The organism is Mycobacterium sp. DBP42 (genome assembly GCF_005924235.1).
GTDB classification, from domain to species: domain Bacteria; phylum Actinomycetota; class Actinomycetes; order Mycobacteriales; family Mycobacteriaceae; genus Mycobacterium; species Mycobacterium syngnathidarum.
Genome location: NZ_VCMY01000033.1, coordinates 1 through 57,671 on the forward strand (window position 1 = coordinate 1; position 57,671 = coordinate 57,671).

51 protein-coding genes and 1 pseudogene (1 of these 52 running past the window's edge) are annotated in these 57,671 nt (G+C 67.2%); 11 read left to right on the forward strand and 41 right to left on the reverse strand.

Translation table 11 applies throughout. The annotated features are described in order from the left end of the window. Both E0T84_RS23540 and E0T84_RS23545 read right to left on the reverse strand, forming a co-directional pair. A partial coding sequence (locus tag E0T84_RS23540; protein WP_138745703.1) for a DUF2207 domain-containing protein occupies positions 1-1,802 on the reverse strand: 1,802 nt, incomplete at its 3' end. A gap of 92 nt (positions 1,803-1,894) precedes the next feature. Next, positions 1,895-2,614, reverse strand: a complete 720-nt coding sequence (locus tag E0T84_RS23545) for an SDR family NAD(P)-dependent oxidoreductase (RefSeq protein ID WP_138745704.1) — start codon at positions 2,612-2,614, stop codon at positions 1,895-1,897. 55 nt (positions 2,615-2,669) lie between these two features. Here E0T84_RS23545 and E0T84_RS23550 point away from each other — a divergent pair, with 55 nt between their 5' ends. Next, positions 2,670-3,227: a MarR family winged helix-turn-helix transcriptional regulator gene (locus E0T84_RS23550; protein WP_070185583.1), complete on the forward strand. Its 558-nt coding sequence runs from the start codon at positions 2,670-2,672 to the stop codon at positions 3,225-3,227. 45 nt (positions 3,228-3,272) lie between these two features. Here E0T84_RS23550 and E0T84_RS23555 read toward each other — a convergent pair whose 3' ends face one another. Together E0T84_RS23555 and E0T84_RS23560 are read right to left on the reverse strand one after the other, a co-directional pair. Next, positions 3,273-5,273 carry a primosomal protein N' gene (locus E0T84_RS23555; protein WP_138745705.1) on the reverse strand — a complete coding sequence of 667 codons (2,001 nt, stop codon included), beginning with the start codon at positions 5,271-5,273 and terminating at the stop codon, positions 3,273-3,275. Continuing rightward, positions 5,270-6,028, reverse strand: coding sequence for a lysoplasmalogenase (locus E0T84_RS23560; protein ID WP_171055149.1), 759 nt, complete (start codon positions 6,026-6,028; stop codon positions 5,270-5,272). The genes E0T84_RS23555 and E0T84_RS23560 overlap by 4 nt, the downstream gene beginning before the upstream one ends. On the opposite strand from E0T84_RS23560, the gene E0T84_RS23565 reads away from it, so the two are divergent. Continuing rightward, positions 5,991-6,938 (forward strand): alpha/beta hydrolase, encoded by a 948-nt coding sequence (locus tag E0T84_RS23565; protein WP_070185585.1) that lies wholly within the window; start codon positions 5,991-5,993, stop codon positions 6,936-6,938. The genes E0T84_RS23560 and E0T84_RS23565 overlap by 38 nt on opposite strands. 6 nt (positions 6,939-6,944) lie before the next feature. Here E0T84_RS23565 and E0T84_RS23570 read toward each other — a convergent pair whose 3' ends face one another. The 3 genes from E0T84_RS23570 to E0T84_RS23580 all read right to left on the reverse strand — a co-directional run bounded on the left by E0T84_RS23570 (position 6,945) and on the right by E0T84_RS23580 (position 9,730). Then, positions 6,945-7,505: a cytochrome b gene (locus tag E0T84_RS23570; RefSeq protein WP_138745706.1), complete on the reverse strand. Its 561-nt coding sequence runs from the start codon at positions 7,503-7,505 to the stop codon at positions 6,945-6,947. Beyond that, positions 7,502-8,581, reverse strand: a complete 1,080-nt coding sequence (locus E0T84_RS23575; protein ID WP_249383729.1) for a catalase family peroxidase — start codon at positions 8,579-8,581, stop codon at positions 7,502-7,504. The genes E0T84_RS23570 and E0T84_RS23575 overlap by 4 nt, the downstream gene beginning before the upstream one ends. Positions 8,582-8,647: 66 nt before the next feature. Then, positions 8,648-9,730, reverse strand: a complete 1,083-nt coding sequence (locus E0T84_RS23580) for an AraC family transcriptional regulator (protein WP_138745707.1) — start codon at positions 9,728-9,730, stop codon at positions 8,648-8,650. A gap of 83 nt (positions 9,731-9,813) precedes the next feature. On the opposite strand from E0T84_RS23580, the gene E0T84_RS23585 reads away from it, so the two are divergent. Next, positions 9,814-11,193, forward strand: coding sequence for a cytochrome P450 (locus tag E0T84_RS23585; protein WP_138745708.1), 1,380 nt, complete (start codon positions 9,814-9,816; stop codon positions 11,191-11,193). Further along, positions 11,193-12,665: an NAD(P)/FAD-dependent oxidoreductase gene (locus E0T84_RS23590; protein ID WP_138745709.1), complete on the forward strand. Its 1,473-nt coding sequence runs from the start codon at positions 11,193-11,195 to the stop codon at positions 12,663-12,665. The genes E0T84_RS23585 and E0T84_RS23590 overlap by 1 nt, the downstream gene beginning before the upstream one ends. Positions 12,666-12,799: 134 nt before the next feature. Here E0T84_RS23590 and metK read toward each other — a convergent pair whose 3' ends face one another. From metK to mihF, 5 genes are all read right to left on the reverse strand, one after another. Next, positions 12,800-13,999, reverse strand: a complete 1,200-nt coding sequence (gene metK, locus E0T84_RS23595; RefSeq protein WP_070185590.1) for a methionine adenosyltransferase — start codon at positions 13,997-13,999, stop codon at positions 12,800-12,802. Between the two features lie 146 nt (positions 14,000-14,145). Continuing rightward, on the reverse strand, positions 14,146-15,393 hold the full coding sequence (gene coaBC, locus E0T84_RS23600; protein WP_070943653.1) for a bifunctional phosphopantothenoylcysteine decarboxylase/phosphopantothenate--cysteine ligase CoaBC: 1,248 nt from the start codon (positions 15,391-15,393) through the stop codon (positions 14,146-14,148). 18 nt (positions 15,394-15,411) lie between these two features. Beyond that, entirely contained in the window at positions 15,412-15,732 is a 321-nt protein-coding gene (gene rpoZ, locus E0T84_RS23605) for a DNA-directed RNA polymerase subunit omega (RefSeq protein ID WP_019348031.1), read from the reverse strand. 91 nt (positions 15,733-15,823) lie between these two features. Further along, complete coding sequence (gene gmk / locus E0T84_RS23610) at positions 15,824-16,417, reverse strand: guanylate kinase (RefSeq protein ID WP_070185592.1); 594 nt, start codon at positions 16,415-16,417, stop codon at positions 15,824-15,826. A gap of 11 nt (positions 16,418-16,428) precedes the next feature. Beyond that, a complete protein-coding gene (mihF, locus tag E0T84_RS23615; protein ID WP_003880790.1) occupies positions 16,429-16,743 on the reverse strand; it encodes an integration host factor, actinobacterial type in 315 nt (104 codons plus the stop codon). A 499-nt stretch (positions 16,744-17,242) separates the two neighbouring features. On the opposite strand from mihF, the gene E0T84_RS31920 reads away from it, so the two are divergent. Beyond that, complete coding sequence (locus tag E0T84_RS31920) at positions 17,243-17,737, forward strand: hypothetical protein (RefSeq protein WP_075909640.1); 495 nt, start codon at positions 17,243-17,245, stop codon at positions 17,735-17,737. A gap of 175 nt (positions 17,738-17,912) precedes the next feature. On the opposite strand, the gene pyrF is transcribed toward E0T84_RS31920, so the two are convergent. The 12 genes from pyrF to E0T84_RS23680 all read right to left on the reverse strand — a co-directional run bounded on the left by pyrF (position 17,913) and on the right by E0T84_RS23680 (position 33,206). Beyond that, positions 17,913-18,725, reverse strand: coding sequence for an orotidine-5'-phosphate decarboxylase (pyrF, locus tag E0T84_RS23625; RefSeq protein ID WP_070185594.1), 813 nt, complete (start codon positions 18,723-18,725; stop codon positions 17,913-17,915). A 2-nt stretch (positions 18,726-18,727) separates the two neighbouring features. Further along, a complete protein-coding gene (gene carB, locus E0T84_RS23630; RefSeq protein WP_070943651.1) occupies positions 18,728-22,081 on the reverse strand; it encodes a carbamoyl-phosphate synthase large subunit in 3,354 nt (1,117 codons plus the stop codon). Continuing rightward, positions 22,082-23,215, reverse strand: a complete 1,134-nt coding sequence (carA, locus tag E0T84_RS23635) for a glutamine-hydrolyzing carbamoyl-phosphate synthase small subunit (protein WP_070943650.1) — start codon at positions 23,213-23,215, stop codon at positions 22,082-22,084. Beyond that, positions 23,212-23,712 (reverse strand): transporter, encoded by a 501-nt coding sequence (locus E0T84_RS23640; RefSeq protein WP_070943649.1) that lies wholly within the window; start codon positions 23,710-23,712, stop codon positions 23,212-23,214. Before E0T84_RS23640 ends, carA begins: the two co-directional genes overlap by 4 nt. Further along, the gene (locus E0T84_RS23645; protein WP_138745710.1) at positions 23,709-25,052 is read right to left on the reverse strand and encodes a dihydroorotase; all 1,344 of its coding nucleotides are present in this window, start codon (positions 25,050-25,052) and stop codon (positions 23,709-23,711) included. The genes E0T84_RS23640 and E0T84_RS23645 overlap by 4 nt, the downstream gene beginning before the upstream one ends. Further along, a complete protein-coding gene (locus E0T84_RS23650) occupies positions 25,049-26,005 on the reverse strand; it encodes an aspartate carbamoyltransferase catalytic subunit (protein ID WP_070187431.1) in 957 nt (318 codons plus the stop codon). Before E0T84_RS23650 ends, E0T84_RS23645 begins: the two co-directional genes overlap by 4 nt. Continuing rightward, a complete protein-coding gene (gene pyrR, locus E0T84_RS23655) occupies positions 26,002-26,559 on the reverse strand; it encodes a bifunctional pyr operon transcriptional regulator/uracil phosphoribosyltransferase PyrR (RefSeq protein ID WP_070187432.1) in 558 nt (185 codons plus the stop codon). Before pyrR ends, E0T84_RS23650 begins: the two co-directional genes overlap by 4 nt. A 101-nt stretch (positions 26,560-26,660) precedes the next feature. Further along, positions 26,661-27,995: an MFS transporter gene (locus E0T84_RS23660; protein ID WP_138745711.1), complete on the reverse strand. Its 1,335-nt coding sequence runs from the start codon at positions 27,993-27,995 to the stop codon at positions 26,661-26,663. 54 nt (positions 27,996-28,049) lie between these two features. Then, positions 28,050-29,657: an NAD(P)/FAD-dependent oxidoreductase gene (locus tag E0T84_RS23665; protein WP_138745712.1), complete on the reverse strand. Its 1,608-nt coding sequence runs from the start codon at positions 29,655-29,657 to the stop codon at positions 28,050-28,052. Positions 29,658-29,660: 3 nt separating this feature from the next. Beyond that, positions 29,661-30,620 carry an alpha/beta hydrolase gene (locus E0T84_RS23670; protein WP_138745713.1) on the reverse strand — a complete coding sequence of 320 codons (960 nt, stop codon included), beginning with the start codon at positions 30,618-30,620 and terminating at the stop codon, positions 29,661-29,663. Between the two features lie 25 nt (positions 30,621-30,645). Continuing rightward, on the reverse strand, positions 30,646-32,058 hold the full coding sequence (locus tag E0T84_RS23675; protein WP_070943644.1) for an aldehyde dehydrogenase family protein: 1,413 nt from the start codon (positions 32,056-32,058) through the stop codon (positions 30,646-30,648). Positions 32,059-32,078: 20 nt separating this feature from the next. Beyond that, on the reverse strand, positions 32,079-33,206 hold the full coding sequence (locus E0T84_RS23680; RefSeq protein WP_138745714.1) for an NDMA-dependent alcohol dehydrogenase: 1,128 nt from the start codon (positions 33,204-33,206) through the stop codon (positions 32,079-32,081). Between the two features lie 189 nt (positions 33,207-33,395). On the opposite strand from E0T84_RS23680, the gene E0T84_RS23685 reads away from it, so the two are divergent. Next, positions 33,396-34,484, forward strand: a complete 1,089-nt coding sequence (locus tag E0T84_RS23685) for an AraC family transcriptional regulator (RefSeq protein WP_070187438.1) — start codon at positions 33,396-33,398, stop codon at positions 34,482-34,484. Between the two features lie 51 nt (positions 34,485-34,535). Then, complete coding sequence (locus E0T84_RS23690) at positions 34,536-35,738, forward strand: serine hydrolase (protein ID WP_138745715.1); 1,203 nt, start codon at positions 34,536-34,538, stop codon at positions 35,736-35,738. Here E0T84_RS23690 and E0T84_RS23695 read toward each other — a convergent pair. The 3 genes from E0T84_RS23695 to E0T84_RS23705 form a co-directional block, all read right to left on the reverse strand. Continuing rightward, the gene (locus E0T84_RS23695) at positions 35,735-35,932 is read right to left on the reverse strand and encodes a hypothetical protein (RefSeq protein ID WP_070187440.1); all 198 of its coding nucleotides are present in this window, start codon (positions 35,930-35,932) and stop codon (positions 35,735-35,737) included. The genes E0T84_RS23690 and E0T84_RS23695 overlap by 4 nt on opposite strands. A 55-nt stretch (positions 35,933-35,987) precedes the next feature. After that, positions 35,988-38,594, reverse strand: coding sequence for a LuxR family transcriptional regulator (locus E0T84_RS23700; protein WP_138745716.1), 2,607 nt, complete (start codon positions 38,592-38,594; stop codon positions 35,988-35,990). 87 nt (positions 38,595-38,681) lie between these two features. Further along, a complete protein-coding gene (locus tag E0T84_RS23705; RefSeq protein ID WP_138745717.1) occupies positions 38,682-39,212 on the reverse strand; it encodes a DinB family protein in 531 nt (176 codons plus the stop codon). A 252-nt stretch (positions 39,213-39,464) separates the two neighbouring features. Here E0T84_RS23705 and E0T84_RS23710 point away from each other — a divergent pair, with 252 nt between their 5' ends. After that, the gene (locus tag E0T84_RS23710) at positions 39,465-40,940 is read left to right on the forward strand and encodes an HNH endonuclease signature motif containing protein (protein WP_171055150.1); all 1,476 of its coding nucleotides are present in this window, start codon (positions 39,465-39,467) and stop codon (positions 40,938-40,940) included. A gap of 89 nt (positions 40,941-41,029) precedes the next feature. On the opposite strand, the gene E0T84_RS23715 is transcribed toward E0T84_RS23710, so the two are convergent. From E0T84_RS23715 to E0T84_RS23730, 4 genes are all read right to left on the reverse strand, one after another. Then, the gene (locus E0T84_RS23715; RefSeq protein WP_138745719.1) at positions 41,030-43,279 is read right to left on the reverse strand and encodes a molybdopterin-dependent oxidoreductase; all 2,250 of its coding nucleotides are present in this window, start codon (positions 43,277-43,279) and stop codon (positions 41,030-41,032) included. Positions 43,280-43,378: 99 nt separating this feature from the next. Next, positions 43,379-43,867 (reverse strand): transcription antitermination factor NusB, encoded by a 489-nt coding sequence (nusB, locus tag E0T84_RS23720; protein ID WP_070186875.1) that lies wholly within the window; start codon positions 43,865-43,867, stop codon positions 43,379-43,381. 2 nt (positions 43,868-43,869) lie between these two features. Then, entirely contained in the window at positions 43,870-44,433 is a 564-nt protein-coding gene (efp, locus tag E0T84_RS23725) for an elongation factor P (protein WP_070186876.1), read from the reverse strand. 24 nt (positions 44,434-44,457) lie between these two features. Continuing rightward, a complete protein-coding gene (locus tag E0T84_RS23730; RefSeq protein WP_070186877.1) occupies positions 44,458-45,543 on the reverse strand; it encodes an aminopeptidase P family protein in 1,086 nt (361 codons plus the stop codon). Positions 45,544-45,576: 33 nt separating this feature from the next. Between E0T84_RS23730 and E0T84_RS23735 the strand changes: the two genes are divergently transcribed. Then, the gene (locus E0T84_RS23735) at positions 45,577-46,152 is read left to right on the forward strand and encodes a B-4DMT family transporter (RefSeq protein WP_070186878.1); all 576 of its coding nucleotides are present in this window, start codon (positions 45,577-45,579) and stop codon (positions 46,150-46,152) included. Between the two features lie 54 nt (positions 46,153-46,206). On the opposite strand, the gene aroB is transcribed toward E0T84_RS23735, so the two are convergent. From aroB to E0T84_RS23780, 9 genes and pseudogenes are all read right to left on the reverse strand, one after another. Next, positions 46,207-47,286, reverse strand: a complete 1,080-nt coding sequence (gene aroB, locus E0T84_RS23740; protein ID WP_138745720.1) for a 3-dehydroquinate synthase — start codon at positions 47,284-47,286, stop codon at positions 46,207-46,209. A gap of 205 nt (positions 47,287-47,491) precedes the next feature. Then, positions 47,492-47,998 (reverse strand): annotated as a pseudogene (locus tag E0T84_RS23745) (shikimate kinase); the annotation flags it as partial. Beyond that, positions 47,998-49,206 (reverse strand): chorismate synthase, encoded by a 1,209-nt coding sequence (gene aroC / locus E0T84_RS23750; protein WP_070943739.1) that lies wholly within the window; start codon positions 49,204-49,206, stop codon positions 47,998-48,000. The gene aroC and the pseudogene E0T84_RS23745, both read right to left, overlap by 1 nt. Positions 49,207-49,325: 119 nt before the next feature. Then, positions 49,326-49,751 (reverse strand): A24 family peptidase, encoded by a 426-nt coding sequence (locus E0T84_RS23755; protein WP_070943631.1) that lies wholly within the window; start codon positions 49,749-49,751, stop codon positions 49,326-49,328. 9 nt (positions 49,752-49,760) lie between these two features. Further along, entirely contained in the window at positions 49,761-50,594 is an 834-nt protein-coding gene (locus E0T84_RS23760; RefSeq protein ID WP_171055151.1) for a shikimate dehydrogenase, read from the reverse strand. Beyond that, the gene (mltG, locus tag E0T84_RS23765; RefSeq protein WP_070186883.1) at positions 50,572-51,816 is read right to left on the reverse strand and encodes an endolytic transglycosylase MltG; all 1,245 of its coding nucleotides are present in this window, start codon (positions 51,814-51,816) and stop codon (positions 50,572-50,574) included. Before mltG ends, E0T84_RS23760 begins: the two co-directional genes overlap by 23 nt. Then, entirely contained in the window at positions 51,809-52,327 is a 519-nt protein-coding gene (gene ruvX / locus E0T84_RS23770; RefSeq protein ID WP_138745722.1) for a Holliday junction resolvase RuvX, read from the reverse strand. Before ruvX ends, mltG begins: the two co-directional genes overlap by 8 nt. 4 nt (positions 52,328-52,331) lie before the next feature. Next, entirely contained in the window at positions 52,332-55,022 is a 2,691-nt protein-coding gene (alaS, locus tag E0T84_RS23775) for an alanine--tRNA ligase (RefSeq protein ID WP_138745723.1), read from the reverse strand. Between the two features lie 107 nt (positions 55,023-55,129). Next, the gene (locus E0T84_RS23780) at positions 55,130-55,519 is read right to left on the reverse strand and encodes a secondary thiamine-phosphate synthase enzyme YjbQ (protein ID WP_171055152.1); all 390 of its coding nucleotides are present in this window, start codon (positions 55,517-55,519) and stop codon (positions 55,130-55,132) included. A 128-nt stretch (positions 55,520-55,647) separates the two neighbouring features. Here E0T84_RS23780 and E0T84_RS23785 point away from each other — a divergent pair, with 128 nt between their 5' ends. Both E0T84_RS23785 and E0T84_RS23790 read left to right on the forward strand, forming a co-directional pair. Continuing rightward, on the forward strand, positions 55,648-56,268 hold the full coding sequence (locus tag E0T84_RS23785) for an antibiotic biosynthesis monooxygenase (protein ID WP_070943625.1): 621 nt from the start codon (positions 55,648-55,650) through the stop codon (positions 56,266-56,268). Between the two features lie 89 nt (positions 56,269-56,357). Continuing rightward, entirely contained in the window at positions 56,358-56,666 is a 309-nt protein-coding gene (locus E0T84_RS23790) for a GlsB/YeaQ/YmgE family stress response membrane protein (RefSeq protein WP_070186888.1), read from the forward strand. Between the two features lie 60 nt (positions 56,667-56,726). Here E0T84_RS23790 and E0T84_RS23795 read toward each other — a convergent pair whose 3' ends face one another. Beyond that, positions 56,727-57,671: the 3' portion of a replication-associated recombination protein A gene (locus tag E0T84_RS23795; RefSeq protein ID WP_138745724.1), read on the reverse strand. The gene runs 405 nt beyond the window's last position; only the last 945 of its 1,350 coding nucleotides appear in the window; its start codon lies off the right edge, out of view; it ends in the stop codon at positions 56,727-56,729.

Here is a 57,671-nt window from a genome sequence, read left to right on the forward strand (position 1 = left end):
CCTCCTCCACCACCGCCGCCTCCGCCGGACGACGACGACCCGCCGCTCGACGAAGACGAGGACGAGGACGACTGCGAGGCCGTGTATGCCCCGATCGATGACGATAGTGCCGATTCGAAGCTGTCGAAGTCCGCGCCGCCGGGTCCGCCGGCGAAGCCGTGGCTGGCGTCCGACGACGATGACGACGAGTTGTACCAATCCGGTTGGGGCGCTGGCGCCCCCATGGAGTCCTGGTACTTCTTGGCCCACAACGCGGCGGTGCCGCCGGCCACGGCGAACGGGATGTAGGCCAGGTAGAGGTCTTTACGGGCGGCGAAGTCGAACCTGGTCTCCGCGGAATCGGTGGACAGCAGACGGTGGAAGCCCTCGGCTCGCGACCACAATTCCCGGCCCGCAGCCGTTCGACGGGTACCTACACCGCCGCGCCAGCCACGCAGTGAGCACAGGAAGAACACCGCGAACGGCAGGCCCCACAACGTGATACCGAACCACAGGAAGCAACCGGCCAGTGCTGCCAAGAACGCGACCGCATTGGCGACGCGGACCCATAGTTCCTTGCGCCGCTTGACCATGAAGCCGCTGTCGAACGCCCACTTGCGTACTGCCACAGCCATGTCGGCCTTGGCCTTGCTCAGCTTCTTGCCCGATGTCGCGGTGTCCTTGGCGGAAAACTCCGCACCCGGGGACATCACTTTGAGCGCCGCGGCCACGTCGATGCCGACCGGATCGATATCGGCCCACTCGGCGGGCTTCGCGAGACCCTTGATCTTCCAGTGCTTGTCACTGACCTGCCGCAGCTCAACGAGTCCCCGCTCGGCGAGGTGGAACAGTGTCGCACTCAGCCCGTTCTTGGGGACAGTCTCGGTGCGGATGTACTCGGTCTGCACCGGCCCGAGCCCGTCCGGCGGCGCGTATTGCACCGGAAATCCCGGTGACGGTTCGACAGTGGTACGCGTCCAGACGTAGGCCAGCAGACCCATCCCGACGGTGAACAGGGCGATCCAGCCGAGTGTGGGCACCGACCGGCCGAGGATCCGGTCCCACGTGTAGGGCCACGGCAGGATGGTCTGTGCCGGTGTGGCCATGTCCACACCGGCGCGCAGGGTAACCGGGGTGTGGGGCTCCAGGCCCGTCGCCACGAGCCGCACAGTGTTGCCGTCGAGTTGCAGATCCGTGCAGGCGGCGCCGACGCCGAATCCGACACTGCACTCGGCCCCGGTCACCGCGGCCGGCAGGGTAACCGAGATGTCGGCCCGTTCGATCGTGTTGTTCCAGGCCGGCGCGACGACGTTCCAGTAGAAGGCCGAGCGGGCGTCGGGATTGCCGGCGCTGCGGGCGAACTGACGTTGCGCGCCAACAGTGCCCGGGTCGAGGACCCCGTCGATCGTGTACCGCAGTTCGAAAACGTGGCTGCCCCAGTCCAGGGTGGTGGTGGGGTCACCGATCTTGGCCACCCGGAACCGCTTGCCGGTCTCCCATAGCAGTTGGTAGGGAATCGACGATCCGTCCATGGTGATCGAGGTGATCTCGGGTACCTGCCGAACGTGCGAATTGTTCTGATTCTGCACGTCCCAGTAGCGGAAGATCCCATGCCGCCCGCCGGGAAAATCTCCGGTGACGGTCTCGACCGCGTCCATCCGGCCGTCCGCGCGGACGGCGAAATCGGCCCGGTAGTCGGTGATCACCACCGGATCGGCCGGGCCCGCCCCGGAGCCGGACCCAGAGCCGGTGAAGACCAGTGGCCACAGTAGTCCAAAGGCGATGAGCACCAACGCAAACAACCACGAGCACACCCGGCGCATGGCAGCCTCCTGATTCGGTACTCACCGACAACGGGTGAAGTATCCGCCCTACCCGATGTGCAGCGGGTCGATTTGCTTCGAAACTGGGAGTTCTACCGAGTGGTCCACTCGCCGCCGTTCACGGCGATGGTCTGCCCGGTGATTTGACGCGCCCCGGGCGATGCAAGAAACCGTACGGTGGCCGCAACATCACTGGGCGCTCCCGCCCGACGTGTCATCGCGGCGTCGATCAGGACGTTCTTACGGTCGTCAGTGAGCTTGTCCCGGAAGAATTCCGTATCGGCGATGTAACCCGGCGAGACGATGTTGGCGGTGATACCTCGACCGCCGATCTGTCGGGCGAGGTCCACGTTCCAGGACGCGACGGCAGCCTTGGCGGCCCCGTACGAACCCGCGCCCTTGTCGGCGGCGATCGAACCAATCGTGATGACGGCTGACCCGCTGGGCATCGCGGGAAGCACCGCCGTCGTCATCAGCACCGCCGTCAACAAGTTGCTGTCCACGTTCCGGCGCCACGCCTCGGCGACGTCGGCCAACGTGCACGGTCCATCCCGATCGAAGTCGGTGTTGCCGCCGGCATTGTTGACCAATACGTCAACGGTTCCGACCTCTCGTGCGGCGCAGGCAGCCTGCTCAGGGTCGGTGCCGTCCATGGTGATGGCACGGACCGAGCCATCGATCTCGTCCACCGTCCTCTGGAGTACGTCCCCACGACGGCCGGTGATGACAACATCGCACCCCTCCGCAGCGAACTGAGCGGCAATCTCGCGACCAATTCCCGTGCCGCCACCGGTGGCTATGACAGTGCGCATACGCGTCTCCCCTGCTAACATTGTTTAGGTCTAAACAAGACTAGCAGGAGGGCTCATGCCGGCAACGCCAGAAGATCCCGTGGACGCGATCGCCGCCTCTTGGAAACGTGAATTACCCGATGTTCCAGTACATTCGATCGGGATCGTGACGCGGGTATGGCACATCGCGAAGCTTCTCGGCGACGACCGAGCGCGCCTGTTGCGCAATCATCACGCGGACATGGCCACACTAGATCTGCTATCCACGTTGCGCCGCCGCGGCAAGCCGTATCGCATGACCACCCGCGAGCTGGCGGCTGCCTCACTCATCACCGCAGGCGCGATCACTCAACGCGTGGATCGGGCAGAGACACAAGGTCTGGTCAAGCGAACCGGTCGCCGCGAATCACGCACGGTTGACGTCGAACTCACCGCACGTGGCCGGGCTACGGTCGATGACCTGGTGGGCGCTGTACTGGCACGTGAGTGTGAGTTGCTCGACGGCCTACCGAGGCATCAGCAAGAAGAGCTCGAGCACACCCTCAGACTGCTGCTCGACCACCTGTCGACAGCTCTGGGCGCCGATCGACACCCCGGGCATGTCGGGCACTCCGGTTCCGAGCATGGTGAGTAACGGTCTGGCCCGACGGTGGCGCTGTCCATCGTCGGAGTATCCGCCCTACCCGATGTGCAGCGGGTCGATTTGGATACGACACGGTTGCTGATCCTTGCGCGCGCTGAGCACGGCGGTGGCCCGGCGCAGCGCGGCAGCCAACTCCAGGCCACCGTCACGCGGCACCCGCACCAGCATCCGGCACACCTCGGCATCGGGATCCAGGCCTGGTGGGCGGCGGGCCCCGACGGGCAATTCCACGGGCCCGAGAGGTTCGGCGACCTCGGGGAGTTGCGCGGTCTCGAGCAGTGCCTCAACCGCGGTCGTGGTCCCGTCGATGGCCGCCATGTGCACCGCCGGCGGAAGGCCCACCTCACCGCGCGCGTCGAGTTCGGCGTCGGCATGTCCCACCGGATCCCACCGGATCAATGCCTGCACGGTGGCAATCGCCGACTCGGCCACCACCGCCACCACACCGCCGTCGGTACGCGGACGCACTAGGGCCGCTGCGGCCATCCACCGGCGCATCGTGTCCTCGGCCGCGCGCAGATCCTGTCGGCCCAGCAGCGCCCACGCGTCGAGCAGCAGTGCCGCGCCGTAACCGCCGTCGGCGACGGGTTCCGCCCCGGGTGTGGACACCACCAGCGCGGGACCACTGCCCACCGCAGCGACAACGGTGTCGCCGCCCGAGGTGATCACCGAGGTACCGGGAAACGCCCGGCCCAACTCTTCAGCCGTGCGCCGGGCCCCCACCACCACCGCCCGTACCGCATCGGAACCACAACGCGCACAACGCAATGCGGGTTCAGCCCGGCCGCACCACCGGCATTCGGCAGCCACACTGCCCCGCTCCGGCAGCGCCAGCGGGCCAGTGCAATGCCGGCAACGCGTCACGGCGCGGCACCGCGCACAGGCCAGGGCCGGCACGTACCCGCGGCGTGGAACCTGGATGAGCACCGGGTGCTGGGCCTGCAGCGCTGCCCGCGCCGCCTGCAGCGCCATGGAGGGCAACCGAGCGGTATGCGCGGCCGGATCGCGCTCCTGCGCATACCCGCTGTCCTCCAGCGCGACCACCCTCGGGGCAGCTGCCCGAACCACCGGCCGCGCCGCCACCACGTCGTGGGCCCAGCGGGTCCGCACCAGGGCCTGCGCCTCGGCGGTTCGCGCGTACCCGCCTATGATCGCCGCGCACCGCAGCTGGTGGGCACGCAGCATGGCCACTTCACGGGCGTGCGGATACGGGGCGCGCGGCTCGGCCAGGTTGTCATCGCCGTCGTCCCACACCAGCACCAGCCCTAGGTTGGTCACCGGCGCGAACACCGCACTGCGCGTACCGATCACCAACTGGGCCTGCCCGCGAAGCACCGCCAGCCAACGGCGGTACCGAGCGGACGGGCCGAGGCCGGCCGACAACGCGACCACCCGTGATTCGGGAACCCGGTCGACGGCGGCGGCATAGAGCGCATCGACGTCACGCTGATCGGGCACCACGGCCACGACGCCCAGGCCAGCGCCCACCGCGACGGCGGCCGCCTCGGCCAGCCGCTGCGCCCAGTTCTCGCCGGGCAGGGCCTGCCACACCGCGCGGGCCGCGCGGCCCTCAGCGACTGCGGTCAGAAACTGTTCACCGCGGCCGTACCGGGCCCAGGCGCCGGTGTCGACGGGGACGACCGCGACCGGCTCCGGCTCCTCCGGCGACTGTTTCTCCACCCTGGCATGGCGCGGCGGCACCGCCAGGCGCAGCACGTCGGCGCGGGTGCCTGCGTAACGGGCGGCCACCGCGTCGACCAGCCGCCGGATCTCCGGGGTTAGCACCGGCTCGGGTGACACGACCCGGTCCAGCCAGCCGAGCTTGCCGGTGTGATCGGTATCGGAGCGTCGCTCCAGCAGGTAGGCGTCGACCAGCCTGCCGTTGAACCGGACCCGGACCCGCACACCGGGCTGGGCGTCGTCGGACTGTTCCTCCGACACCAGATAGTCGAACTCCCGGTCCAGGTGCGGCACCGTGAGCAGGGGAAGCACCCGCGCAACGGGTTCATGCTCGGCGGCGCGGCGGGTGATGGTCACTGTGCAGGTTTAGCAGCAGGGTGTGTCGAACGCCCGAAGAAGAGGCCGGCGGTGATCAGCACCAGCGACGCCGCATAGCCCCACCAGATCGGGACGGCGAGCAGTTGGTCGCCGCGCACGAACTGACTGATGCCGATCATCGCGTCCGATGCTGCGAAACACACGCCACCGAGCGCGGTCCACGGGGTGGGCAACCGGGCCAGCAACGCCGTGGACACCATGGCACCGAGCACCGCGATGTAGGCGACCACCGGGACGGCCATTCCCTGCTCGACGAGCCGGGGCCAGAACCAGGTCAGCAACGCCACACAGGCCAGGACGGTGACCGCCACGGCGATCAGCCGCGGCGTCGAACGCCGCGCCAGCGGCACCAGGACCCCGAGAAAGCACAGATGCGCGACCAGGAACGCGGCCAGGCCCAGCACGAAGGACGGTTCCCACCACGGAATGGCGAGCAGAAAGTCGCCGAGCGCGGAGAACAGGAGCGCACCGACGAGCCAGCGTCGTTCCCGCACGATCGGATGAGCGCACGCGGCCGCCGCCAACAGGACGGCCGCAAGTGCCTTCACCGCAGGTTGGAGGGTGAATTGACCCGTCAGGTCGGCCCCTTTGGGCAGCTGCATCGCGGTGACGATCAGGAACACCCCGTAACCCGCCGCGACAGCCGCGGCCACCACCCACAGCCGCCGCGTGACGCGGTGTGCGTACGGTTGCGGAATGTCCGTTGCTGACGAGAAACCAGCTGTCGATGCCATCCTGCAAAAGGTACTGGAGGCAGTGCCGTTCCAACTGTCGACCGACATCGGTGTCGACGAGGCCCGTCGCCAGTTCAGTGAGATCCCGCGAATGCCGGTCCATCCCGAGGTTCAGGCCGAGGACCGCGTGATTCCGGGGCCGGCCGGCGAGATCCCGGTGCGGGTGTACCGGCCGCCGACGGCCGACGGCGCGACGCTGCCGGTGGTGGTTTTCATCCACGGCGGCGGCTGGGCGCTGGGCGACCTGGACAGTTACGACGGCACCGCACGCCAGCACGCCGTAGGTGCCGACGCGGTGGTGGTGTCGGTCGATTATCGGCTGGCCCCCGAACATCCCTACCCCGCCGCGGTCGACGACGTATGGGCGGTGACCCGATGGGTGGCCGCCAACGCCGCCGAGCTCGGAGCCGACGCCGACCGGATGGCTGTGGCCGGGGACTCGGCGGGCGGCAACCTCAGCGCCGTGGTGTCGCTGCTGGCGCGTGACGCGGGCCTTTCCGGGCTGCGATTCCAGTTGCTCTGGTACCCGGCCACGACATGGGACACCAGCCTGCCGTCGTTCACCGAGAACGCCAAGGCACCGATCCTCGGGCTCGACGCGGTCCAGGGGTTCTCCCGTTGGTATGCCGGTCATGTCGACCTGTCCGACCCGCCGGTCACCCTGGTGCCGGCCCGTGCGGGCGACCTGTCCGGGCTCGCGCCCGCCTATGTCGCGGTCGCCGGGCACGATCCGTTGCGCGACGACGGCATCCGTTATTCGGAGATGCTGACGGCCGCAGACGTTCCGGTGCAGCTGGACAACGCCGCGACGCTGGTGCACGGCTACCTCGGCTACGTCGGCGTGGTCCCCGTGGCCACCGAGGCATTCGATCGTGCGATGGCCGCGCTGCGGGGCGCGCTGCACGGCTGAGCACCGTCAACCGTTGCTCTTGCTGGGCCACAGCGACATTCGACGGATGATCCCGTCGCGCAGCGCCACGGTGTGGAACATCACCGCGCAGATGTGCGCGGTGAACGTCGCGAACAGCAGGTAGGCGGCCACGGTATGCGCGGTGCGCAACACCGCGTAGAGGGTGAGGTTGTGCGGGGCGATCGCCGGAAGGTGTAGCGCCCCGACCAACACCACCGGCGACTGTGCGGCCGACAGCATGGCCCACCCGATCAACGGCTGTACCAAAAGCAAGGCGTACAGCAGATATTCGGAGTAGCTGGCGATGCGACGTTCCAGCGGCCCCATGGTGGTCAGGAATGGCGGCAGTCGGCGGGTGAGGCGATTGGCCAACCTGACGATCGCGAAGACCAGGATCGCGATTCCCAACGGACGGTGGATCGCCAGCAGCAGCGGGTAGTAGCTCAGTGCGGCGATCATCGTGACTCCGATGAAGAACTGTGCAATCACCATGACCGCCATCGACCAGTGCAGCAGCCGGGCCGCCAGGTTGAACTTGACAATCGGCGGTTTCGTTTCGGTGGTCACTGCGCGCCCCCCGGCACGACGACTGCGCTGGGCGACTTGGGTTCTCGGGCTCTCCGGTTGAACGAGCGCGCGTAGACCGCCGACCGTGCGCTCGGCAACGGATCGTCGGATGGGGCCAGGCCGTCGGGCAGCACCAGCGGATCGAAATTGATGTCGCGGGCGTTGCCGGGGGCCTCGGTGTGCACGGCGTCGATGGTGATGGTGCCCGCCTCGATGGTGGCGCGGTTCGCCGGCCACGGCAGCGTCGCGTCGTGGGTGGGGTCGGTGGGACCGGCCAGGGTGAGGACCAATTTCCAGCTGACCGGGCCGGCGGCGATCGTGTCGATGAGGGCGTCGAAGATGACATCTCTGTCGTTGCCGTGCGGGCGCTCGGCAGGCTGCTGCGATATCACCGGAACGGCCGCCCAACGGATCGCCGTCTTCTCGCCCTGGGCGTTGGTAGCTCGGAACGCGTTGAGGCCACGGTACGTACTGTCGGCGAACCCTGCACTCGGCGTGGCTTGCTTGATGATCCTCATCGCAGCGGCCGTTTCCGGATGGTCGGCCAGAAACGCCGCCATCGCCTGCGGATCGGGCTTGCCGGTCTCTGGAACGGGCCGCGAGGCCAGCATGCGCTCGAAGAAACCTCGCGGGGTGCTGTCGGGGAACACCGGCAGATTCACCATCGCGACGCGCCACTGCTCGCCATCGGGCAGCCCGAACATCAAACCGAGACCCCGGACCGTGTCCGGCTTGTCGGGTTGATCGGGCAACCCGCCGGACAACGAGAACCGGCCAACGACGGGCACGGTGCCGGATTTGAACACCGCAGCCTTGCTCACCTGGGCACCCGCACCGGTGCTGGTGAACGTTCCGGTGGCGGCCAGCCCCTTGGCATGGTTGCGGCGGAAGCCCTCGTGACGGCCCGCGATCTGCTCGAAGCGGTCCGCGAACCGATCCGGTGTCAACGCATCCGGCCGCAGCCAGCCCGCGGCGTCGGCCAGGCCGCCGACGCCGACAGCCACCACACCACCCACCGCAGCCAGCCCCAGTAGCGTTCTCCTTCGGTTGAGCTCCGGAACGTCATCGGATTCCATCGTGGCCGCACTCCTTTTCTCCGCCGAACTCTGTCCAGTGTGAAACGGAATGCGAGGGTGGCTCGTTCAGATGGCACCCTTCGGCGCAGCACTGCGTTCGCTTTCCCGCGAGAACGCACTGGGCGGCACACCGTGCCAACGTTTGAACGCGTGGCAGAACGTCGAGGTCTCGCTGTAGCCGAGGCGTCGCGACACCTCCTCGACGGTCAATCCGACGCTGCACAGCAGATCAACGGCGAGCGCTGACCGGGCCTCGTTGACCAGGGCCCGAAACGCGGTTCCCTCATCGGCCAGGCGACGTCGCAGAGTGCGCGGGTGGACACCGAGTTCGGCCGAGACCTCTGGCAACGTCGGAAACCGGCCGGGATCGCGAAACAGTTTGCTGCGCACCACCGCGGTGATCCCGCGGCGCTGCGCATTGCGCTGCATGAGCGCATCGCACTGCGCGATACACAGATCGAGGGTGTACGGATCCGCTTGAGGCAGTTGCTCATCCAGCATGGCGCGGGGGAAGTGCAGTCGGGAGTGGGCCCGGCCGAACGTCACATTGGGTAACGGCATCAGGGTCAGCAGTGGCCGCAGAACCTCTTCGTCGATCGACACTTCGGCGAGTATCCGATCGGCGTATTGCGCCACCACGGGAGACGCGAAACTCGCTGTGGTGGCGACAATCCCGGCGACATCGCGTTCGATGAAGAAGCGCTGGACATCGTTGGGCAGGTGGCCGACGTTGAGCTCCAGCACGCACTCGTCGGTGCCCTCGAACAACTGCAAGTCGATCTGCAGTGTGGTCAGGGCGAAGTAGCGCATCCCGATGCTGAACAGTTCACGCAGCGTCGCACATGACATGACGGCGAACCCGAACAAGCCCATGTGCGTCAGGGCCGACCGGCCACCGACATCGACACCCAAACCCGGTTCGTCGGGCAACTGGGCCTGCAGGTGTCGGACCGCCAGGATCTCGTCGTGCGCGTTGATCACACCGTCGGGATCGTCGAGGTCTGCCGGTGTCACACCGGTTCCGGCCAGAACCTGCGCGGCCGGGACACCGCGCTCGACGGCGACCTCGCACAACACCCGGGTGGCATGGATCGGATGGCACACGTCGGCCGACCAACTCGTCCTCGCTACTGATCCTGACCTGGCCATGCCCCCAGCACTTGTCCCAAAATCCCAACTCTGTGTCCGATAGTCCCATTCTGCGCGGCCCTTGTCATTCATACGGTGGTTCTATGGCGGCACCGGCAGCGCGACTGAGCACGTGGACCATGACCCGCGAGGCGATCACGGTCGGGTTCAGCACCGAGAACGGGTTCCTCACCCGGGTGCAGGACCAGGACATCATCAGATACCGTTGCGCGGGAAGACGTTTCGTAGCCATCACGCACCCTGACTACGTCGACCACGTGCTCCACGAGGCGCGCCTGCGCTACGTCAAGTCCAACGAGTACGAACCGATCCGAGCGGCGGCCGGCATCAACCTGCTGACCGATGAAGGCGACTCGTGGGCCGCCCACCGGTCGGCGTTGAACCCGACGTTCGCTCGTCGCCGTCTCAACGACATCGTCGACCTCATGATCGCCCCGATCGAGCGGGCCACCGACGAGCTCGCCGAAGGCGGCGATGGGGTGCGCTTCGACATGCACTCGGCCATGGTGGAAGCCACCCTGCGGGTCGTCTCCAACGCACTGTTCAGTCAGGATTTCGGGCCGATCGTGCACAGCATGCGAGACCTCACGACACGCGGGCTGAGGCGCACCGAACTGCTGGGCCGCCTCGGGCTCCTGGGCCTTCTCCCCCGCCCGGTATACGACGCCATCGCCGCCGGCACCTGGTCCGGGATTCCACTGCCGCCGCCTCTGCGTGAAGGCCAACGAATCGCCCTGGCCCTGGATGCCGCGGTGAACACCGTCCTCGACGAACGCCTGGCCCACCCCACCGAATCCGCCGACCTGCTCAACGTGTTGTTCGGTGCCGACAACGGCACCTGGCCGCGCCGGCGGGTGCGGGACGAGGCGTTGACGTTCATGCTGGCCGGGCACGAGACGACGGCCAACGCGATGTCGTGGTTCTGGTACCTGATGGCGCGCCATCCCGAAGCCCGGGACCGGATGCTGGCCGAAGTGGACTCGGTGGTGGGTGCGCGCCGTCCGACGGCAGGCGACCTGACCCGGATGCCGTGGACCACCGCATGTCTGCAGGAGTCGCAGCGCTGTTACTCGGCGGTGTGGATCATCGCGCGGGAGGCGGTCGAGAACGATTGCATCGACGGCCATCACATCCGTCCGGGAACGACGGTGATCATCCCGATCTACCAGATCCATCACGACGAGCGGTGGTGGCCCGACCCGGAAACCTTCGACCCCAACCGGTTCCTCGGTGACGCCGTCAAGAGCCGGCCACGCTCGGCGTACATCCCGTTCGGCGGCGGACGACGGATCTGCATCGGGCAGAGCTTCGCCCTGATGGAGATGGTGCTGATCGCCGCGATCATGAGCCAACGGTTCATTTTCGATCTCGATCCTGGCCACCCGGTGGAGATGGAGGCTACGTTGACTTTGCGACCAAAACACGGCGTCCACATGATCGGACGCACCCGAGAGGCGGCCTGATGCCCGACTTTCACACCCTCATCGTCGGCGCCGGATTCTCCGGTATCGGCACCGCCATCGCGCTGGACAAGGCCGGCCTGCACGACTATCTCATCCTGGAGGCCGGCGACGGGGCCGGCGGCACCTGGTACTGGAACACCTATCCCGGTGTGGCCGTGGATATCCCGTCGTTCTCGTACCAGTTCTCATTTGAGCAGTCACGGCGCTGGTCCCGCACCTACGCCCCAGGCAGCGAGCTACGCGACTACGCCGACAACTGCGTCGACAAGTACGGCCTGCGGCCCCGGATCCGGTTCAACACCACCGTCGCCCGCGCGTCCTTCGACGATGACGAGAACCTGTGGCAGCTCGATCTCGAATCCGGTGACACGCTCACGGCCCGGTTCCTGGTCAACGCCAGTGGTGTGCTGACCATCCCGAAACTCCCCGAGATCGACGGGGTGGACTCCTTCGCCGGGATCACCGTGCACACCGCACGCTGGGATCACACCCAGGATCTGTCGGGTAAGCGGGTGGCGATCATCGGCACCGGTGCCTCCGCGGTCCAGGTGATCCCCGAGATCGCCCCGAAGGTCAAGCAGCTCACCGTGTTTCAGCGCACCCCGATCTGGTGCTTCCCGAAGTTCGACGTGCCCATCCCGCCTATCGCCCGCAGACTGATGCGGCTGCCCGGCGGCAGGACGCTGCACCGACTGATCAGCCAGGCGTACGTGGAGTTCACGTTTCCCCTGGCGGCCCAGTACTTCACGATCAACCCGTTCGCCAAGCGCGCCGGCTCGGCGGGCCGGGCCTATCTACGTCAACAGGTGCGGGACCCGGAGGTGCGCGACAAGCTCACACCGCGCTATGCGGTGGGATGCAAACGACCCGGGTTCCACAACAGCTATCTGGCCACATTCAACCGGGACAATGTCCGACTGGTCACCGAGCCGATCGACAAGATCACCGGCTCAGGTGTCGCCACTACCGACGGTGAGAGCCATGACGTCGATGTGCTCATCCTGGCCACCGGCTTCAAGGTGATGGACGTCGACGCGCTGACCTTCGACATCGTGGGGTCGGGTGGGCAGTCGCTGAGCGAGTTCTGGAAAGAGCACCGGATGCAGGCCTACGAAGGCGTCAGTGTTCCCGGCTTCGCGAACTTCTTCTCGGTGATGGGCCCGTACGGCTACGTCGGGTCGTCGTACTTCGCGTTGATCGAGGCCCAAACCCGCCATCTGGTGCGGTGTATCGCGCAGGCCGACCGCCGGGCGGCCCACCGCGTCGAGGTCCGTCAGGAGGCCAACGACCGGTATTTCGCCGAGATGATGCGCAAGCGGCACCGCCAGATCTTCTGGCAGGACAGTTGCAACCTGGCCAACAGCTACTACTTCGACCGCAACGGGGACGTCCCGCTGCGGCCCTCCACCACGGTCGAGGCGTACTGGCGCAGCCGCAGCTTCCCGCTGGACGACTACGCGTTCACCTCGTAGCGCGGGGTCGCGCCCAGATCAACGCTACGGTCGCTCCACACGAGAAATCACGACCACGGCGTTGATTTCGCGAATCGTGCCCCGCGAAAGACAACGGCCCCCGATCAGCGATCGGGGGCCGTTGGCAGAAAAAGCTAGACCGAGGCCTTCAGGTCGTCGACCTTGTTGAGCTGCTCCCAGGGCAGCTCGATGTCGGTCCGCCCGAAGTGGCCGTAGGCCGCCGTCTGGGCGTAGATCGGCCGCAGCAGGTCCAGGTCGCGGATGATCGCGCCGGGGCGCAGATCGAACACGCTGCTGATGGCCTTCTCGATGCGGGCCGGGTCGACGGTCTCGGTGCCGAACGTCTCGACGAACAGGCCGACCGGGGCGGCCTTGCCGATCGCGTAGGCCACCTGGACCTCGACGCGTTCGGCCAGGCCGGCAGCGACGACGTTCTTGGCCACCCAGCGCATCGCGTACGCGGCGGAACGGTCCACCTTTGACGGATCCTTGCCGGAGAAGGCGCCGCCGCCGTGGCGGGCCCAGCCGCCGTAGGTGTCGACGATGATCTTGCGGCCGGTCAGGCCGGCGTCACCCATCGGACCGCCGAGTACGAACTTGCCGGTCGGGTTGACCAAGAGACGGAAATCGGAGGTGTCCAGCGTCTCGTGGTTGAGATCGGCCAGCACGGTGTTGACGACCTTCTCCCGGATGTCCGGGGTCAAGGTGCCGTCGAGGTCGATGCCGTCGGCATGCTGCGTGGACAGCACGACGGTGTCCAGCCGGACCGGTGTCTTGCCGTCGTAGGCGATGGTGACCTGGGTCTTGCCGTCCGGGCGCAGGTAATCCAGCACACCGTTCTTGCGGACCTCGGTCAGCCGCCGTGACAGCCGGTGGGCCAGTGCGATGGGCAGCGGCATCAACTCTGGGGTGTCGCCGATGGCGTACCCGAACATCAGCCCCTGGTCACCGGCACCCTGGGCGTCCAGCGGATCGCCGGCCCCTTCGACGCGCGCCTCGTGGGCGGTGTCCACGCCCTGGGCGATGTCGGGCGACTGCGCGCCGATGGCGATGTTCACACCGCACGAGGCGCCGTCGAAGCCCTTGGTCGACGAGTCGTAGCCGATCTCCAGGATGCGGTCGCGCACGATCTTCGGAATGTCGGCGTAGGCCGAGGTGGTGACCTCACCGGCGACGTGCACCTGGCCGGTGGTCACCAGGGTTTCCACCGCGACCCGCGACTTGGGATCCTGCTCCAGCAGCGCGTCGAGCACCGAGTCGCTGATCGCGTCACAGATCTTGTCGGGATGTCCTTCGGTTACCGACTCACTGGTAAACAGGCGACCTTGGCTCACGGTCTGCTTCCTTCCTTGCTGATCTGAAAAGTCTTCAGTCCAAAACTACTTAGTTAGGCGAATAATATCTATGTCCTGTTGCACCCAAGCGCGTGGGACGCGATTGCGCAACCCTTATCCACATCTTGACGCGTACGTACGTCGGATCAGCCGTCGGGCTTGCCCAGAAACGCCGCGATCGAGTCCACGATACGGGTGGCCATCAGAGTCTTCGAACCGTGCTCTAGTGCAACCTCGGCCCCGTCGGCGCTCAGCAACCAGCCGTCGTTGTGGTCGACTTCGAACGCGCGGTTCTCCCCCACTGCGTTGACCACGAGCAGATCGCAGCCTTTGCGTTGCAGCTTGGCCCTGGCATGGAACAGCACATCACCGTTGGCGTCCCCGGTCTCGGCAGCGAAGCCGACGATGGCACGCATGTTGGGCAACTGGCCCTCGGCACGGGCCCGAACCGCCCCGGCCAGCACGTCGTCGTTGCGGACGAGCTCGATGGAGCTGGGCTCGGACGCGCCGCCCTTCTTCATCTTGGCGGTCGCCACCTGTGCGGGGCGGAAGTCGGCGACGGCAGCGGCCATCACCAGGACATTGGACTCGGGGGCGTACTTGGTCACCGCATCACGCAATTGGGCGGCCGAACCGATGTGCACGACATCGACACCGGCCGGGTCGATCAGACCCGCGGTGTTACCCGCTATCAGCGTCACGTCGGCCCCACGCTGGGCCAGAACCCGGGCCACGGCATATCCCTGCTTGCCGGAGCTGCGGTTGCCGATGAAACGCACCGGATCCAGAGGTTCGCGGGTACCGCCGGCGGTCACGAGCGCCTTGACCCCGGCCAGGTCGTAGGTCAGCGCGTCGCCTCGCTCCAGCAGCAGCTGTGCAAACGTCACGATTTCTTCGGCCTCGGGCAGCCGCCCCGCGCCGGTGTCGGCCCCTGTGAGCCGTCCGGATGCCGGTTCCAGTACCACGACGCCCCGCCGCCGCAATGTGGCCACATTGTCGACGGTGGCCGGGTGAAACCACATCTCGGTGTGCATGGCCGGAGCGAACAGCACCGGACATCGCGCCGTCAGCAGCGTGGCGGTCAACAGGTCGTCAGCCCGGCCGGCCACCGCGCGGGCCAGCAAGTCGGCGGTGGCAGGCGCGACAACCACGAGATCGGCTTCCTGGCCGATCCGCACGTGCGGGACCTCGTGCACGTCGGTGAACACACCGGTGTGCACGGGATTGCCCGACAGGGCTTCAAACGTGGCCGCTCCGACGAAGCGCAAAGCCGACTCAGTGGGCAGTACGCGTACCGAGTGGCCCGCCTCGGTGAGTTGGCGGACTAGGGTGCACGCCTTGTACGCGGCAATGCCGCCGGCCACCCCGACGACGATTCGCTTACCCGCGCTCACGTCCCGGCCCTGGCCTGGCTACTCGCCGCCCTCGGTGTGCTCGAGCAGATCCTCGTGAATCTCCCGCATCGCAATGGACAGCGGCTTCTCCTGCAGACCGGGCTCGACCAGAGGGCCGACGTACTCAAGAATGCCGTCGCCGAGCTGGTTGTAGTAATCGTTGATCTGGCGCGCCCGCTTGGCGGCGTAGATCACCAACGCGTACTTGCTCGACGCGCGGTCCAGCAACTCGTCGATGGGCGGGTTGGTGATGCCCAGCGGCGTGTCGTAGGCGCCGGCGGCGGACGAATCGATGTCGTCCGCAGCGGCCAGCTGCGCATCGGCGTGCGGGGTGCTCACGAAAAAGTCTCCTGGCGGTTGCGTGAATGCGGTTACTGAACAGCGTGCTGGTGGCTCGCGGATCCGATCGCGTCGGTCCCGGCACGATGAGTCATCGGCTGTCCACCAGCAAGGATACCAATTCAGCGCATGCGGTATCCAACTGGCGGTTCACCACAACCTGGTCAAAGTCAGACTTCGCGGCCATTTCGGCCCGCGCTGTCTCCAATCGCCGGGCCATCACCTCGGCTGTCTCGGTGCCCCGACCGGACAATCGGCTGACCAGTTCGTCCCAGCTCGGCGGTGCCAGGAACACCGATATCACCTCGGGCATGGCCTGCTTGACGGCCCGCGCCCCGGCCAGGTCAACCTCGATCAGAACCGGGCGGCCGGCCCGGGTGGCCTCGCGCACAGGCTGGGCCGGCGTTCCGGAGCGGTGCAATCCGCCGTGGATCTCGGCCCATTCGAGCAGCTCGCCGTCATCGATCAGCTTCTGGAATCGGTCCGCGGACACGAACGTGTAGTCGACACCGTCGACCTCTCCCGGCCGCGGTGCCCTGGTCGTGACCGAGACCGAGAAATACAAGTCGGGAAGCCGCTCCCGCAGACAGCGGACCACGGTGGACTTCCCGACAGCGGAGGGACCGGACAACACGACGACCGGAGCCGTCGTTGTACGTTGTCCGGCCCCTCTACCAGCGCTCAATGGGGGCGTCTCTACTGGTCGAACTTCTCCAGGAGGGCCTTGCGCTGGCGATCACCGAGGCCGCGCAGACGGCGGGTCGGGGCGATCTCCAGCTCGGTCATGATCTCCTGCGCCTTGACCTTGCCGACCTTGGGCAGGGCCTCCAGCAGCGCGGAAACCTTCATCTTGCCCAAGACCTCATCGGTCTCGGCGTCGGTGAGCACCTGCTTGAGGTTGGTGCCGCCGCGCTTGAGTCGATCTTTGAGCTCGGCTCGCGCTCGACGTGCGGCGGCAGCCTTCTCCAACGCTGCCGCGCGCTGTTCGTCGGTCAACTGGGGAAGGGCCACGGGTTCCTCCGTCTCCTGGCGATTCTTCTTCGGCCATCTCTTGTTTTTTACGGCTGGAGTGCAAACCAGCCAGCGACGACGAACCTACCCACGCTGGCTGACGAAAGCGAACGCCACCCCCTGGTTACGACGCTAAAAGCCCAGCGTGTAGTGCGCGCACGCGACAACCGGTTCGCACCCGAAAACGCCATCCAGCATCGTCGGCACGCCCCCATCGGGCCGGATATTCCTGCAAGTCAATGGTTTTCGGGTGGCCCCCAGCTAACTACTCATACGTCGAGCACCGGTTCGGCCGTACCCACACCTGGTTACCGCCGGGTATTCGAGAAAATTTTCGCTGGTCATGGCGTGTCGGGCGTGTCGGAAGCCGTGACGCGCACGTCAGGCGCGTGCGGCTGACGGTGCCCAGCCCACGCCTAATTGCCACAAAGCGATTACACAGCTTGGCTAAATAGCCTCCGCCGGTCGGGTATCCGTGACCCCCGAAGGGAAGCTGGACATGAACTTCAAGCGTTTGACCTGCGCTTCTGCTCTCTCCATAGCGCTCGGCACGGGCGCTCTGGCCGCGGGAGCCGGCACGGCAGCGGCCCAGCCGGGCCCACCGTGTGGCTTCGGCAACTGCCAGGGGCCCGGTGGACCCGGGCCGGGAGGACCAGGTGGACCCGGTCGTCCCGGTGGCTCAGGAGGCGCAGGAGGGCCCGAACGTGGCCATGGTGGGCCTGGTGGTGGTCCTGACGGGCCCGGCTGGCCGGGCGGACCGGGCGGACCGGGTGGGCCAGGGCCGGGGCGCCCGGGTGACCGAGGTCCAGGCGGACCAGATGACCATGGCCGGCACTGGGGCCCGCCGCCCCCGGAGCTGGCCTGGCGCGGCATGGACCAAGGCCGGTTCGACCACCAGCCGTTCAACTACAACGGCAGCTGGGTGACACCCATTTTCGATCCGGGCTACAACGCGTGGGGTTTCTGGTTCTTCGGTATCTGGATCCCGCTGTGACCGGCTGCACCGCAACCGATCTGACCGCGAGCTGACCAAACCACCTGTGCTCGGCCGCTTCTCGGCCCGGTCGTCGCCTGCCACGACTGGGTCGCGATTGAGCGCGACCGCGACCCTGGTGTGGAAATCGGCCCAGGGCACGACGAAACGGCCCTAGACGCCCAGCTGGGCGACGTCAGGCGAGATATGCGACTTCGTCGCGCAAGCGCTCGGCGGCCGCACGCAGATCAGCCACCGCAGGCCCGGCCCGCAACACCTCACGCGACACCGTTGGCAGCACCAGCCGGGCACCGCCGAAGTCGCCGAGTGCATCGGCACGTCCGCCCTGGGCGCCGACTCCGGGCACCAACACCGGGCCGCAGAGCGCACTGAGATCGGGCAGGTCGGTCACCGTCGCCCCGACCACCACACCGACCGAACCGGTCGGCTCACCGGCCGCCTGGTTCACTGCGGCCACCTCATCGACGACGGACTGCGCCACGGTGCGCGGCCCGGCCATGGCACGCTGCACCGTCGCGCCCTCCGGGTTGGAGGTCGCTGCCAGCACGAACACCCCCCGGCCGTTTGCCGCGGCGACGTCCAGCAGGGGCTGCAGCGACCCGAAGCCCAGATACGGCGATGCGGTCACCGCGTCCGCCGCCAACGGTGAGTCACCGGCCCAGGCCGCGGCATAGGCGGCCATGGTCGAGCCGATGTCCCCGCGTTTGGCGTCGGCCAGCACCAGTACCCCGGCCTCCCGCAAGGCGGCCGTCGTGCGCTCCAGCACCGCGAAACCCGCTGACCCGTGCGCCTCGAAGAACGCCACCTGAGGCTTGACCATCGAGAACCCGGCGAATGCCGTCACGCAGATGTCGCTGAACGCGGCCAGCCCGTCGGCGTCGGTGGAAAGCCCCCAGGCCCGCAGCAGCTCGGGATGGGGATCGATGCCGGGACACAGCGGCCCCCGCTGCGACACCGCGTCGGTCAACCGCTTCCCGAAGGCGTCCATCGTCAGCGCGATTCCAGTTCGCTGTGCAGTTCCTGCAGTGACATCACGCCGATGTCACCGCGGATCCGTGCCTCGATGCCCTGCACCGCCGCGGAGGCGCCCTGCACCGTGGTCACACAGGGGATGTTCATCGACACTGCGGCCGAACGAATCTCGTAGCCGTCGACACGCGGCCCGGAATTTCCATAGGGCGTGTTGATCACCATGTCGACCTCGCCGGCCTTGATGACCTCGACCGCCGAGGGCCGGTCGCCGTCTCCACTGGGTTGCTCTGAGTGCTTGCGCACCTCGTCACAGGGAATTCCGTTGCGGCGCAACATCTCTGCGGTACCTTCGGTGGCCAGCACCCGGAATCCGAGATCGGCCAGGCGCTTGACCGGGAATACCAGCGAGCGCTTGTCACGGTTGGCCACCGACACGAAGACGGCGCCCTCGGCCGGCAGCGAACCGTAGGCCGCGGTCTGGCTCTTGGCGAACGCCGTGCCGAAGTCGTGGTCGATGCCCATCACCTCGCCGGTGGACTTCATCTCCGGTCCCAGCAGCGAGTCCACCTGGGCACCGTCGGCCCGGCGGAAGCGGTGGAACGGCAGAACGGCTTCCTTGACCGCCACCGGAGCGTTGCGGGCGATGGTGGCCCCGTCGCCGTCCTTGTTCAGCAGGCCTTCCGTGCGCAACTCGGCGATGGTGGCGCCCAGCATCACCCGGGCACAGGCCTTGGCCAGCGGCACCGCGGTGGCCTTGGAGACGAACGGCACCGTACGGCTGGCGCGCGGGTTGGCTTCCAGCACATAGAGCACGTCGTCCTTGAGCGCGTACTGGACGTTGAGCAAGCCGACCACACCGATGCCACGGGCGATGGACTCGGTGGCGCGACGCACCGCTTCGATGTCGCTGCGGCCCAAGGTCACCGGGGGCAACGCGCACGCGGAATCGCCGGAGTGGATACCGGCCTCCTCGATGTGCTCCATGATGCCGCCGATGTACACCTCGTTGCCGTCGCTCAGCGCGTCGACGTCGATCTCGATCGCGTCTTCGAGGAACCGGTCGACCAGCACCGGGTGTTCCGGGGACAGCTGGGTGGCGCGGGCGATGTAGCCCTCCAGGGTCGCTTCGTCGTAGACGATTTCCATGCCGCGACCGCCCAACACGTACGAGGGGCGAACCAGCACGGGGTAGCCGATGTCGGAGGCGATCCGCCGGGCCTGCTCGAAGCTGGTGGCGGTGCCGAACCGCGGCGCGGGCAGACCGGCGCTGACCAGAACCTCCCCGAAAAGCCCACGGTCCTCAGCGAGGTCGATGGCATCGGGACCGGTGCCCACGATCGGGACCCCGGCGTCTTCGAGGCGCTTGGCCAGGCCCAGCGGGGTCTGGCCGCCGAGCTGAACGATCACTCCGACGACGCCTGGCCCGGTCCCGTCCTCACCCTTGCCCGAGGCGTTCTCGGCGTAGTAGACCTCCAGCACGTCCTCGAAGGTGAGGGGCTCGAAGTACAACCGGTCGGCGGTGTCGTAGTCGGTCGACACCGTCTCGGGGTTGCAATTGACCATCACGGTTTCGAACCCGACCGCACTCAGTGTCGTCGCGGCATGCACACAGCTGTAGTCGAATTCGATGCCCTGCCCGATGCGGTTCGGCCCCGACCCCAGGATCAGCACCTTCGGCTTCTCGGTCTGCGGGGCCACCTCGGTCTCGGCGGCGGGATCGAGCTCGTAGCTGCTGTAGTGGTACGGCGTCTTGGCGTCGAACTCGGCGGCGCAGGTGTCGACGGTCTTGTACACCGGGTGGACACCGAGCCGGCGGCGCAGCGCGTGCACGCCAGACTCACCGGCCAATTCCGGTCGCAGCGCGGCGATCTGGCGATCAGAGAGCCCGCTGTGCTTGGCCCGCCGCAGCAGCTCGGCATCAAGGACCGGCGCTTCCAGCAGCTCGACGCGCAGTGCCACCAGGCCGGCGATCTGCTCGACGAACCAAGGGTCCACGCCGGAGGCCTCGGCCACCTGCTCGACACTGGCACCCAGACGCAACGCGTGCTCGATGTCGTAGAGCCGGCCGTCCACCGGCGTGCGCAGGCCGGTGAGCAACTGCTCGACCGTCACGTCCGGGTCCGGTCCCGTCCAGAACCCGGCCCGGGTGGTCTCCAGCGAGCGCATCACCTTGCCGAGGGCCTCGATGAAGTTGCGGCCCAACGACATCGCCTCACCGACCGACTTCATCGTGGTGGTCAGCGTGGCATCGGCACCCGGGAACTTCTCGAATGCGAACCGGGGGGCTTTGACCACCACGTAGTCGAGCGTGGGCTCGAAGCAGGCCGGGGTTTCCTTGGTGATGTCGTTGAGGATCTCGTCGAGCGTGTAGCCGATGGCCAGCTTGGCCGCGATCTTGGCGATCGGGAAGCCCGTGGCCTTCGACGCCAGCGCCGAGGACCGTGACACGCGCGGGTTCATCTCGATGACGATCAGCCGGCCGTCGCGCGGGTCGATCGCGAACTGGATGTTGCAGCCGCCGGTGTCCACCCCCACCTCGCGCAGGATCGCGATCCCCAGATCACGCATCTTCTGATATTCGCGGTCGGTCAGGGTCATCGCCGGCGCCACGGTCACCGAATCACCGGTGTGCACGCCCATCGGGTCGACGTTCTCGATCGAGCACACCACCACGACGTTGTCGCGGCCGTCGCGCATCAGCTCGAGCTCGTATTCCTTCCAGCCGTAGATGGATTCCTCGATGAGGACGTTCGCCGACGGCGACGCGGCCAGTCCGTCACCGGCCATCCGCTCGACGTCCTCGGTCGAGTAGGCCATGCCCGAACCCAGCCCGCCCATGGTGAACGACGGGCGAACCACCACGGGCAGGCCCAGGTCGGCGACGGTCTCACGGACCTCGTCCATGGTGAAACACACGCGGCTGCGGGCGGATTCACCGCCCACCTTCGCGACGATGTCCTTGAACTTCTGTCGGTCCTCGCCACGCTGGATGGCCTCGAAGTCGGCGCCGATGAGCTCGACCCCGTACTTCTCCAGCACACCGTTGTCGTGCAGGGCCACCGCGGTGTTCAGCGCGGTCTGGCCGCCCAGGGTGGCCAGCACGGCGTCGATCTTGTTGCCGCGCTCGGCCTGCTGGACGATGACCTTCTCGACGAACTCCCAGGTGATCGGCTCGACGTAGGTGTTGTCGGCATACTCGGGATCGGTCATGATCGTCGCCGGGTTCGAGTTGACCAGGCTGACCTGGATGCCCTCGGAACGCAGCACCCGGCAGGCCTGGGTGCCCGAGTAGTCGAATTCGCAGGCCTGGCCGATGACGATCGGGCCGGATCCGATCACCAGGACATGGTTGAGGTCAGAGCGACGTGGCATCTACTTCTCTCCTGCCATCAGGTCGACGAACTGGTCGAACAGGTATTCCGCGTCGTGTGGTCCGGCCGCGGCCTCCGGGTGGTACTGGACTGAGAACGCACGGCCGTCGGCCAACCGAATCCCTTCCACCACACCGTCATTGGCGCAGGTGTGACTGACCTCGGCTGTGCCGAACGGAGTGTCGAACCGCTCCCCCGCCTCGCCCTCCAGGGCGAAGCCGTGGTTCTGCGCGGTGATCGCCACCCGGCCGGTGACGTGGTCGATCACCGGGATGTTGATACCGCGGTGGCCGAACACCATCTTGTAGGTGGACCGGCCCAGCGCCCGCCCGAGGATCTGATTGCCGAAACAGATGCCGAACAACGGGATTCCCGCACCGAGCACTTCCCGGGTCACCGCGACGATGTGGTCTGCGGTGGCCGGATCGCCGGGACCGTTGGACAGGAACACCCCGTCGGGTTTCAGGTCGGCGATCTGGTCGAAGGTCGCCGACGACGGCAGCACGTGGCTGCGGATCCCGCGCCGGGCGAAGTTGCGCGGGGTGTTGGTCTTGATCCCCAGGTCCACCGCCGCGACCGTGAACCGGTGATCACCTTGGGGTTCCACGATGTAGGAGCCTGCAGTACTGACCTCACCCGCCAGATCCGCGCCCAGCATCGAGGGCTGGTCGAGCACCCGGGCCACCAACTCGTCTGTCGACGCCAATGCTTCTCCGGAGAACACCCCGGCCTTCATCGACCCGCGGGTACGCAGGTGGCGCACCACGGCCCGGGTGTCGATTCCGGCGATGCCCACGATGCCCTGCCGCGCCAATTCGTCGTCGAGGGTTCCGCTGGCACGCCAGTTCGACGCGCGCGGCGACGGGTCGCGCACGGCATAGCCGGCCACCCAGATCTTGTCGTCGCGGCTTTCGCCGTCCTCGGCGTTCCAGCCGGTGTTACCGATCTGCGGCGCCGTGGCGACCACGATCTGACCGTGGTAGCTGGGATCGGTCAGGGTTTCCTGATAGCCGGACATGCCGGTGGAGAACACTGCCTCACCGAGGGTCTGGCCGACCGCACCGAATGTGGTGCCGGTGAAAACGCGCCCGTCCTCGAGTACCAGAACCGCCTTGTTTTTCGTGTTGTTAGTCATTTTTCTTCCTCCAGCCAGCGGTCGTACTCTGCGCGATTGTCAGCGCGGAATCCGGTGTCGATCTCGGTGCCCGAGGGCAGCCGCCACCTGATGGCCAGAATTCCGTCGTAAGTCAGTGCCTTGCCGGCGATTCCTCGTTCGGTCCGGATCGCGGTGACCGACCCGGCCGGAATCCAGATCGGCCCGGCACCGCTGCGTTGCATCATGATTCCCTCGGGATAGCGGGTGAGCACCGCTTTGGTCCGAAACCCCAGATCCCCGGCGGCCACCTTGTCGTTCCAGTGCGGAACCACCGTGCTGCCGACATACATGCCCTTCATGGGAGGGATGCTCGCTGCACTGACGGTGTCGGGCAGCGGCGGCAGGGTGCCGATCAGCTCGGCCTGCCGCTGCGCACGATGCAACCAGCCGCGCATCATCTGGCGGATCAGGAACGCGATCAGCACGGCCAGTAGTGCCGCCAGCACCAGCGACGCGATCAGCGTGGGAGTGTTCACGGTGCCGAACCCCAGGGCCTGGCCGCAGCCGCCTTACCGTCGAGCGCGGTGATCCGGCCCCGCAACAACGTCACGGTGACCGCCGCCGGCAGCGTCATCGATTCGAACGGCGTGTTGTCCGACCGACTGGCCAGCGCATCGCCTTCGACCGTCCAGGTCGCGTCGGGATCGATCACCGTGAGATTGGCCGGCTCCCCCACTTCCAGCGGCCGGCCCTGATCTGGCAGGCCGACGATGGCCGCGGGCGCCTCGCTCATCACCTTGGCAACACCGCGCCAGGTCAGCAGGCCGGGGCGCACCATGGTTTCGGCCACCACCGACAGCGCGGTTTGCAGACCGAGCATGCCCGGCCGGGCAACCGAGAATTCACAGCACTTCTCGTGCTCGGCGTGCGGCGCGTGGTCGGTGGCGACACAGTCGATGACTCCGTCGGCCAACGCCTGACGCAGCGCTTGGGCGTCACTGGCTTCCCGCAACGGCGGATTGACGCGGTTGCGCCCGTCGTAGCTGGCCAGCCTGCCATCGTCGAGCAGCAGGTGGTGCGGGGTCACCTCGGCGGTGATCGAGATACCCTGCGCCTTGGCCCATTTGAGCAATTCCACGGTGCCGGCAGTGGAGGCGTGGCAGATGTGCACCCGGGCGCCGGCATCGCGGGCCAGGATCGCGTCACGAGCGACGATCGATTCCTCGGCCGAGCGAGGCCAGCCCGCGAGTCCGAGCTGAGCCGCGTTGGGTCCCTCATGGGCGACGGCGCCGACGGTCAGCCGCGGTTCTTCGGCGTGCTGGGCGATGAGAACCCCGAGGCCGGTGGCGTACTCCAGCGCCCGTCGCATGACCAGCGGATCGTGCACGCACAGGCCGTCGTCGGAGAACATCCGGACCTGGCCGACGCTGTCTGCCATCAGGCCCATCTCGGTGAGCTGCTTGCCTTCCAGGCCCACGGTCACCGCGCCGACCGGATGCACGTCCACCAGGCCGACCTGCTGACCGCGGTTCCACACGTGGTCGGTGACCACCGCGGAGTCGGCGACCGGGTCGGTGTTGGCCATCGCGAACACCGCGGTGTATCCACCCAGAGCCGCTGCCGCCGAACCGGTTTCGATGTCCTCGGCATATTCACGGCCCGGCTCGCGCAGGTGGGTGTGCAGGTCGACGAAGCCTGGCAGCAGCACCTGGCCAGTGGCGTCGATCACCTCGGCACCCTCGGGAGCCGTGAGGTCAGAACCGATCTCGGCGATCTGCCCGTCGGCGATCAACACGTCGAGCGCGTCGCCTTCACCGTAGAGACGGACGCCGCGGATCAGGATCGGCGGATTCGAGCCTGCGCTGTGTTTCGTCATACGCTGATCGCCTCCCGATCCGCGCCAACGAGCAGATGGAACAGCACGGCCATCCGCACGTGGACACCATTTGAAACCTGTTGCAGAACAGCTGATTGCGAGGAATCGGCCACCGGGAACGCGATCTCCATGCCGCGTAGCATCGGCCCCGGATGCAGCACCACGGCATGGCCGGGCAGCATGGCCTGACGCTTCTCCGACAGCCCGTAGCGCACTGAGTATTCGCGGGCGGACGGGAAGAACGCACCGTTCATCCGCTCGGCCTGAACGCGCAGCATCAGCACCGCATCGGCGGCGGGCAACTCGGCATCCAGGTCATGCGAAATCGTGACCGGCCACCCCGACACCCCAACGGGCAGCAGCGTGGGGGGCGCCACCAGCACCACCTCGGCGCCCAGGGTGGCCAGCAGCGAGACGTTCGACCTGGCTACCCGGCTGTGCAGCACGTCGCCGACGATCACCACCCGTTTGCCCTCGATGGAGCCGAGTCGCTGCCGGATGGTCAAGGCGTCGAGCAGGGCCTGGGTGGGGTGTTCATGGGTACCGTCGCCGGCGTTGATGACGCTGGGGCCCGCGCCGCCCTCCTCGGCGGTCCACTCCGCGAGCTGTTGTGCCGCCCCCGAGGCGGGGTGGCGGATGATGAGCGCATCGGCTCCGGCGGCGCGCAGGGTCAGCGCCGTGTCGCGCAGCGACTCCCCTTTGACCACCGAGGATCCCGACGAGCTGACGTTGATCACGTCGGCGCTCATCCACTTCCCCGCGACCTCGAACGACACCCGGGTGCGGGTGGAGTTCTCGTAGAACATGGTGATGACGGTGCGGCCGCGCAGCGTGGGCAGCTTCTTGACCTCGCGGCCCAGCAGCGCCTCGCGGAACCGGTCGGCATCGTCGAGGATCGCCGTCGCGTCATCACGGGTGAGATCCGCAGCTGACAGGAGATGACGTGTCGTCATTTCGAAATCACCACTCCGTCACGGTCGTCGTCCTCGGACAAGAGCACATGAACGCTTTCGGTGCGTGAGGTCGGCACGTTCTTTCCGACGTAATCGGCGCGGACCGGAAGCTCACGATGCCCACGGTCGACCAGCACGGCCAGTTGCACCACCCGCGGGCGGCCGATGTCGCGCAGCGCGTCCAGCGCCGAGCGGACCGAGCGTCCCGAGTACAGGACATCGTCGACGAGGATCACCACCGCGTCGTCGATGCCGCCGGGCGGGATCGACGTGGCCGCCAGCGGTCGCGGCGGCTTGAAGTTGAGGTCATCGCGGTAGAGCGTGATGTCCAGCGCTCCGACCGGCAACGCCACATCCGCGAACTCGTTGATCTTGGCGGCCAAGCGCTTGGCGAGTGTCACACCGCGGGTCGGGATGCCCAGAAGGACGACCCGCTCGCGCTCGGCAGGATCGTCCAGCGCGGTCTTCTCGATGATCTGATGGGCGATCCGAGAGATGGTGCGGCCGACATCGGCCGCGGACAACAATTCCCGGTCGGTACCTGAAGAGCCCATGAGGCGACTCTGACCTCCTTCTCCGCCTCTCTGGACGGATCGTTAAAGGACGTCGAACTGCCAGGCAGCTTAGCAGGCCGCAAACCTGCGGCCTGCCACAGTCACCGCGCAGAGGCACTCACGACGGCGTCCAATTCGGTTCCCTTTGTCTCCGGCAGCAGCACGGTCGAGATGATGCTGACAACGACGAACACCGCCATCATCGCCCCAACGGCCCAGCTCCCCAGCGTGGCCACCAGAATTCCGGCGACCAACGGCGGAACCGCCCCGCCGACGATGCCGGCCAGATTGAACGACAGACCCGCGCCGGTGTAGCGATAGCGGGTGGCGAAGATCTCAGGCAGAAAGGACCCGATGGGTCCGTAGGACAGGCCGAAGATGCAGAAGATACCGGCGATCGCCAACGCGAAGGCCACCGGCGATCCGGTATCGATCATCGGCATCACCAGGAACGCCCACGGCAACGCGAGTGCGAAGCCGGCGAGAATGACACGCCGCCTGCCGTACCGGTCGCACAACACGGCCGAGATCGCCGAGAAGGCCATCAAGGCGACACCGGCGAGCACACCCACGCCGAGGATCAGGCTGCGCGGATGCCCGATGCGGGTGCTGGCGTAGCTCATCAGATAGGTGCCGCCGAGGAAGCTCATCGTGAAGATGCCCACCATGCAGCCCGCGGCGAGCGCCACCTGGCGGGTCTGGGTGCGGAACAGTTCACTCAGCGGCGCCTTGGGCACGCCACCGGCCACCTGCTCGCGGGCGAAGACGGGCGTCTCGTCGATGCTCAGCCGAACATAGAGCGCCACGACCAGCAGTACCGCACTGAACAGGAACGGCAACCGCCAGGCCCATTCCAGAAAGACCGCGCTCTTCTCGCCGATGGTCAGGCTGACGATGAAGACCACGAGATTGCTCACGGCAAGCCCGGCGCCGGCACCGAGCTGGGTGAACATCCCGTACATGCCGCGCTTGCCGACGGGCGCGTACTCGGCGCTCAGCAGTGCCGATCCAGCCCATTCCCCACCGACGGCGAAGCCCTGCAGCAACCGCAGGATCAGGAGGATGATCGGCGCGGCGACGCCGATGGCCGCCGCGCTGGGCACCATTCCGACGCAGACGGTCGACAGACCCATGATCAACAACGTCGCGATGAGGGTTTTCTTGCGTCCCAGTCGATCTCCGAAGTGCCCGAACACCGCGGCTCCGATCGGACGGGACAAGAACGCGACCGCGAACGTGCCGAGCGAGGAGACGGTCGCCATCGTGGGACCCATGTTCGGGAAGAACACGTGGGGAAAGATCAGGGCTGCGGCGGTGCCGTAGATGTAGAAGTCGTAGAACTCGATCGCCGTGCCGACGAAGCTGGCGAACGCCACGCGCCGCATGGGGTTGGGCGCGTGGCTCGGCTCGCCCGCGACCTGTTCCTGCTGGGTCATCTGTCTCTTCTCACGCCGTGAATTTCGCCAGAGAAGTATCACCCACCCAACGGATCAGGCCATCTCGAATCCGTGATAGCCCGCGACGGCCACCCCGTCACCGATCTGTTTGTAGATGCCGACGCCGGCGACGAAAGGCAGGAACACCCGCCGCTTGCCCGGCACGTTGGCACCCATGTACCACGACGCCGCTTGCGGCAGGAGAGTCAGATCGGCCGTGTCGTTGGTGATGTTGACCCAGTTGTCCTCGGCGTCGGGAGCCGCCTCCATGCGGTGCAGCCCCTGTTCGCGCAAGTGCAGCAGCGCCGCGCTGATCCACTCGACGTGGTACTCGATCGAGGTGAGCATGTTGGACAGCACCGATGGGCTCTGCGGCCCGGTGACGGTGAACAGGTTCGGGAAACCCGCCGACATCAATCCCAGATAGGTCCGCGGCCCGTCGGCCCACTTGTCGCGCAGCCCGCGGGTGACGCCGTGGCGGTCGACGGCACGGATGTCGATCGCGTTCAACGCGCCGGTCATCGCGTCGAACCCGGTGGCCAGCACGATCACATCGAATTCGTGCTCGGTGTCCCCGGCGAGAATGCCGCGCGCGGTGATCCGGTGCAGCGGTTGCTCGTTGAGGTCGACCAGCGTCACGTTCTCCTGGTTGTAGACCTCGTAGTACCCGGTGTCCACGCAGAGTCGCTTCGCGGCGATCGGGTAACTGCGCGGGGTCAGCTTCTCGGCAAGCTCGGGATCGCTGACCTTCCGCCGGATCCGGTCGCGAACGTATTCGGCGGCGGTCTCGTTGGCTTCCGGATCGAGCAGCAGGTCGTAGAACGACTGCTGGAAGCACAGTCCACCGTCGTCCCAGCGCCTGGACAGCTCGGCACGGCTGGCGTCGCCGTCAAGGTCGCCGAAGAACGGCGGCAGATCGGCGCCTTCGCCACACTGCGCGCCACCCCGCGTCAGCCGACTGATCTCCCGGAACTGCGGGTAGTGTCGTTTGACCTCGGCCAACTCATCGTCGATCGGACGGTTCTGGGCGGGAACCGCGTACGGCGGGGTGCGCTGGAACACCGTCAGCGCCGCGACCACCGGTGCGATTGCGGTAATCGTCTGTACGCCAGACGAACCCGTTCCCACAACGGCTACCCGCTTGCCGGTCAGATCCACTCCTTGCGTGGGCCAGTCCCACGTCCACAGCACGTCACCGGCGAAGTCGTCGAGCCCCTCGAACAAGGGCACCAGCGGTTTGGACAGGCATCCGGTCGCCGCGATCACGAAGTTCGCCGTGACACGGTCACCGGACTCGGTGGTGACGGTCCACTCGGTGGTGGCGTCATCGAAGTCCATTGCGACGACCCGGGTATCGAAGTCGATATCGCGGCGGAGGTGGTAGCGGTCGGCGACATGCTTGGCGTAGGCCAGCAATTCGGGTTGAGCGGCGTAGCGCTCGGTCCAGTTCCACGACTGCTGCAGATCGGGGTCGGACGAGTAGGAGTATTCAATCGATTCGATGTCACAACGAGCGCCCGGATAGCGGTTCCAGTACCAGGTACCGCCCACCTCCGGGCCGGCCTCCAGGATGCGCGTGTCGAATCCGAGTTCACGCAACTTGTAGAGCTGGTAGAGGCCGGCGAATCCGGCTCCGATGATGACCACATCATGGTCGGCCACCGCTCAGACCGCCTTTCGATTGCGTCGATGGGTATCGATGAACGCACCGATGTGATTGGCAACCAACGAGATTCCGGTGTGGTACCCGGGCAGGATGTTGGCCATCTGGAAGTACCCGTGCATCTGGCCCGCTGCCTCCTCGAGCGTCACGCTCACCCCGGCCTCCGCCAATGCCCCGGCATAGGCGACACCCTCGTCGTGAAGGGGGTCGTACTCGGCGACATAGACCAACGCGGGTGGCAACCCCGCCAGGCTGGGCGCCCGCAACGGGGAGGCGTCCGGATCGGTCCGCGCGGCGCGGTCGGGAAGATAGTGCCCCCAGAACCAGATCATGGTGTCCCGGCTCAGCATCAGCTGATTTTCGGGCGCCACGTACGACGGTCGATCGAAGTCGCAGTCGGTGACCGGGTAGATCAGGGCCTGGTAGTCGATCCGCGGCCCTTGCCGGTCGCGCGCCCACCGCGCCATCACCGCCGCGATGTTGCCCCCGGCACTGTCCCCCGCCACGATCAGCGGGACCTCAGGCGCCGCGAATTCTGCGGAATGCGCTGCCGCCCAGAGCAACCCGGCCCAACTGTCCTGCAATGCAGTCGGGAACCGATGCTCGGGTGCCTTGCGATAGTTCACCAGGACCACAGTGGAGCTGGTGAGGTTCGCCAGGTGCCGCCCGAGATGGTCGTACTGCAGATCGATGTCCCCGATCACCCAACCGCCCCCGTGGAAGTACACGATCACCGAACGGGATTCGCCTTCGGGGACCAGAACGCGAATCCGGAAGGTTCCGCCGTCCTGCGCCTCGAGTTTGCGGTTGTGCACCGCGGCCACCTCGGGTCCGCGCCCGCTCATGCCGGCGAAGATCGGTCCGGCCATCCGCGCCATCGCAGGCGTGCCTTCGTGCATCGGTGGATCGCGCGTCTCGGCAAGTTGTGCCAGCAGCGCCTGGGTCACCGGATCCAGCGGCATGATGTGGTCTCCTTCCGCCCTCAGCTCACCGCTGAATCGACTTGATCTCGAGGAATTCCTCGAGCCCGTACACACCGGCTTCGCGCCCGTTTCCGGATTGTTTGTATCCGCCGAAGGGTGCGTTGGCGTTGAAGGCGCCCGCATTGACCTGCACTTGGCCGGCCCGGATACGGCGCGCGACCTTCTCGGCCCGCTCGGTTGAGGAAGACCAGACCGCCCCGGCCAGACCGTAATCCGTGGCGTTGGCGATCCGGACTGCATCGTCGTCGGAGTCGTAGGCTTCGATCGCGAGAACAGGCCCGAAGACCTCCTCCCGGTGGATCGTCATGTCCTCGGTGACATCGGAGAACACCGTCGGCCGCACGAAGGCACCGGGCGCGTCGGTTTCGGTGTCCCCGCCGGTGACCAGACGCGCTCCTTCGGCCACCGCCGTACGGATGTAGCCGAACACCCGCTCTTGTTGTGCCCGCGACGACAGCGGGCCCAGCGCGGTCCCTTCGTCGGTGGGGTCGCCCACCGGCAACGCGTCAGCTGTCGCCTTCGCGAGTGCCTCCACCTCGGCCAGCTTGGCGCGCGGCACGATCATGCGGGTCAGTGCCGAACAGGTCTGCCCGGAGTTGAGCATCATGGTCTTGACCGATGCGGGTACCACCGTTTCCAGGTCGGCGTCGTCGAGGACGATGTTCGGGCTCTTGCCTCCGAGCTCGAGCGAGACTCGCTTGACGGTGCGGGCAGCGACCTCCTGCACGCGCCGGCCGGCTCGTGTGGACCCGGTGAAACTGACGATGTCGACGTCGTCGTGGCCGGCGATCGCCTCTCCGACATCCGGACCGGTGCCGAACACCAGGTTGAACACCCCTGGGGGAAGGCCGATCTCGTCAATGATCTGGGCCAGACCCAGCGCACACAGCGGCGTGACCTCGCTGGGCTTGACGACGACGGTGTTCCCGGCGGCCAGACCGTAGGCCACCTTCAGCGCGATCTGGTGCAGCGGATAGTTCCAGGGCGTGATGGCGCCCAGCACACCGAAGGGCTCCCGCACGATCGTCGAGCCCCGGTACTCGCTCTCGAACTCGTACCCGCGCACGATGTTGGCGGCCTCGGCGAAGCTGTTGAGCGGTAACCCGAGCTGGATCGCCCGGGAAATCGAGATGGGACAACCCATTTCGGCAGAGATGGTGCGGGCCAGGTCCTCGGAGCGCTCGGCCAGCTTGCCGGCGATCGCGGTGAGGTAATCGGCCCGTTCGCCGGGCGGCGTCGCCGACCATGCTGGGAAGGCGGCCCGGGCCGAAGCGACGGCGGCGTCGACATCGGCTGCGGTGCCCGCCACCACCTCGGCGATCACTTCGTCGTTCGCCGGATTGATGACGGGTATACGCGTGGTTCCGCTGGAAACCGCCCACTTGCCATTCACGTAATTGCAGTCTTGGTTCTGCATTTGTTGCCCCCTTGTCGGTTTCAGTAGTCGGCGTCTGAGTAGACGACCAGACCGCGAAGGTTCTTGCCGTCGAACATGTCCCGGTAGCCTTGATTGATGTCCTCCAGGCGATACCGCGTGGAGACGAGCTCGTCGAGCTTGAGATTCCCGGAGCGGTAGAGATCGAGCAGCTTGGGGATCTGGTTGCGGGGGCCGACGCCGCCGAATACCGCGCCTTGGACCCGCTTCTGCAGCAAAGTCAGCTCGAACAGGTTGAGGTCGACGGTCGACTGGGTGAAATCGCCCATGCCGGTGACGATCACCTGGCCGCCCTTGCCGGTCAGGCTCAACGCCTGCTGAATGTGTTCGCCCTTGATCTCACCGACGGTGATGATCGAGACCTGGGCCAGCTTTCCCCACGTGAGGTCGGGCAGTTCGGCCGCAGCGTCCGCCACGGAGGCGAAGGTGTGGGTGGCACCGAATTCAAGCGCCTTGTTCCGCTTGAATTCGACCGGGTCTATCGCCACGACGAAGCGCGCACCCGCGAACTTGGCCCCTTGCACGGCGTTGATGCCGACGCCGCCGATACCGATCACCACGACCGTGTCACCCGGGCGGGTGTCACCGATCTCGGTCGCCGAGCCCCACCCGGTGGAGACACCGCAACCCAGCAGGGCGGCCACCTCCAGCGGTATGTCCTTCTCGATCTTGACGACTGACGCCTGACTCACGGTGACGTACGGCGCGAAGGTACCGAGCAGGCACATCTGGATGACCGGTTGGCCGTCGCGGGTCACCCGATACGTCTTGTCGGAAACCGCCTGTCCGGTCAGCAGGCCGGCTCCCTCGTCGCAGAGGTTCTGCAAGCCGGTGGCGCACGACGGGCAGGTGCCGCAGGCCGGGATGAACGCCAGGACCACGTGATCGCCCTCGGCCAGGCCGGTCACCCCGGGCCCGACCTTGGTGATGACGCCCGCCCCCTCGTGCCCGCCGAGAACCGGCATGAACGGCACCGGACTGCTGCCCGCGACGACGTGCGCATCGGAGTGGCACAGACCCGATGCGGCCAGTTTCACCTGGACCTCGCCGGCAGTGGGGTCCCCGAGGTCGACCTCACAGATCGTCCAGGGCGCGCCGATATCCTCGACGACGGCAGCCTTCACTTTCACCAGAGCCTCTCCTCGCGTGTCAACGGCCACAGTTCCGGTTGAACTGAGATGTGCATCACTATGCGGAAACCGTAGGGCTGACGCCTGCCCTTCGACAGGACCGTCCCGGCCACAACTCAACATTTCCGGCCACTTCGGCGGGCTCGGGACTCGTTGACCGGGCTGAGCAAGTCGGCAAAACTGACCGTCATGATGTCCGCCCACCCTGAAACCGCAGTTCAGGGGCCGCTGCCCGGCTCCCCAGTGCTGCAGTCGACCAACCGGGTCATAGCGGCCATGACCGACCCCTGGGACCACCCGCGTACGGCTGTTTCGGTAGCGATCATGTGCGAGTGGGCAGCGGCGCACGGCGTCCCGGCCGACTCGTTGCTGGCCGGTTCGCATCTCGACGTCAGCTCACTGACCGACGTCGACACCGTCGTGGAGGCCAGCCAGGAACTCGCGGTGATCCGCAACCTGGCTGCCCTGACCGGCAATCGTCCCGGGCTGGGAGTGCAGTTGGGCAACCATTACCACCTGACCGCGTACGGCTATCTGGGCTATCTCCTGGCTGCCTCGGCGAGTGTGCGCGACACCGTCCACCGAGGTCTCTACTACGCCATGCTGACCTTCGCCTTCTCGACGATGACGGCCCGGATCGACGACGACCATTACGTTCTGGCATTCGAAGCAGATGACATGCCCGAGGGCATCCGACGGTTGGTGATCGAACGGGATCTGACCGCGGTGATGCAGATCCAGCGCGACACCTTCCCCGAATTCGACGCGGTACCGTTGCGCGAGGTCCGGTTCGCCTTCCCGGCACCGTCTGTGGAGGCCGGCGTCGATGTCTACCGAGACTACTTCCGCGTCCCGGTGAGCTTCGGATGTCGTCGCAACGAAATCGTCTATGACGCCGGTTATCTCGACCTCGTGCCACCGATGGCGAACGCGCACACCACCGATCTGATGGTCGCCCACTGCGACCGCATCCGCGCCGAACGGCTGCACCACACCGGCGTCGCCGCCCAGGTGCGGGCACATCTGCTGGATCAGTCCTCGCTCGATCTCACGTTGGAAGACGTTGCGCAGCATTTGCACTACGCGCCACGGACGTTGCGCCGGCACCTCGAACGTGAAGGCACGGCCTACCGCGCGGTACTCGACGAGGTACGCCGCAGCGTCGCCGACAATCTCCTGCGCGAGCGCACCATTCCGCACTACGAGGTCGCCCGACGGCTCGGGTATCAGGACTGGTCGAGTGTGGTCAGGGCACGCCGCCGCTGGCGCCGTGGATGACACCGGGAGGCAGCGCCGGCCCGAAAGCCTCCGCTGGATAGGCTGGGCGGGATGAACCTCGACGGCAATCAGACGTCCATACGTGAGGCGATCGACGCCGGGCTGTTGGCCGGTGCGGTCACGCTGGTGTGGCAGGCGGGCGAAGTGCTCCAGGTCAACACCCTGGGCCACCGCGACGTCGACGCCGGGTTACCGATGCAGCGAGACACCATTTTCCGGATCGCCTCCATGACGAAGCCGGTCACCGTCGCCGCGGCGATGGCGCTGGTCGAAGAGGGCAAGCTCGCGCTGGACGAGCCGGTGACCAAATGGCTGCCAGAGTTGGCCGACATGCGCGTGCTGCGCGAGGCGCGTGGCCCGCTGGACCGCACCGAACCCGCGCGACGCCCCATCACCTTCGACGATCTGATGACCCACCGCAGTGGGCTGGCGTATGTGTTCTCGGTCCTGGGCCCGCTGGCCTCGGCATACGGCAAGCTGTCGCTGCGTCAAGATCAGGACCGCTGGCTGGCGGAGGTGGCTGCGCTGCCGCTGGCACATCAACCCGGAGAGCGCCTCACCTACAGCCACTCCACCGACGTGCTGGGCATCGCGTTGTCCCGCATCGAAGACAAGCCACTGTCGAAAGTCCTCGCCGAGCGGATCTTCGAGCCGCTGGGCATGGCCGACACCGGGTTCTCGGTCGACGCGGCCGGACGGCGACGCGCGGCCACGATGTACCAGCTGACCGCCGACAACAAGCTGACCCACGATGTGATGGGGCCGGCCCCGATCACCGATCCCCCGTTCTGCACGGGTGGCGCAGGGTTGTTCTCCACTGCCGACGACTACCTCAAGTTCGCCCGAATGTTGTTGGGCGGCGGCTCAGTCGACGGCGTACGAGTGCTCTCCGAAGAATCGGTTCGGTTGATGCGCACCGACCGGCTCACCCCCGAACAGAAGCAGTACCAGTTCCTCGGTGCACCGTTCTGGGTCGGCCGTGGGTTCGGGTTGAATCTGTCAGTCGTGACGGATCCGGCGAAATCACGACAGCTGTTCGGCCCAGGTGGGCTGGGCACTTTCAGTTGGCCCGGCGCCTACGGCACCTGGTGGCAGGCCGACCCCTCGGCAGATCTCATCCTGATCTACCTGATCCAGAACCACCCGAATCTGGGCGTCGATGCCGCCGCCATCAGTGGCAACACCTCGCTGGCGAAACTGCAGACGGCACAACCCCGATTCGTGCGGCGCACCTACCAGGCGTTGGAACTCTAGCCCTGGGCCGGCAGGGCAGCCGCCAGTTTGGCCTCGGCGATGCGGTAGAAACCGTCGAGTGCAGATTCCTCGACGCTGAGATATTCGCTCACCACTTCTCGGGGCACCCCGGCATCGCGCAAGCGCAACGCCAGCGAATACGGCAATGGCAGTGCCCGCAGCGCCTGTTCGCGTATCTCGCCCTCATCGGCCATGCGATCCAGGATGCGACGGTCCAGCCGGACCGGAGCGAGTAACCCGATACTCGAATCAGCGGTGCCGTCGCGGTAGCAGCGCGATCAACCCGGCCCGCGTGGACACCCCGGTTTTCGCCATGGCGCGATAGATGTGCCCCTCGACCGTGCGCACCGATAGACGCAACCGGTCGGCGATCGCCCGACTCGACAGCCCGGCACCGACCAGCATCGCTATCTCCCGTTCGCGGTCGGTCAACGGCAGGCGTCCCGCGGCGGCGAGCACCGCCGGGGTCTCCGCACCACCACAGGCCTGCGCCAGCTCCGCAGCGCGGGCCGCCGAGGCCATCGCCGAACCACGCATGGCTTTGCGGCGAAAGGCCACGGCGGCCAATCCCGCCGCGTCGGCCGCGGCCACCAGATCACCGAAAGCCTCGAATTCACTTGAGACCGTGATCAACCCGTCTCCATCGTCACAGGAAAGGGCACGGGACAGCGCTACGGCCGCCCCGACCCGCGGCCCTTCGACCAGCCCGGTCAATTCTTCGAGCCGATGTGTGCGCGAATGGTCGCCGAACTGCGCTGCGATCTGCAGGCACCACACCTCGGGCGCCAGTTGCCCGTTGGCACCGGCGGCGTCGGCCGCGGCATGCGCGATCTCGATGGCCTCCGAGACCGCACCTTGGGTCGCGGCCATCCACGACCGCACCAGCGTGTACTCGTAGGACAGATAGCGCCAACTGGCATGACGGTATTCGTCGAGTTCGGCCAGGGCCGCGTCATCGGCCAGACCGCGGATGGCCAGCGCCGTGACCCGAGGCAGGTGAAAGCGGTAGCTGAACCCGTTCGCCTCGCCCGCCGCCCGCATCATCTCGACCGCCGGATCCAACTGTTCGGCCGCGGCGCCCAGGGCACCGGCTGCAGCGGCAACTCGGCCGGCCAGTGCGGCTCCGAACAGTTGTGCCGCGCCGGGTCGCTCGGCGGCTCGGCGGCTCAACTGCTCGGCCTGCTCACCCGCCTCACGGATCCGCCCGGCCAGCAACAGCGTCCCGATGTGGGCATCGGCGATGACGAACCTGGTGTGCGCGGCGTCGAAGGAGCTGTCCGTAATGCGGTAACCGACGTGGGCCGCCGTGACGGCCTCGTCGGCGCGGCCGGCATCGCCACCCGACGCGGCCACCGCCCATGCGGTCACGGCGCCGACGATGGCGGGCAGCGCGTCCAGATCCAGTCCGTCGGAAGCTGTCGCGGCCCGTCCAGGATCGCCCATCGCGGCCCAATACACCGCGTAGAACGCGTCGATGGCGGCACGGGACCCCGCCGGGATGTCCGCGGCCGCATCATCGATGTACCGCTTGGCGCCGGTCGGGTCGGCCAACGACCACAGCATGTTCGACGCCCGCAGGAACGCCAACCGGGCCCGCCCGTCGTCGGTGAGCTCGGAGGTGTCGATGGCGTCGAGCTCAGCGTTCGACTCCTCGCCTCGGCTGAGCCACGACAAGGCATGGGCGCGAATGAAATTCGCTTCGGTGCCCGCACCGGCCGCGATCGCCCCCTGCGCCAGTCGGTCGGCCAGGGCCAGATCGGACAACCACACCGCGCCCTGTGCTGCGCGGGTCAGCAACTCGGGATCGGGCGCCAGATCCGAGTCGAGCAACAGCGTGGCCCGCCGGACCACCACCGGCATCCCATCGTGGTCCTCCCCCTCCGCGAGGGCGGTGGCGACCAATCCCCGCAGCCGCCGCAAGCGGGAACCCGGTGCCCGATTACGTCGCACCTCCGCATACAGCGGGTGCGCCACGCGGACCTCTTCGTCGGCGGAATCGATGGTGATCAGACCCCGCATCTCGGCCGAAGCGACTGAATCTGCGCCGGTGATCGCAGTGAGCGGTTCCAGTTGGATCGGCTCGGCGACCGCCAGGACATCGACGACTTCGCCCACCTCCGGCGGCAGTGCACCGATCCTCGTCTCGATCAGTTCGACCAAGCCGGGCGGCATCACCGGGTCACCGCTCCACCGCCAGCACCCATCCCGGCGGGCAAGCCGCCCCTGAGCGACCTCCTGTTCGACGATGTTGCGCAGGTAGAGCACATTGCCCCGGGTGAGCCGCCACAACCGTTGCGCCGCTTCGGTATCGAGGGGTCCACCGAGCGCGGCGATCAGCAACTGCGTCGATTCGTCGCGGGACAGCGGCTGCAGGTCCAGCCGCTCGAACCGGCCGCGATCACATGCCGCCAGCACCTCGGCCGGGATCGGCATACCGGTACGCACGGTCAGCAGGAGCTTGGCGGCCCGACGTTGCACGATCTGCTGCAACACGAAACCTGACAGACCATCGAGCAGGTGCGCGTCGTCGACGCAGACCAGCACCGGCCGGCCGTCGGACGAGGAGGTCAGGCCGTCGAGCACCCGGCCCACCAGCGCCGCGCTGTCGGCGTCCGATGTTCCCACCCACCGCGCGAACGTCCCCAGCGGAAGGGTCTGAGCCGCTGATGTGCCCACCGCCCAGCGTGTTTCACGGCCATCGGCGCCCGCTGTCGAAAGTGCTTCGCGGGCGATACGGCTCTTGCCGACCCCGGCAGTCCCGTAGATCACGATGCCGGACAGTTCGATGGAATCCAGCGCGGTGTCGATCAGCCGGGTCTCCTCCAACCGCCCCGTCAGCGGCCAAGCGAGTCGCACGCATCGAGATTAGGCCGACGCCCGGTCGTTAGCAGCGTTAACGACGAACTTCGACGCTGCCTGAATGCGGGTCGACCCGAAGCGTGCTCAGCGGCCGGTCGCGCCGTCGATCAGTTCGCGCAGAATGTCGGCGTGACCCGCGTGGCGGCCGGTCTCTTCGATCATGTGGGTGAGGGCCCAACGGACGCTGGGCGCGGGCCGTCCGGCATGCGGCCGGGGAACAGGCGCCGCGAGGTCGGTACAGCCGTCGAGCACCTCGTTGGCGCGCTCGACGGTGTCGCGGTAGCGGGCCACCACATCGGCGACGGTGTCCGACGGTCCGACCGCGAACGTCGCAGGCCAGTCGGTGACGTCCTCACCCAGGAAGATCCAGCGTTCGACGTTGGTCAGGTGATTCAGCACCCCGAGCAGCGTTGTGCCCGACGGCACCGGAGACGACCGGGCCATTGGCTCAGGCACACCGTCGACCTTCCCGGCGATCGATGTGCGGAGGTAATCGAGAAACCCACGGAGAACCTCGGTTTCGCTGTTCCCGGTCCGTGGCGGCGGATTGTCGTTCCTCCTGCGCTGACTTGTGTGCACGATGCCCAGTATCAGCGCGACTGCCTCTTGAGACATGGATCTTGCTGTCCGGGCAAACGCGGCTCAGCCAGCGAGCGCCGGGAACTCAGCAGATGCACCGTGACTGCCCGGACCACCTTCGGCAGCGCTACGGGACGGGCTTCGGACTGCGATGACACGCAATCACGGCAAGCGCCACCACGACGCCGACGAGATTTACGAATCGCGATGATCGAAACTTTGGCCACTGTGGCCACACCGGTCCCAAACTGCGATTTCTTGTCAGTGTATCGAACTAGTGTTCGATACATGAACGTCGGCTTGGCCCACACCCGCGAGGCAGTGCAGACCGCGCTGGCCGGCCACCGCGCCGCAACCTCGACATTGGCCGACGTTGATTTCAGCGGACTCGACACCGAGGAGTTGTTGGCCATCCAGTCAGAACGCGAGCAGCAGGCCCGCAAGGAGGCCACGATCGATCACCGCATCCAGTCGGCGCTGATGGCCCGCACCAGCCCGCATGAGATCGGCGGCAAATCCTGGACCGATGTTCTTGCCACCCGGATGCGCATCAGCCGCAAGGAAGCCTCACGCCGCGTCGCAGCAGCTGAGGACCTAGGTCCGCGATACAGCCTCACCGGCGAGGTGCTGGCGCCGGCGCTGCCCGCCTGCGCCCACGCGCTGAGGTCCGGATCGATCAGCACCGAACACATCACGATCATCGGCCACACCGTGGCCAAGGCGGAGAACTACGTCAGCACAGCCGAACTCGCACAGATCGAATCGGATCTGGTGGCCGCGGCCACCCGAGACACGCCCGAAGCACTGAAAGCGGCCGCCGACAAACTGCTGTATCTGCTCAACCAGGACGGCGACAGCCCCGACGTCGCGGCCCACCTACGCGGGCTGCGGATCGGCAAACAAGACGCCGACGGGTTGGTGCATGTGCAGGGTTGGCTGGACCCCGAGACAGCGTCGTATCTGACCACGGTCACCGGCGTATGGGGCCAGCCCGGCATCAACAATCCCAGCGATCAAGAACCGGTCCACAATCCCACACCCAACCCACTCGACATCCCCGACACCGATGAGTCCGAGGTCGTTGATCCGGAGATCTCCGGCGCCGACACGGGCCCCGAGCAGCAAGACCGGCAAGACCAGCAGGCCGCCGCCGACCGTGACACCCGAACCCAGGCCCAGCGCAACCACGACGCACTCAAAGTCGCACTGCGCGAACTGCTGATGTCAAAACGGCTCGGCCGGCATGGCGGTCTGCCGGTCACCGTGGTGGTCTCCACGACCTTGGCCGAGCTGGAAACCGGCGCCGGCATCGCGGTCACCGGTTCGGGTATCCGACTGCCGATGAAAGACCTCATCAGGTTGGCATCGCACAGCTTCCACTACCTGATCATCTACGACCACTACACCGCCGAACCGCTCTACATGGCCCGCACCAAACGATTGGCCACCAAAGCACAACGCCTGCTGCTCTACAACCGCGACCGAGGCTGCACCCGCCCCGGCTGCACCGCCCCGGCCGACCACTGCCAGGTCCACCACGCCAAAGCCGACTGGCAACACGGCGGACACACCGACGCCCCCGACCTCGCACTGAGTTGCGGGCCCGACAACCGCCTCGTCGGACTCGGGTGGACCACCAGCGTCGACCCCGACACCGGCCGCATCCACTGGCACCCACCACCCCTGATGAACACCGGCCAAGACACCCTCAACCACCACTTCTACCCCGAAGAACTACTCGCCCCTCCGGACCCGAGCGGTTGACAGCACCAACGCGCCGCCCACGCTCGCCGCTAGATCGTCGTCCGGCTGGTCTAATTGCCGCACTCCTCAACGCGGCTCGTCCCTCGCCGCTAGATCGTCGTCCGGCTGACCGTGACCGGGATGCCATTGAGCGCACCGTTTCCGGACGGCTCGTCGATGAAGTCGGGCAGCGACAAGATGTTGGTGTTCACCCCGGGTGAGGCGTTGGCGACGCCGAGCCTGGTTCCGGGCCGGCCGTGGCCCCAGCCGTGCGGCATGGACACCACGCCAGGCTTGATCGCATCGGTTACTTCGACCGGCACGACGACCTTCCCACCCGCCGAGGCGACTTCGGCGTCCTCGCCGTCGGCGATGCCTCGCGATGCCGCATCCCGGCTGTGTATCAGCAAGGTGCACCGGTCGCGTCCCTTCATCAGGGAGCCGACGTTGTGCAGCCAGGAGTTGTTGGACCGCAGGTGCCGCCGACTCACCAAGACCAGTTCGTCGGGAGCCCGATCGAGTCGGCCGGCCAGCCGCGGCAGGTCGTCGAGGAGGTATTGCGGCGCCAGCCGGATCTTCTTGTCGGCGGTGCCCAGCACCTCCGGCACCCGAGGCACCATGGGGCCGTAGTTGATTCCGTCCGGGTGCGCCTTGAGCTTCTCCAAGGTCAGGCCGTCCGGATTTTCGCCGTACCGGTCGCCGAATGCGGCGGTGCGCAGCGTCAGATCGAGCATCCGCTCAGGGCCGCCGTGGTCGTAGTGCTTGCGAATCTCGGCCCCGTCGAGCCCCTGGGTGAAACACAGGTAGTCGAACCAACCGTCATCGAGCGCGGCGATGTCCACATCCTCGGCCGGGGTGCCGGTGCACAGCCCGGTCAGCCGGATCAGGATCTCCCATTCCTCGGGGGCGTCGGGATCCTCACGATGGAACACCGGCGGCGAGTACCGGGCGAAACTGTTGATCGCGGCACCCAGCAACAGGTCGGCGGAGTGCGGTTGCTCGAGCGCCGAGGCACCCGGAAGGATGACGTCGGCGTGCCGGGTGGTCTCGTTGAGCCACAGGTCCACCGAGATCATCGCGTCCAACTGCGGCAGCGCCTCGTCGAGTCGGTCACCACCCGGGGTGGACAGCACAGGATTTCCGGCCACCGTGATCAGGGCCTTGATCTGCCCTTCGCCGGGGGTGGTGATCTCTTCGAGCATGCACGACACCGGCACCTGGCCGAGCACCTCCTTGGCCCCGCGCACCCGGGTGCGGTAGCGACCGAAATTGGGTGCCCCGTCCTCCAGCCCGGGGATCGGCTGGCTGGTGACCGTCCAAGCGGTCGGGGTGGCGAACATGGCACCGCCGGGGGTGTCGAAGTGTCCGGTGACGATGTTGACCACGTCCACCAGCCAGCTGGCCAGGCTGCCGAACTCCTGATTGCAGGTGCCGATCCGGCCGTAGACCACCGCACGCGGCGTACCGGCCAGTTCGCGGGCCAAGCCGCGAATCCGGTCGGCATCGATACCCGTTGCGGCTGAGACTCTTTCGGGTGACCAATCGGCCACCGCCCGCTGCAGGGTCGAGACCCCGTCGAGGTGGTGCTCCAGGTCGCCGAGATTGACCAACCCTTCGTCGAACACGGTGTGGACGATCCCGAGCAACAGCGCAGCGTCCGTACCGGGCGTGATCGGCAACCATTCGTCGGCCTTGGCCGCGGTGGGGGTGCGCACCGGGTCTATCACGATCACCTTGCCACGCCGACGGATACCCGCGATGATGCCCATCACGTCGGGGGCGGCCAGCAGCGATCCTTGCGAGGCCGCGGGGTTGGCCCCCATCACCACCAGCAGATCGGTGCGCTGGATGTCCGGGGTCGGAAAGGCCCACCAGCTGCCGTACATCAGGTGCGACGACAGGTTCTTCGGCCACTGGTCGATGGTGCCGGGCGAGTACGTGATCGGCATACCGGAAAGCCCCAACAGGACCGCCGAGTAGCGCGACAACGAAAACGAGTGTGCCAGTGGGTTTCCGGTGTATGCCGCGACCGCGCCGACGCCGTACTTCTCGATGACGGGAGCGAGCAGTTCGGTGCAACGCCGGAATGCGGTGTCCCAGTCGACCTCGTGCCATTCGCCGGCCACCTTGATCATCGGTCGGCGGATGCGGTCCGGGTCGTCGTGTAGCGCGGCCAGGGACGCACCCTTCGGGCAGATGTGGCCCGCACTCCACTGGTCGGACTTGTTCGGCCGAACGCTGGCCACCGCACCGCCGGAAACCTGAATCTCCAAGCCGCACATGGCCTCACACAGCGGGCAGGCGTGCAGGTGCAGGCCGTCCTCACCGATGTTCGCGATTTGTCTCGGCTCGTGTCCCATCAGCGGCCTCCGATGTTGTTACGTATGGCAACACACGTAACAACATCGTGGCACTGCACAGCGCCGATGATCCCGATGTTCGGGACACATCTTCGGGTCCTACTGTTCGGGCCGGTCCTGAACCGCACCCTGCACGGCGGCAGCGGCAGCACGAATCTGCGGGGTCACCAGCATCACCTGGCCCAGCACGCCGTTGACGAATCCGGGTGACTCATCGGTGGACAGCTCCTTGGCCAGCTCGACGGCTTCGTCCACCGCGACAGGCTCGGGTACGTCCTCGGCGTGCAGCAGCTCCCAGACCGCCACCCGCAGGATGGCACGGTCCACGGCGGGCAGCCGCTCCAACGTCCACCCCTGCAGGTGAGCCGAGATGAGATCGTCGATGTGGGCGGCGTGTTCGGTGACACCGCGGGCCACCGACACCGTGTAGGGGTTGAGGGGGGTGACCTCGGCCTGGTCCTCGGCCAGCGCGGCCCGGCCGTCGGCCACCGCCTCCGGCGTCAGGCCCCGTGCCTCGGCCTCGAACAACAGATCCACGGCGCGCTTGCGGGCCTGGTGCCGGCCCCGGTCGCCACGGCGGTCAGGCATGGTCAGCCATTCACGCGGCCCAAGTAGCTGCCATCGCGGGTGTCGACCTTGAGCTTGTCGCCGGTGTTGATGAACAGTGGCACCTGGATCTCGGCGCCGCTCTCCATCGTCGCGGGCTTGGTGCCTGCGCTGGACCGGTCACCCTGCAGGCCAGGCTCGGTGTGGGAAACCTCGAGCTCGACGGATACCGGCAGCTCCAGATACAGCGGGACACCGTCGTGGAAGGCGATCTGCACCGGCAGGCTCTCCAGCAGGAAGTCGGCCAGGCGGCCGACGAGCGCCTCGGACAACGGGTGCTGGTTGAAGTCTTCGGAATCCATGAAGACGAAGTCGCTGCCGTCGCGGTACAGATAGGTGGCATCGCGGCGGTCCACGGTGGCGGTCTCCACCTTCACGCCGGCGTTGTAGGTCTTGTCGACGACCTTGCCGGACACCACGTTCTTGAGCTTCGTCCGCACGAAGGCCGGCCCCTTACCCGGTTTGACGTGCTGGAATTCGACGATCTGCCACAGCTGTCCGTCGATCTGCAGGACGAGCCCGTTCTTGAAGTCGGCAGTCGATGCCATGAGGGTGTAGCTCCTAAGCTTTTGTCACAAAATGGCCAGTTCCTTGGGGAACCGGGTAAGCAGGTCGGGTGCCGCCTCTCCGACGACCAGGGTGTCCTCGATCCGGACACCGCCGCGATCGGGCAAGTAGACACCTGGCTCAACGGTGACCGCAGAGCCAGCAAGCAGTGTACCGGCGGCGGTGGCGTTGATTCCCGGCGCTTCGTGGATCTGCAATCCGACGCCGTGCCCGAGACCGTGTCCGAAGTTGTCGCCGTACCCGGCGTCGGCGATGACCTGGCGCGATGCGGCATCGACCGTGCTCAGCGAAACGCCGGGAGCCAGCGCGTCACGGCCGGCTCGCTGTGCGGTGGCCACCAGGTCGTAGATGTCGCGTTGCCACTGGGCCGCGGGGCCCAGCACGAACGTGCGCGTCATGTCGGAGTGGTAGCCCTCCACCAGGGCACCGAAATCGATCTTGACGAAATCGCCCGCGGCCAGCACCGCATCGGTGGGCCGGTGGTGCGGGATGGCCGAGTTCGCGCCAGTCGCCACGATCGTCTCGAAGGACGGCCCGTCGGCGCCGTGGCGCAACATCAGCGCTTCCAGCTCGTTGCGCACCTCGCGCTCGGTCCGGCCGGGCCGCAACCCACCGCGCTCCAGCAGATCCGTCAGCGCCGCATCGGCAGCCTCGCAGGCCAACCGCAGCATGGCGATCTCGCCGGCGTCCTTGATCTCGCGCAGGGCCTCCACGGTGCCCGCCGCGCGCACCCAGTCGACGGTGTCACCGGCGGCCTTCTGCATCGCCGCGAAGGCATCCACCGTCACCACGTGGCTCTCGAAACCCAGCCGCAGCGCCCCGCAGCGCGCCGCGCGCCCGGCCAGATGCGATCCGCAGGCCCGTTCGATGACGACTTCGGCATCCGGGGACTGCTGCGCCGCCTGTGTGCGGTAGCGCCCATCGGTGGCCAGCACCGGAGTGGCGTTCTCCGCGAGGATCAGCAGGGCCGCGTTGGAACCGGTGAATCCGGACAGATAACGCACGTTGACCAGGTCAGTTACCAACATCGCGTCCAGACCCCGCTCGGCCAGCCGACGGCGCAGCCGGTCCCTGCGCTGGGAAATAGTCACGGTCTGTGACGCTACTCGCTACAGTGTGCCCCCATGAGCAAGTGGTTACTGCGCGGAGTGGTGTTCGCAACAGCGATGGTCATCGTGCGCTTACTGCAGGGAGCACTGATCAACGCCTCGCCGGGTAACGCCACCTGGTTCAGCCTGGGACTGGTCACGTTGTTCGGGATCGCGGTGCTGATCTGGGGTCTGGTCGACGGCCAGGCCGACGCCCGCGCCAATCCGGATCCGGACCGTCGTTCCGACCTCGCGATGACCTGGCTGATCGCCGGCTTGTTCGCGGGCATCGTCAGCGGCGCGGTGGCATGGTTCATCGGCCTGTTCTACAAGAGCCTCTACACCGATGCGCTGCTGAACGAGGTCACCACCTTCGCGGCATTCACCGCGCTGCTGGTGTTCCTGCTCGGGGTGGGCGGCGTGACGGTGGGCCGCTGGCTGGTGGACCGCAAGGCCCCGCCGATGCCACGTCAACGCCACCACGGCCTGGCTGCCACCGCCGAAGACCGCGCTGACACCGACGTGTTCGCCGCGGTGACCGCCAACGGTGCCGCCGAAAGCACCGACGACACCACGCAAACCATCGAGTACCCCGAACAACCCAAGCAGTAGCGAGACCGGCCCGCGAGGGCTTGCCTCAGATTCAGGCGCGGGTGGCGTGGGCCGTCAGGTCCGCGCCACTTCTGCGTATGCAGCCGCCAACAGTGACGGATCCGGGCCCTCGAGACGACCCGGCTTGGCCAGCCCGTCGAGGACGACGAAGCGCAGCACTCCCGAACGGTTCTTCTTGTCGCCTGCCATGTAATCGATCAATTGGGGCAGCGCGTCGCTGTCATAGGTGACCGGCAGGCCGAGCGCGGTCAGCACAGCGCGGTGCCGGTCGGCGGTCTCGTCGTCGAGACGCCCGGCCAGCCGGCCCAGTTCGGCCGCGAACACCAATCCCACCGAAACCGCGGCACCGTGACGCCACTTGTAGCGTTCGCGGCGCTCGATGGCATGCGCCAGGGTGTGGCCGTAGTTCAGGATCTCGCGCAGAGCCGACTCCTTCTCATCGGCAGCAACCACCTCGGCTTTGACCGCGATCGCGCGGCGGATGAGCTCGGGCAGCACCGTGCCGGTGGGGTCGAGGGCCGCTTCGGGGTCGGCCTCGATGAGGTCGAGGATCACCGGATCGGCGATGAAACCGGCTTTCACGATCTCGGCCATTCCGGCGATGATCTCGTTGCGCGGCAACGTTTCCAGCGTCGCAAGGTCGACCAGGACCGCGGCCGGCTGGTGAAACGCGCCGACGAGATTCTTGCCGGCGTCGGTGTTGATCCCGGTCTTGCCGCCCACCGCTGCGTCGACCATGCCCAGCAGCGTGGTCGGCACGTGCACGATGTCCACACCGCGCAGCCACGTCGCCGCAGCAAAGCCCGCAACGTCCGTTGCCGCTCCCCCGCCCAGGCTGACCACCGCATCTTTACGGCCAATACCGATGCGGCCCAACACTTCCCAGATGAAACCGACCACCGGCAGTTCTTTGCCCTCCTCGGCATCCGGGATTTCGATGCGGTGGGCTTCAATTCCCTTGTCGGCCAAGTGTTGCCGGACGGCCTCGGCCGTCTGGTTCAAAACCGGCTGATGCAGGATCGCCACCTTGTGCCGACCCTCGAGGGTATTGCCCAGTTCGCCGAGCAGGCCGGTTCCGATGATGACCGGGTAGGGCCGGTCCACCAGTACCTCGACGATTACCGGGTCAGTCATCATTACGCTCCGCTTTGCGAGCGGCCAGGGCCGCGGGGGTGGGTATCGATTTCGGTTCGGTGCCGGCCGCGGCGGTGCCGCCGGTGGGCTCGGAGCCGGACGGCGATTGCGCGCCCGGCGCACGCCGCCACGGCGGGCGCCGCCGGCGCCGCTTGGCGGCCCGTGATGTCGGGGGCTGCTGCTTCTGGGGCTGCTTCTGGATCGGGGGGTTCTCCAAACGCGTGACGATCGTGCGCACTACCGCGCCGGGGTTGCGCCGGTTGGTGTTGATCCGCATGGTCGCGACCCGACGGTACAGCGGTACCCGTTCGGACATCAGCGCGCGGTACTTCTCGGCCCGGTCGGGGCCGGCCAGCAGTGGCCGGACGGTGGAACCGCCGGTGCGGCGGATCCCCTCGGCCGCACTGATCTCCAGATAGACGACGGTGTGCCCGGCCAGTGCCGCGCGCACACCAGGGGTGGTGACAGCGCCGCCACCGAGAGACAGCACCCCGTCGTGGCCGGCCAGCGCCGAACGAATGACCTCTTCCTCGATCCGGCGAAACTCCGCCTCACCGTCCGTGGCGAAGATGTCGGCGATGGTGCGGCCGGTGGTCTCCTCGATCGCCGCGTCCGTGTCGAGCATCGTGAGGTTCAGCGCCTTGGCCAGCCGGCGGCCGATGGTCGACTTGCCCGAACCCGGCAGGCCGACCAGTACCGCCTTGGGGGCCATCAGCCCAGGGCCTGCGCCGCCGGCTCGCGCTCGGCGACGGCCCGCAGGTAGGCGTCGATGTTGGCGCGGGTCTCGGCCAGCGAGTCCCCGCCGAACTTCTCCAGCACCGCGCGGGCCACCACCAGCGCGACCATGGTCTCCACCACCACGCCGGCAGCCGGTACCGCACACACGTCGGACCGCTGGTGGATGGCGACGGCTTCTTCACCGGTGGCCATGTCGACGGTGGCCAGCGCGCGGGGAACGGTCGAGATGGGCTTCATCGCGGCCCGGACCCGCAGTGCCTGGCCATTGGTCATGCCGCCCTCCAGGCCACCGGCCCGGTTGGTGGAGCGCAAGATTCCGTCTGGGCCGGGGTACATCTCGTCGTGGGCCACGCTGCCGCGACGCCGGGCGGTTTCGAATCCGTCGCCGATCTCCACACCCTTGATCGCCTGGATGCCCATCACCGCGGCGGCGAGCTGGCTGTCGAGGCGGTTGTCACCGCTGGTGAACGAGCCCAATCCGATGGGCAGGCCTTCGACCACGACCTCGACGACACCGCCGAGGGTGTCGCCGTCCTTCTTGGCGGCCTCGATCTCGGCGATCATCGACGCTTCAGCGGCTTCGTCAAACGCCCGGACTGGGCTCGCATCGATCTTTTCCAGGTCGGAGAACTGCGGCGGCGGGCCGGCGTACGGCTCGGACGCGCCGATGGAGATGACGTGCGAGACCACCTCAACACCGAGTGCGGCCCGCAGGAAGGCTCGGGCCACGGTGCCTGCCGCCACGCGGGCGGCCGTCTCACGGGCGCTGGCGCGTTCCAGGACCGGCCGGGCATCGTCGAAGCCATACTTGAGCATGCCGGCGTAGTCGGCATGCCCGGGACGGGGACGGGTCAGCGGGGCGTTGCGCGCTGCACCTTCTGCGGCAAGCTCGGCTTCGTCGACCGGGTCCGGAGACATCACGGTCTCCCACTTGGGCCATTCGGTGTTGCCGATCTCGATGGCGATCGGCCCACCCAGGGTGCTGCCGTGACGCACCCCGGCCAGCATGGTGACCTGGTCCTGTTCGAACTTCATCCGGGCACCCCGGCCATAGCCGAGGCGACGACGCTTGAGCTGTGCTCCGATCTCCTCGGAGGTGATGGGCACGCCGGCAACCATCCCTTCGAGCATGGCCACCAGGGCGCGGCCGTGGGATTCACCAGCTGTGGTCCAACGCAACACGGGTGTCATTCTCCCACGTCGGGGTTTGCCTCCCGAAATCCGTGGTCATCTCCGGCCGATGTTGGCTTGTGTGCCACATTCCGGCGATTCTTCGCACACGAGCCGACACCCGACCACGGCTAGACAAGCACCAGGCTGACCGCCACCGCGCTGGCAAGACACATCGATGGGCCGTGCGGCACCGTCGGGATACCGCGCACGGCCGCGCCCAGTGCCAGGCACGCGGTGAGCAACGGCGCGGCCAGCGCCGCCAACAACCACACGTCCACGCCGAACGCCCCGGTCATCGCACCCAGTCCGACCGCGAGTTTCACGTCGCCGCCGCCCATCGACCGCGGCGAGACCACATGCACCACCAGGTAGAGCGCGGACAACGCGGCAGCACCGGCAGCCGCTGCGCCACCGCGCCCGGCTGCCGCCGCGATTCCCAGAACCAACGCCGCCCCCGGCATCGTCAGCCAGTTCGGCAGCCGACGTTCGGCGATGTCGTAGCCACTCAGCACCAGCAGCCAGACGCCCGCGATCGCCGCTGTCCCCGCCCCCATCCATCGAGGCTAAGGCCGCAGCAGCGCGTCCCTCATCGCATCTTTGGGTGCCGGCATCCCGGTGAACTGCTCCACTTGCGCGAAAGCCTGATTGAGCAGCATCTGCAATCCGTTGATCGCCTCGCCCCCTGCGGCTTCTACGGCCGCGGCCAACGGCGTCGGCCACGGGTCGTAGATGGCATCGAGGACCCGCGGCACCGCGGCGAGCGTGCCCGCGTAGGCGGCGGCAGCGTCGGCCGGGATGGTGCTGACCGCCGCGTCGGCCGCAGCGACCGCATCGGTCAAGGCGCTGCTGCCGATGTCGCACCAGCTGGCCTGCGCACCGCACCGGCCGGCCAACTCCACCAATCGCGATGCCTTGCCCTCGTCGCGGGCCACGATCGTGACCCGCTGAACCCCCAGCTCGGCCAGCGCCACCACGGCTGCCGGGGCGGTGCCGCCGGATCCGATCACCAGTGCAGCGGCCCCGGCGGTGCCGAGCGCTCCGATGACGCCGTCGATATCGGTGTTGTCGGCGCGCCAGCCGCCGGTGGGCATCTGCACCAAGGTGTTGGCCGAGCCGACCAACTGGGCCCGGTCGGTGCGCTGATCGGCGAACTCCAGGGCGGCGAACTTGCCCGGCATGGTGACCGACAATCCGATCCACTCGGGGCCCAGGGAACCGACGAGGCCGGGCAGTTGTTCAGCCGTGCACTCGATGCGTTCATAGGTCCATGACGGCAGGCCCAGCGCCCGGTAGGCGGCCAGATGCAGCTGCGGCGAGCGCGAGTGGGTGATCGGCGAGCCCAGAACAGCCGCGCGGCGGCCCCCGCCGTCTTGGCTATCTCGCACTGTCGAGGACACCGTTGTGTTGTGCCTGTTCGATATTGGCCAGGTGTTGCTCATAGTCGCGGGTGAACAGGGTGGTGCCCTGCAGATCGATGGTCACGAAGTACAGCCAGTCCCCGTCCGCCGGACGCTCGGCGGCGGCCAGGGCATCGGCGCCGGGTGAGCAGATCGGCGTCTGTGGAAGTCCTTGACTCATATAGGTGTTCCAGGGGGTGACCTTGGCCCGGTCTTCATCGGTGGTCGCCACTTCCTGGCGATCCAGCGGGTAGTTCACGGTCGAGTCGAACTCCAGCTTGCTGTGCTCGGCGAGCCGGTTGTAGATCACCCGGGCGACCTTGGCGAAGTCCTGTGGTTTGGCTTCGCGTTGCACCAGGGATCCGACGGTGAGGATCTGATACGGCGACATCTGCATTGCCGCGGCGGTGTCGAGCAGACCGCTCTGGGTGTAGACGGTGGTGCTGCCCGCGATCAGATTGGACAGGATGTCCTGGGCCGATCCCGCGGGATCGACGTTCCAGGTGCCCGGCGCGATCAAGCCCTCCAGCCGCCGATGGTCGTTCGGCATCGCGGCGACCGGAGCGGCCGCCCAGTCGGGCACCGCCAGCGCGGCCGCGGGTGCCGTCTGTGCGGCCGCCCGCAACGCGTCGACCGGGACGCAACGCTTCTTGCCGTCGAGCTCGACGCAGGAGGCCTTCGAGATCAGCGTGAAGATGCCGTCGGTGACGGCCTTGGTCTTCACATCGGAGGTGTCGTCGAGCTGACGTCCCTCCGGGATGGTGAGCTTGCCCACCCGGCTCTCCGGATCAGCCAGCCGCTCAACGGCATTGGCCGCCGGGATCTCGGTGCGCACCTTGTAGAACCCGGGCTGGATCGCCGAGATCGCCTCGTTCTTGTGCGCCGCGTCGACGAAGGCCTTGACGGTGGCGACGACTTTCTTGCCCTGAAGGGTCTTTCCGATGGCGGTCGTGGAATCGCCGTCGTGAACCTGGACCACGACGTCGGCCACACCGTCACCCGCGTAGTCGTTGGCGCTGCCGGACATGCTGTGCCACAGCTTGGAACCCAGGAACACCGCACCGATGATCACCACGATGAGTGCGGTGATGGACAAGCCCCTGGTGGCGCGTCGCCTGCGGTCGTTGCGGGCCTTGCGAGCCCGCTCAGCCTTGCTCAGCCCACGTCGCGGTGGTCCGATCGCCTCGGGCTTCGCTTTGTCGGCACCCCACTTCTCAGCCATCCATGCCCTCTCCGCGCGCAGCCAGGGCCGCACGTCGCTGATCCAGCCAGCTCTGCAAAATGCCCACCGCAGCGGCCTGGTCGATCATCGCCTTCTGTCCCTTTGCCCGAACCCCCGCCTCGCGCAACGACCGCTGAGCCGTCACAGTAGTGAGCCGCTCGTCGGCCAATCGCACCGGTATCGGAGCGATTCGACGCGCCAGCAGCTCCGCCATCTCGATGGCGTCGAGAGCTGAGCTGCCGGCTCGGTCGGCGAGTGTGCGCGGCAGCCCCACCACCACCTCGACCGCCTCGTACTCGGCGACCAACTTCACCAGTCTGCGCAGGTGCTTGCCCGAGCGGTCCCGCTTGTCCCGCTGGACGGTCTCGACCGGGGTGGCCAGTATCCCGTCGGGATCACAGCTGGCCACGCCGATCCGCACGGTCCCGACGTCGATGCCGATGCGGCGCCCGCGGCCGGGGTCGTCGTCCCCCGGACGGTCCGGTAGGCGGTCGTCGACCGTGTCGGACACGAAGCTAGCCCCGGCCGATCTCGGCGCGCAGCGCGGCCAATGCCGCGTCGATACCCGCCGCCCCCTTACCGGAACCTTGTGCCATGTCCGCTTTTCCACCGCCGCGGCCGTTGACCGCCGCGCTGAACGGTTTGACCAACTCGTTGGCGCGCAGCCCCAGATCCTGCGCCGCCGGGTTGACCGCGACCACGAAGGGCACCGCGTCGTTCTCGCCTTCGGCGATCAGCGCCACCACTGCGGGGTCGGCACCGAGCTTGCCCCGGATGTCACCCACCAGGCTGCGCAGATCACCGGCCGACATGCCCCCGGCCATCCGTTGCGCGACAACCCGGACCTTGCCGATCGTCTCGGCACCGGCGGCCGCATTGGCCGCCGCGGCCCGCGCGTTGGCCAGCCGAGCCTTCTCCAGTTCCTTCTCGGCGGCCTTGAGACGCTCGACCAGGTTCGCCACCCGGGCAGGCACCTCTTCGGAGGGCACCTTGAGCGACGAGGCCAGCCCCGCCATCAGTGCCCGTTCCTTGGCCAGGTGGCGGAACGACTCGAGGCCGACGTAGGCCTCGACACGTCGGATACCGGACCCGACCGAGGACTCTCCGAGGATGGTCACCGGGCCGATCTGGGCCGAGTTGCTCACATGGGTGCCACCGCACAGTTCGAGCGAGAACGGCCCGCCGATGTCGACCACCCGCACCTGGTCGGGGTAGTTCTCCCCGAACATCGCCATCGCGCCCATCGCCTTGGCTTTGTCCAGCGCGGTGATGAAGGTGTTCACCTGATAGTCGGCCTCGACGGCCTGGTTGGTCACTTCTTCGATCTGTGCGCGCTGGTCATCGGTGAGCGCGCCCTGCCAGTTGAAGTCGAACCGCAGATAGCCGGGGCGGTTCAGCGAACCGGCCTGAACGGCGGTGGGGCCCAGGACCTGCCGCAACGCGGCATGCACCATGTGGGTTCCGGAGTGCCCCTGGGTGGCGCCGTGGCGCCACTTGGGATCGACGGCGGCGGCCACGGTGTCGCCCTCGACGAACTCGCCGGATTCCACGTTGACCCGATGCGCCCACAGGGTTTTCGCGATCTTCTGCACATCGGTGACGGCCGCCTTGGCGGTCTCCGAGCTTCCGGTCCCGGTGATCGCGCCTTCGTCGGCGATCTGCCCACCGGACTCGGCGTAGAACGGAGTGCGATCCAGGATCAGCTCGACACGATCGGCCTCGAGGCCTTCGTGCCCCACCACGGGCACGCGCTTGCCGTCCACGAAGATCCCGAGAATCCTTGCCTCGGAAGTCAATTCGTCGAAACCGGTGAATTCGGTAGGGCCGGCGTCAACCAGCTCGCGGTATGCCGACAGGTCAGTGTGGGCTTGCTTGCGGGCGGCGGCGTCGGCCTTGGCGCGCTGCCGCTGCTCGGCCATCAGTGTCCGGAAACCCTGCTCGTCGACGGACAGGCCGGCCTCGGCCGCCATCTCCAGCGTGAGGTCGATCGGGAAACCGTAGGTGTCGTGCAAGGTGAACGCATCGCTGCCGGACAGCGTGGACTTTCCGGCGGCGCGCGTCGTGCGGGCGGCATCGTCGAACAGTCGTGAGCCTGCGGCCAATGTGCGGTTGAACGCGGTCTCTTCCGCGACGGCGATGCGGTTGATGCGCTCGAAGTCGTTGACGAGCTCCGGGTAGGAGGGCCCCATCTCGTCACGCACCGTGGTCATCAGCTGGCTCATGATGGGCCGCTCGACGCCGAGCAGCTTGGCCGCGCGGATGATGCGACGCAGCAGGCGGCGCAGCACATAGCCACGGCCCTCGTTGCCGGGGCTGACCCCGTCGCCGATGATGATGGCCGCGGTGCGGCTGTGGTCGGCGATGATGCGGTAGCGCACGTCGTCCTCGTGGTTACCGGCGCCGTATCCGCGCGGCGCGATCCCGGCGACCAAGTCGATGACCGGACGCACCAGGTCGGTCTCGTACACGTTGTCGACGTCCTGCAGCAGGCACGCTATGCGCTCGACACCCATCCCGGTGTCGATGTTCTTGCGCGGCAACGGGCCGAGGATGTCGAAGTCGTCCTTCGACCTGCCTTCACCGCGTTCGTTCTGCATGAACACGAGATTCCAGATCTCGATGTAGCGATCCTCGTTGGCCTCGGGGCCGCCCTCGATGCCGTATTCGGGGCCGCGGTCGTAGTAGATCTCCGAACACGGTCCACACGGTCCGGGAATGCCCATCGACCAGTAGTTGTCGGCCATGCCGCGGCGCTGGATGCGCTCAAGCGGCAGCCCGGCGACTTCCTGCCAGAGCTGAATCGCCTCGTCGTCGTCCAGATAGACCGTTGCCCACAACTTTTCCGGGTCGAATCCGTAGCCGCCCTCGCTGACCGGGTTCGTCAGCAAGGTCCAGGCCAGCTCGATGGCGCCCTTCTTGAAGTAGTCGCCGAAGGAGAAGTTTCCGGCCATCTGGAAGAAGGTGTTGTGGCGGGTGGTGATGCCCACCTCGTCGATGTCAGGGGTCCGGATGCACTTCTGCACGCTGGTGGCGCGATCCCACGGCGGTGTGCGGGCACCGAGGAAGTAGGGCACGAACTGCACCATGCCGGCGTTGACGAACAACAGGTTGGGATCGTCGAGGATCACCGATGCGCTGGGCACCTCGGTGTGGCCCGCTTTCACGAAATGATCGAGGAAGCGCTTCCTGATCTCGTGTGTCTGCACGTTGCTCGTGTCCTCGTGTTCGTGGGTGGCTGGGGTTGCGCGGCAACCACCAGTTCGACCGCTTTACATTACCGTTCTGCGTGTTCGCTCCGAAAAGGCGACGAGCGTCACTGCCCCAGAAAGCTGAGCCGGACGCTGCGCTGCGGGTTGTCGCGGTTCAGGTCGACCAGCACCACGCTCTGCCAGGTTCCCAGCAGGGGGCGCCCCGCCTGGACCGGCAACGTCACCGACGGCGACACCAACGCGGGCAGCACGTGATCGGCACCATGGCCGAACGACCCGTGGCTGTGCCGGTAACGATCATCGCGGGGCAACAACCGTTCCAGGGTATCGAGCAGGTCGTCGTCGGAGCCGGCACCGGTCTCGATGATGGCTACACCCGCCGTGGCGTGCGGCACGAACACGTTGCACAACCCATCGCGGTGCGGGCCACAGAACTCGCGCACCGAGTCGGTGAGATCGACGATGCGCTGCCGCGAGGTGTCCACGTCGATCACGTCGGTATCCATCCACCCAGCCTACGAGTCTGTCGCCACACCATTGCCCGCCGCGACACACCGGAGGAAGGTGGAGGTGGAACCGGTGGCGCCACCGGGGCGCCGCCCTGGCAGGGAAGAGGTGGATCGTGTTCGCACGTTCAACCACGATCGCAGCGCGCACCCAGGCCATCGATGCCGGCATCGCCCATGTTCGCGACGAAGTGATGCCTGCCCTCGACGATGTGGAGGGCTGTGTGGGCCTGTCGCTGATGGTCAACCGGGAATCCGGCGAGTGCATCCTGACGACGGCGTGGCGGACCGAAGACGCCATGCACGCCAGCGCCGCCGCAGTCGCACCGCTGCGCCATCGCGTGGTGGAGACATTCGCCGGAACCGCCACTGTCGACGAATGGGAGATCGCGGTGGTCCACCGCGAGCAATATTCGGGCTCCGGCGCCTGCGTGCGGGCCACCTGGCTGCGAACCCGCCCCGAACTGTTCGACCGGGCCGTGGACTTCTACCGCACCTCGGTGCTGCCGGCAATGGAAGACCTAGAGGGCTTCTGCAGCGCCAGCCTCATGCTCGACAGGGCTTCGGGACGGGCAGTGTCCTCGGCCACGTTCGACAGCGCCGAAGCGATGGAGCACAACCGTGATCAGGCCAGGGCGCTACGCACCGCCCGTCTACGTGACTTGAGCGCCGATCAGATCGATGTCGGAGAGTTCGAGCTCGCGCTCGCCCACCTGCGGGTCCCCGAGATGGCCTGACCCGGGCTCCTCCAGAATTGACGGCACCGTTTGGCTGGTCCGAGCCCGGGGTATCTCCCCTCCACGCCAAGACAGCCCTGGAGGAGAAAATGACCATCACCGGCATCATCAGCGCGATCTTGATCGGCATCGTCGTCGGCCTGATCGGCCGGCTGATCGTCCCCGGCAGACAACCTATCGGGATTCTGGTGACGATCCTGGTCGGAATCGTTTCGGCATTCATCGGCAGTGCCATCGCCCGTGCGCTCGGCATCCCGACCATGACCAGCGGCATCGACTGGCTCGAATTGCTCGTCCAGGTCATCGTGGCCGCCATCGGTGTGGCCCTGGTGTCCGCGTTCATGGGGCGCGGAAGGACAGGGGTTTTCGGTCACCGACGGTCCGGCCTGCTGCGCTGACCGACTCGCCGCGCCACGGTCCCAGTTGAACCTCAACTGGGACCGTGGTTTTCGTGTGGATCAGCGCCGGGCCCGACGAATGATGGCCCGTAGCTTGTCCACCCGGGTGGCGAGTTCACGTTCGAAGCCACGACCCGTCGGCTGGTAGTAGTCCACTCCCACCAGGTCGTCGGGTGGATATTGTTGTGGCACAACACCGTCGGGATGATCGTGAGCGTACTTGTATCCCACGGCGTTGCCGAGCTTCTGCGCTCCTGAGTAGTGACCGTCCCGCAAGTTCGGCGGCACCAAGCCGGCCTTGCCTGCGCGAATGTCGTTCATCGCCGCCCCGAGCGCTGTGGTCACCGCGTTGGACTTCGGCGCGGTGGCCAGGTGGACCGTGGCATGCGCGAGCGTCAACTGCGCCTCGGGCATCCCGATCAGCTGCACCGTCTGGGCAGCGGCCACCGCGGTCGGTAGCGCGGTGGGGTCGGCCATACCGATGTCCTCGCTGGCCAGGATCATCAACCGGCGCGCCACGAATCGCGGGTCCTCCCCCGCGACCAGCATCCGCGCCAGGTAGTGCAACGCCGCATCGACATCGGATCCACGCACCGACTTGATGAACGCGCTGATCACGTCGTAGTGCTGATCGCCGTCGCGGTCGTAGCGCACCGCGGCCTTGTCCAGGGACTGCTCGATGATCTCCACGGTGATGGTGCCGCCGGGACCGCCTGCGGTTTCAGCGGCGACCTCCAGGGCGGTCAGCGCACGACGGGCGTCTCCCGAGGACAGCCGCACCAGCAGGTCGACGGCCTCGTCGGTGGCCTCGACGGCACCGCCGAGCCCGCGCGGATCGGTCAGCGCGCGGCGCACCACGGTGCCGATGTCCTCGGGGCCGAGCGGCTGCAGCTGCAGGATCAGCGAGCGCGACAGCAGTGGCGCGACGACCGAGAACGACGGGTTTTCCGTGGTCGCGGCGACCAGCAGGACCACGCGGTTCTCCACCGCCGCCAGCAGCGCGTC

Bases quoted from the DNA above. Each gene is read 5' to 3' on its own strand.
- E0T84_RS23715 (WP_138745719.1), bottom strand. From the start codon at position 43,279: ATGGGACACGAGCCGAGACAAATCGCGAACATCGGTGAGGACGGCCTG.
- E0T84_RS23580 (WP_138745707.1), bottom strand. From the start codon at position 9,730: ATGGCCAGGTCAGGATCAGTAGCGAGGACGAGTTGGTCGGCCGACGTG.
- pyrR (WP_070187432.1), bottom strand. From the start codon at position 26,559: ATGGGCTCTTCAGGTACCGACCGGGAATTGTTGTCCGCGGCCGATGTC.
- E0T84_RS23545 (WP_138745704.1), bottom strand. From the start codon at position 2,614: ATGCGCACTGTCATAGCCACCGGTGGCGGCACGGGAATTGGTCGCGAG.
- E0T84_RS23650 (WP_070187431.1), bottom strand. From the start codon at position 26,005: ATGACGACACGTCATCTCCTGTCAGCTGCGGATCTCACCCGTGATGAC.
- E0T84_RS23585 (WP_138745708.1), top strand. From the start codon at position 9,814: ATGGCGGCACCGGCAGCGCGACTGAGCACGTGGACCATGACCCGCGAG.
- E0T84_RS23560 (WP_171055149.1), bottom strand. From the start codon at position 6,028: ATGGCATCGACAGCTGGTTTCTCGTCAGCAACGGACATTCCGCAACCG.
- aroB (WP_138745720.1), bottom strand. From the start codon at position 47,286: ATGACTGACCCGGTAATCGTCGAGGTACTGGTGGACCGGCCCTACCCG.
- pyrF (WP_070185594.1), bottom strand. From the start codon at position 18,725: ATGGACGCCTTCGGGAAGCGGTTGACCGACGCGGTGTCGCAGCGGGGG.
- E0T84_RS23710 (WP_171055150.1), top strand. From the start codon at position 39,465: ATGAACGTCGGCTTGGCCCACACCCGCGAGGCAGTGCAGACCGCGCTG.
- nusB (WP_070186875.1), bottom strand. From the start codon at position 43,867: ATGCCTGACCGCCGTGGCGACCGGGGCCGGCACCAGGCCCGCAAGCGC.
- E0T84_RS23575 (WP_249383729.1), bottom strand. From the start codon at position 8,581: ATGGAATCCGATGACGTTCCGGAGCTCAACCGAAGGAGAACGCTACTG.
- E0T84_RS23685 (WP_070187438.1), top strand. From the start codon at position 33,396: ATGATGTCCGCCCACCCTGAAACCGCAGTTCAGGGGCCGCTGCCCGGC.
- E0T84_RS23550 (WP_070185583.1), top strand. From the start codon at position 2,670: ATGCCGGCAACGCCAGAAGATCCCGTGGACGCGATCGCCGCCTCTTGG.
- E0T84_RS23695 (WP_070187440.1), bottom strand. From the start codon at position 35,932: ATGGCCGATGAGGGCGAGATACGCGAACAGGCGCTGCGGGCACTGCCA.
- E0T84_RS23790 (WP_070186888.1), top strand. From the start codon at position 56,358: ATGACCATCACCGGCATCATCAGCGCGATCTTGATCGGCATCGTCGTC.
- carA (WP_070943650.1), bottom strand. From the start codon at position 23,215: ATGACTAACAACACGAAAAACAAGGCGGTTCTGGTACTCGAGGACGGG.
- E0T84_RS23660 (WP_138745711.1), bottom strand. From the start codon at position 27,995: ATGACCCAGCAGGAACAGGTCGCGGGCGAGCCGAGCCACGCGCCCAAC.
- E0T84_RS23675 (WP_070943644.1), bottom strand. From the start codon at position 32,058: ATGCAGAACCAAGACTGCAATTACGTGAATGGCAAGTGGGCGGTTTCC.
- carB (WP_070943651.1), bottom strand. From the start codon at position 22,081: ATGCCACGTCGCTCTGACCTCAACCATGTCCTGGTGATCGGATCCGGC.
- efp (WP_070186876.1), bottom strand. From the start codon at position 44,433: ATGGCATCGACTGCCGACTTCAAGAACGGGCTCGTCCTGCAGATCGAC.
- E0T84_RS23735 (WP_070186878.1), top strand. From the start codon at position 45,577: ATGAGCAAGTGGTTACTGCGCGGAGTGGTGTTCGCAACAGCGATGGTC.
- E0T84_RS23670 (WP_138745713.1), bottom strand. From the start codon at position 30,620: ATGCCGCTGGATCCGGTGACCCAGGCGCTGCTGGCACAACTTGCCGAG.
- E0T84_RS23590 (WP_138745709.1), top strand. From the start codon at position 11,193: ATGCCCGACTTTCACACCCTCATCGTCGGCGCCGGATTCTCCGGTATC.
- E0T84_RS23755 (WP_070943631.1), bottom strand. From the start codon at position 49,751: ATGGGGGCGGGGACAGCGGCGATCGCGGGCGTCTGGCTGCTGGTGCTG.
- E0T84_RS23690 (WP_138745715.1), top strand. From the start codon at position 34,536: ATGAACCTCGACGGCAATCAGACGTCCATACGTGAGGCGATCGACGCC.
- E0T84_RS23565 (WP_070185585.1), top strand. From the start codon at position 5,991: ATGTCCGTTGCTGACGAGAAACCAGCTGTCGATGCCATCCTGCAAAAG.
- mltG (WP_070186883.1), bottom strand. From the start codon at position 51,816: ATGGCTGAGAAGTGGGGTGCCGACAAAGCGAAGCCCGAGGCGATCGGA.
- E0T84_RS23645 (WP_138745710.1), bottom strand. From the start codon at position 25,052: ATGACGAAACACAGCGCAGGCTCGAATCCGCCGATCCTGATCCGCGGC.
- E0T84_RS23705 (WP_138745717.1), bottom strand. From the start codon at position 39,212: ATGTCTCAAGAGGCAGTCGCGCTGATACTGGGCATCGTGCACACAAGT.
- E0T84_RS31920 (WP_075909640.1), top strand. From the start codon at position 17,243: ATGAACTTCAAGCGTTTGACCTGCGCTTCTGCTCTCTCCATAGCGCTC.